Source organism: Ralstonia sp. Ralssp135 (assembly GCF_047304345.1).
Taxonomy (GTDB): Bacteria; Pseudomonadota; Gammaproteobacteria; order Burkholderiales; family Burkholderiaceae; genus Ralstonia; species Ralstonia chuxiongensis.
Genome location: NZ_JBGLYZ010000002.1, coordinates 223970 through 275215, shown reverse-complemented (window position 1 = coordinate 275215; position 51246 = coordinate 223970). Strand labels below are relative to the sequence as shown.

The following is a 51246-nucleotide window of genomic DNA, read 5'->3' as shown; positions in this document are numbered from 1 at the left end:
CTGCAATGTCGGGACGATTCATCAATAGGCCTTGCACGACCTTTTGACCGGCTTTGGTGTAAGGAAGTGAGCCTAGGCCAATCATCGCTGCAGCAGGCGCGACGGCTTGAGGCGCCACAGCATGGCCGCCTAGCGCAGCGGCACCAGCAGTCAACAGCGAGCGTCCAACAGTACCGCTATCGGGGTATTTCGATCCCAGAACATCCATCGCATTGTTCGCCAGCCCACCGTTCAACCCGCTATTGGTCGCTTTCTGGAAAGCCGTGGCGCCATTACGAACCGCATTCGCGTACTGGCCCGGCGTGAAAACATTGCCTGCATTTGATGCCCCAACAGACCCAGCAGCGCGCTCCAGTTGCTTGTATTGGGCATAAGCTGCGTTAGCTTTGCGCAGGGTTGGCAGCACATCAGCCGGGCTGGACCGACCAACAGCAGAATTAACCGCATCTCCCAAGTCTGAAAGCGCCCCGTTGAGTGCCCACTTGTCGGCATCGGCATTCCCTTTGATCTGGTTTGCCGCCATCCTAGACAGCATGGAACGTGTGTCGCCCCATTGCGAACCAGTCATCTGGCCGTTAGCGAGCTTCTTGGTAATCTGGTTCTGAACAATGTTGTCGAATTGATCTAGTACGCCCGGGGCTTCCTGCGCTAGAGAGTTACGGATTCCAGAAAGATCGGTGGCAAAGTTCTGATCTGCTGCAAACGTCGCTTTCGGTTCAATCGCCTTGTAGACGCTGCCGATCTTGTCACGGACGGCAGCAACTGCATCCGCACCAGTCCCTACATTAGACGGCAATGTTTCACCAATCGGCGACAGAGAGTTGTTGTACGTGGCGCGGTTGAAGTCTTCGACTGCTCGACGCTGGCCATTCTTGATGAAGTCACCAAGAACGGGAACACTGGTCAACTTGTCTTCGGTACGCTGCCAAGCGCCGCCTAGGATTTGCCCAGGCGTCATCGTTACGCCAGCATTTGCCAAAGCCTGACGCGCCGGGTCTGTAACGCCTCGTACAGCGGCGCCAATACCAGACATGATCGGCACTGCAGCGCCACCAACAGCGGCTCCGACTGCGACGTTCTTTTTCAGTTGGTCGCCATACGAGTTGTTCTGATCTGTTACGACAGGCGCTAGCAAACCATTTGCCGCACCCATCCCGGCACCTACCGCTGTGCGCCCCAGCAAACTCATGCCAGCAGTTTCGGGAGCAGCAATAGCCAAGGGTGCGCTGCCAACAAGGTTACCGCCAATGCGCCACCAATCCGTGGGGAGTTGGGGCTGCTGGCCCGTTACCAACGAGGACAGACGCGGTTGGGCGGCTTGGCGCTGGGCTTGGTAGTTCGCCTCTCGGTCGTTGACAAACTGGTCCATGCCGCCAGACGGGATGCGTAGCGAATCGGGGATGATCCCTTTGTCATTCAACCAGTTATTGACCGTGCGAATCGTGTCCGTGACGCCTTGCGGGAGCATGTGCGAGGTGTGCTGACCAATCGCAAAAGCTGGGTCCATCACGCCAGTGGCAAAGCTCGTGGCGCTAGTGGCGGGCGACACTTGCGGAGCGCGCATAACTGGTGGCACAGCGGATTGGGCTGCCTGCGCGGGTGCCTGCGCTTGCTGTCCAAGATAAGAATCAAAGCTCTGCGCCTGCGCCTGCGGCTGATCTGCATTCAGGTAATCATCAAATGCGCTCATTTCAGCAGCCCATTGTTGAATGCCCATTCGAAGTTGGCGCGCAGGGATGGATTTGCCTTGATCGCCGCTTGAACTGCCGAACGCTGCTGCGGGCCGCTCATGGTCAGAATGGGAGCCATTGATGGCTTGATGTTCTGATCAAACGCGGCTGACTGCTGCGTGAACGCTTTTTCGTCGCCACGCTGATAGACCGGCGTCAGGAACTGCGTTTTCAGGTGCGAGATGTCGAGGTTGTTCAGTTGGGTACCAAGACCGCTCATCATTGCAGATTGCGGCTTGTCGTAGGTCGGGACAGCCTCATCAATCGTCGCTCGAGCGGCATCCGTCCCGCCAGAACCAAGAGCCTTACCTTGCAACGCAACGTAGGTAGCGTGCAGCTTCTGATACTTGGCGGCATCTGGGCTGAGGCGCGTGCTCATGTTCTCTGGCAATGCACCGCCGACAATCGCTCCGCTCAGGCCCTTGTTATTCGCCAGTTGCATCATTTCGTCCAGCGCTTCTCGAGATTGCTGGTAGTTGGCGTCCGCGTTAGAGAGCGAGCCATACGCATTAGCCATCTGCTGGCTGGGAGCGCCCTGGGATGTGTTGGCTGCAGTCGTCGCGCCAAGAGGCGCCTGCGCATACATCTGGCCTGACGGTTGTGCTCCGCCACCAAAAACCGCTTGCGGACCATTCTCGTGCAGCATGATCGCGGTGGCGATAGCTTGACGATGCGCCGGGTTGGTCAGGTCAACCCGCTGATTTGGTCCGATACCAAGACGCTTTGAAACGTCCGAGATATAGGCTTGCGTGTCATTTTCGTTGGGAGGCGCCCACTTGGAAATGACGCCAGAAAGCGTGTTGACACCTTGCTTGCCGTAGTTCGCAAGATTCGCATCCATCGCCGCCAAGCCGCTTTGCATATCCGGATACTGGGCCAAGCGGCCACCTGGCATGAGTGCACCTGGGTTGTTGTTTCGCAAAGGAGCCGGAACTCCAGAACCGCCAGTCGCCGCAGCAGTGCGGTTCGTAATTGGTAGAGGATTGCCGTTCGCATCAACGCCCGAGTAGGGGAGCGCGCTGCCTTCGCCAGCAGCCTTGGCCGCCGACATTTGGCCTTCAACGGTAGCTGCGCCAGGAAGCGTGTTGATCGCAACCACATTACCGCTTGCATCGAATACTGGTGTACCCCCGGTGGGAACATGAGGATTGAACGCCAGCGGCTGCATGCTCATAGGATCACGCAGAATGGCACCTGGGCGAGCATTGACCGGCGCAATGTAGTTGGCCTTGCTCACCCCCATACGGTTTGCCGCTTGAATATCCTGCGGCGCCATACCGCCCTGAACGCCCATCTTGGTGATGTCGGTAGGCATCATGGCCGCAAGCGTCGGGTCATGGTCAACCGCGATCTTCATTAGCTCGCCACCACCCTGAATCCCGGCCATGTTCATCAACATACCCTGTTGGAACAGTTGCTGCGGGGTCTTGCCGTAGATGGATGCGCCCGGTTGTTGCGGAGTCGGTGCTTGCGGCTGCGGGGTGCCTTGCGCAACTGTGGGCGACAGCAGGCCGCCTTCCGGATTCGTCGGAACGCCAAGCAGGCTAGTAGGCGCCTGTTGAGGTTGGGGCTGCTGCCCCATATCGCCACCAAGAAGGCCCTGCATTGCGCGCATCTTCAGCATGTTTTGCTGCATCTGCACGCCGTTCCCAATGCCCTGCAGGCCGCCTTGTACGCCAGCACCCATCGCCTGGCCCATGGAAACAGGAATGCGCGAAGGGGCCGCGCTCGCAAGCAAGCCCTGCGCAAGCCCAAGCATCCCCATGCTTTGGGGATTAGCTAGCATCCCCATCAAGCCGCCGCCGTCAGGTTGATTGTCCCAAAGCGACATATCAGGCCCCCATGAACATTGAGGGATTCATTTGACCTCCGCCCAGCATCATTGACGACTTAGGTTCTGATCCAAAGCCAAACGCACCTGGGACATTCAGCGGCGAAGACGGCATTGGAGTTTGGGGGGCAGCAGACATTCCCTGATTTCCCATGCCCATCAAGCCACCTTGTTTAGCCATCATCGCAAGTGGCAGCGCAGCGCTCATCAGGTTCTGGCCAATTCCCATGCGCTGGCCAGGATTGGCTTGATTCATCAAGTTCATTGCAGCCATCCCCATCATGGGATTCATCTGCATTTGACCTGGCTGCATTTGCTGACCGGTGAATATGCCTTGCGTCGGAGTCTGCGTGCCGTAGTTCAGAGGCGCGTTTTGGAAACCAAAGTAGTTATTCATTTTTCACCTCAAAGCATACCGAGCAAGCCGCCCGCTGCGGCACCAACACCCATACCAACCGGACCGAACATACTGCCCATCATTGCTCCACCCATGGCACCCCCCATGCCGCCAGCCATACGGTTTTGGTAGTACGGTTGCGTCGATGTAGAAGTGCCGCCGTATTGGCCTTGGATCAGGTTCGAGTAGTTGTTTAGCAACTGCCATGGCGCACTAATCTGCTGCTGATTGAGTGCCTGCTGATTTCCGCCCATGTTGTACAGGTTCGATACAGCGCCGTTCACCGAATTGACGATATTCGGGGCATTTGCCGCGCCCGCAAGCTGCTGTTGCGCGGCAGTGTTGTAGTTGGTCGAAAGCCCCTGCGCACCCTGCAACATGTTTTGCATGTTGTTTTGGTACATGCCTCCATAAAGATTGTTCATGGAGTTGCCCAGCTGGGTAGCAAGGTCTTGCTGGTTCTGGCTGACGGCATTGCCGTAGGCGCCTGAACCGTATCGACCTGAGCCAGCAAATGCGCTCGCTGTCTGTGGCGCTGTTGCGGTCTGATATGCCCGTGTAATGCTGTCTGCGGCGGCGTTAGCCATCCCCGTCATATACGGGTTGTTCATCATGTCGCCACTAGCGAACTTGTTAAACGCAGCGCTGCCAGGGTTGGAATTCAGGTAGTTCCCATTCAGCAGGTTCGTTGTGTAGTTGCCCGCCGCATTGTTGACGGACGCCGCATTCCCAATGTTGGTGCCGTTGGCTACTCCCTGAGTCATCCCGATAGCCTGCTGCTGCATAGGGGTGAACCCGGCAACTGAAGATGCGGGGTTGCTGGCATACTGGTTGTATGTGTTGTGAGCGCCTTGGAAAACATCGCTCAAATAGGGTTGCTGCCCCGCCCAAGGATCGCTCTTTGTTACGGTTTGTGTGCTTCCGCCGCCGCCGCTCATAGTGGTTTCTCTAGATAGACGTGGGTTTTGTCGTATCCAGGTAGCGCCTTTTCCCACCCAGGCCGCGCCTGCAATTCCATTGCGTCGCATCCTTGCGACTTCGCCCAGGCTTCAATCTGAGCGATGCATTCCTTTTCCCATTCCTTTCGGTTGCGCCCCGTGACGATTCGGATCGTGCAAACGCACTGCTTGGGGTAATTCACCAATCGGGTAACGCCTACCGCATAAGCGGTTTCAGTGCGCCAGATCCACAACTGATCCTCTCGATTCAAAAGCCCTTGCTTGATGTCTTGCGCATCAAACTTTCCGCGACTGCGCTTGCAGGCGGAAGAAATCCAAGGCAATACTTCTCCCCACACCGATTCAATATCGGTGTTCGGAATTCCGTAGAGCATGTTTATCCGACCAAGAGAGCGTTGAACGTGCGGTCAGTCGTGGCCGTACTGGCGTGCGTCAATGTGGCGCTGCCGTTGGTCTGCGCTGACACATAAAGTCCACCCAAGGCCGCTGCTGCGTTTGCTGTCAACGGTGAAAAGAAAATCCCGGTGTTCGCGCCAATCCGCTTATCGGTGAGCGTCGTCGTTGTCGCAGACGGAGCGAGCGTTACCTGAACAACATTGTTGGTCTTGCCCTGCAAAAGACTGTTTGCAAGGCGTGCAATTTGGCGGCGATGCTCTTTCTCGTCCGAAATAAGTTCTTGGACGCCCGAATATCCCTTCTGTACTGCAGTCATCTGCGCCCCGACTCGTGGATGCAGTCTTCGGGTATCTCGATCCCCTGCAGATGGTTGAACGATCCGGTTGTCTGGATGCGAGCGCGCAGATAACGGCCATCAGCACGCACGGGGCATTCCCCGTTGTCGTCAATCACGCTTGGCTGACCAAAGGTCACGGCATCCACGAGACGATTGCGCGTCCCGATCTGAACGCTTGGTGTGCCGCCATCGATCACAGGCCGCGTGCTGGTCAGGAATGCTCGATTGCCCTTGTTTCCAAACGGCTCCAGTTCTACCGTGTCTGCGGTAGCATTTGCTGGCGCCCCCGTGAAGTACGAGAGCTTATGCGTCGGGCTAAAAGCGCCCATCAGCACCTGACCGCCAGTCCATACACGCGAATCCAGCGAGAAAGGCAACGTGTCAAGGTTGTAGATGCCGCCCGCATAGGTATCCAACGAATCTAGCGAATAACCTTGCGTGATCGCGCGAAAGATGTATTCCGCATTGACTTTCGCAAAGCCCCACTTGTTCAGCGCCCAGTTGTAGACAAGCAGTGAATCCGGAACCCCACCAGAGGAATACACAGATGGATAAAGCCACATTACCAAGCGATTGATCGGGTCAACTGCGCCGACCACATTCGCCAAGTAAGACATGTTCACCGTTGACCAAAATGTGCGGTCCACTCGGTCAACGCCAATCGGCGTAGAGGTCGATCCATCAAATGCGTAAAAACCATCTTCGCCAAGGTAATAGACCAGCGCGCCAAGCTGGCAAATGCTTTTCGGGGCAGGCGTGCCGCGCGAGCCTTCAGCCGGGTAAAAGCCAAACACAGTTGGCGACCCCTGGAAGACCACACGGAAAATTCCGCGCTCAAAAAAAATGGCACCATCTGCGGTGCCAAGGTTGCCAACGATTCCCTGTATCCATCCCTGATCGCCAGGAATGATCTGCGATCCCGCTAGTAGCTGGGCCTCCGTTACGCTGCCCTGTGCCGGCCAGTTGGTAGGATCGTCAATCGCGCACCATTGAACACGCTGTGGCTGCGCTCCGTTCGTAGAGTCGTATGTGTTACCGACCATCACCCAATCTTTGATTGTGGTGATATAGCGCGCCTGTGGAGCGCTTGCAGCTAAATCCGTAAACTGCGTGCTTGACCCAAGCGTGAAAGACTTGAGATTCAAGCCGAACCCTGCGCCGATAACTCGCTGCCCGTATTGTGTGAAGGCCCAACGCTCACCCGATGGCAGAGAAAGTGCCGTATTCAGCGTCGTAAAGTTGGAATTCCCTGGCGCCAGCTCATACAAATTGTTTTGGTCGCCAGCAAACAGATAATTGTTTGCTCCGGTATCAATCGCGACAATTGCGCCCAAGCATTGGGATGACAAGCCGTTACCGCTGTAGTTCGTCAGCGTTCCAACCGGCCCCCATGACTCTTTCGTCTTCGGAAAGAGGTTCACGATATTGGCAGATGTACCGCTTGAGTTGTTCGGCGGCAGATCCGGGGCGTAGTCAGCGATTTGGAGCAGCATCAGGCAGCCGCCATTGCGATAGACGAACCGGACAATTCTTCAGCCTTGTCCGCCAGGATGAAACTTTGCAGTTGCTGCGTGTAAAGACTGTCCCACACGCCGTAAGCCTCTTCATCCTTGTTGAATCGCGCGGCAGCTCGGTTGACTGCAGCAAGCAGAATCGTCGGAATCGTGCTGGTCATCCACGTTGTGCTGTTCGCGCTGGTAAGTTGAGCGGAGCGCTGCCAGTAAATGCCTGTGATCGTGTAAGCCGAGTCTGGATATGGTCCAAACACGAAGTTTTGACCAACACGAGCCATGTATTGGGGCGTACCCGATGCCGTTTGGTCCGGATACTGCGTGTAGATGAACTCAGGCGTGCGCCGCTCAACCTCAAAGGTGTTGCCGCTGATCGAAACCAACGCAATCTTGATGCCCAGATAGCCAGATGGCACCGCAGCAACGCCATTGCTGATTGTGACGTTTAACGCCGATTCAATCGGTTGCACACCCTTACCCTGATTTAGCGCAAATATGTCTCGATAGATGTCAGCTTCTGCAATTTGGATAAAGTAGTCTATCCAATTGCCAAGATCAGAGCGAGCAAACCAGTCCTGTACGGCCTGCTTCAGCGAGTTGTAGTCATAGACCCCAGCCGTACCCAATGGGTATGTCGGGGCAACGGCTGGAACAAAGATTGTCATACAATCAGTCTCGGGGGCAAATGTTTATGATTAGCTTACACTATGCAGTGCTGCTATCAGTTATTAGGCCAAGGCCTGCAAGCGCAGACAATAAAGAGCCAAGGGCCGCATTACCACCTTTAGCGCCAGAAACGGTTGGCTTTGCAACAGGCGATGCACCATAAAATCCTCGCGTATTTGGCCCGATTGTGTCTTGTTTGACGTTAGATACCCAAAACTGTTGTGTTCCGCTTCCATAGTGATAATGCACAACATCATTAGCACTACCGCCAGAAACAAGCTGGTCTGCTGATCCAATTACTGTGTTATTGCTGGCAGGCCCGTTGATGTACAACAGCTGATGCGGATTGCGTACCAGTTCCGCATCAAGCGTGCCGCTAGTGACATTACGTACAGAGCGCTTGATTGTAGCCGTGCCAGTGTCCGTAAAGGCGCCTCCACTCAAAGCATAGCGAAGCTTCACGAACTCATTGTCAGTGCCGCTGTTGTTGACGGTATTGTAATTTCCGCTCAACACCAGATTTGATGTTCCGGCAAACGTCGATGTAGTCGAAGATAGAACATTATCAAAGACGTTGTAAGATCCAACACAATTAATATCAATAGTCGTGTTGAATTCCAGGTCCGTGTTAATAAAGCGATTCCATTTCGAACCGCTCTGCACGCTAATACCGCCAGAATTAGACTCGCTTGTTCCTCCGATGAACGTGCATTGCACTGCATTGGCGAGATTGATGCCATAGCCAGATGCAATGCCCTCCAAGACAGGATCGTAAAACGTACAGTCGGAAGTAGCCTCCCCTGCACCACGTTGATCCAGCAAAATTCCTGTAGTTGGAACCGGGGAGAATGCAGGCTCGCCCAGAGGACTAGCGGACACACGATAGCCATTGCACACACACCACAGCACATGAACAGCTGCTTGTGCAACATCGCGCACGGAAACATCGAAGTACGAATGATGAACTGCCCGTGTGTATAAACCGTCAGTGGAATTGGCATTGCCCTGAATGCGTAGGCCGCCTTCAATTCGTACACGATACACGCCAGACCCAGAGGCGCCCCCGTCAACATTGAAGGCAATCCCAGTGCCAGTATGCTTGAACACGGCACCGACTTGAGCAATTAACGTAGCACTAGCAATGGCCCAGTTGGGACTTGTCGCATAAGAATAAACGCCAGCAGGTATAACAACACGGGGGCCAGTCAATGTCGCATTAAAAGATGCCATCCATGACGCAACTGCGTTGAGTTGCGCAGTGTTGTCAGCATTGCTTGGAAGTACGCCGAACTGCCGGATAGAAATATTTCCGGTGAACTGTAACTTCCATCGCCCACCATCCGCCGCAACAATTACAGTTCCGCCATTGTCTGTGCTTGTTGTATCTGATGAATCATACCAATATGTTCCACCCCCGCCGTCTCCTGCTGTGGAATATCCAAATACAAATGTTTTGCTAAAAGAGGTATGACTTTGTGACCGCAGAGCGGCAATTGTATCTACGGTGTTTTCATACCCTGCAACACCAGAAATTGTGACACCAGATATTGTGCCGCCAGTAATGGCTACGGAATTAGAATTTTCCGTAGCCATGCTCCCCAAGCCTAAGTTTGTGCGAGCCGTGGAGGCAGAATTCAAGTCCGATAAATTGCTGGCAACCGCCAAGGCGCCAATATTGTTAGCGGCGGTTGCGCCTGCTACGTTGGCTCCGGTTCCGCCTTCTGATACGCCAAGCGGCGTAGTCAACCCCGTAAGGGTTGTGATGTCATTATTAGCGCCACTTGCAGCAGCACCAAGATTAGCCCGCGCTCCCGAAGCCGTAGTCGCCCCAGTCCCACCATTTGCAACTGGAACAGGCGTGTTATTTCCTTGAACCATCTGCGCAATCAATGCGCCGGTAGCCTGCTTGAGAATGCCACCTTGCTGAATGCTAATGATGTCAACGGAATTAACGCTAGAGGCGACACCTTGATCAGCCGGGATGCCATCAAGCAGCATCACGTCATTGACTTGCAGAGGCTGGATGTTGGGGCCGCTGATGTAGAGCTGGTAATGCCCGTCAGCGGCGTAAAAAGAGAATGAGCCGTTCGTGTCGGTCGTGAGCGGATTGGTGGTAACAGTCGCACCGTTATCCGAATAGATCGTTGCAGCCATTCCTGACGGCCACAGATTCACTTGCACCAACGCGCCAGATACCGGGGCGCCAGTCGGACCCGCAACGGAATTGATGTATCGCTGCATGGTCAGATCTGCCGGTTCGTGGTGCGGAATTTGGCGTATTCAGGGCCAGTCAGGATCTTTTTGACCATGGGCCAGTGATCTTTGATCTGGTAATCCCAGCCGTACTTGGTGCGAATGTCGAGCATCACAGTCATGGGGACGCGCATCACATGCTTAAACTCGCCCATGCGCTCGAATGCACCTTCGGCGGCACGCTTCTCATGCGTGTACTTGAGCAGCGATTCGACATCTTCCGAGTACTTGACGTGCAGCTTGTCTTCCTCTTCGTGAACGGTGATGTTTGCCATGATCAGTGCGTCGCTTCAACGATGTTGCAAGTACCGGTAGACGCGCCGTCTTGAATCACGGCGATCTTTTCACCTGGGGCCACCTTCATCAGAAGCGGCGGATCTGTTGCCTTGATCAGCATGTCAGTGGTAACGGCAGTAACGGTTCCCGTGCCCACGCGCAAATGGCAATTGCCAGTCGTGGAAACATAGATGGCGTATGTGCTTGCGCCGATTGCGGCGGATGATGCTGAACTCGCGCCAACCGTGATGTTTTGACCCGTTCCAGCGATAGGCTTGAACGGCGAAATCGTGAGCCAACCCATTTAGGACTCTCCAAAAGAAAAGGGGCGACCGAAGCCGCCCCGTTATTGCAAAGAGGATGAGTCCTGCTTAGCCCGTCGTGTCCGTGATCAGACCGTGAGCTTTCTCGTTGCCCACCTCAAGCGTGTAGTCAACAAGCAGCATCTTCTTGTCGCTGTCACCAGTCTTAGCCAGCGGCACCGTTTGGAACGGGCGCAGGTAGGCCACGCGCAGATAGTTCGGGTTGACGAAGAAGCAGTCTTTCGACTGAGCCAGGAAGATGTCCGGGATGATCTTCACATCACCGAAGTCCGACTGGTAGACGTCAACAGCGGTCTTCAGCGTCTTGTCTTCCACTTCGATGAAACGAGTGCCGGGGCCAGCGAAGCCAGAGATGATCTGCTTGTTCACCGGCGAGACAATCGCGTATTCCGGCGATTCACCCGACGACGAATAGATCTTCTGCAGGACCGACTTGACCATCGTTTCGGTCAAGGCCGTGGTTGCGCTGTTGTACGTGCGCGTGCTCGAGCCGTCAGTCCAGCCGTTGGCGTTCAGCGACGGGTTAGCGCCAGCCGGAGTGCCGCCTGTCTGGAACACGGTGTTCGTGTACAGCCAGCAGGGCAGACCGCCGAGCTTCGAAGCAGTGGACGAGTTACCGGCAGCCTTGGCGTTGTTGTACGTCAAGATGCCTTCCATGTCGCGCTTCAGCTCCTTGGACTTCTTCATGAGCTGATAACCCATCTTGTTGGTGCCGCCAGCAGCAACAACAGCTTGCGACTTGCCCGAGATCTGCACGACCTTGTTCGACGTTTGGACATAGTTGCCCATACGTGCGGTCGGGGTCAGCGTTTGCGACGTGGGATCGTCACCTTCAACGGCGGCGTTGCTCAGGTTCTGAGCGGCCAGCGAATCGGTATCCCATTCGTGGTTGTTCTGGGTGGCCTTGTTCTTCTTCGTCATGTTCAAGATCGGGGTCTTGAACGGATCGACGTTGAAAATCAGGTTCGACAGATCTTCCCGGATGTTGGTCTGGGTGTAGGTCTGCAGAGTGTTTGACGGAACAGACATTTGTTACTCCTTAGTTCGCGAAGAACTCAAACGCCGCTGCTTGGGCGTCAGAATCGCGAGGATTTCGGTTGAGGCGATCCATCACTTGTTGACGTTTCGCCGCTTGCGGGTTGGTTTCCGTCCGAGATCCCGGTTTCGCCATAGGAGGCGCTTGCCGAACCTGCTTCAGCGCTTGAGGTTTGGCCGCTTGGAGCTCCTGATAACGCGCCGCATCGTGCAGAATTCGCATGTAGCGGTGGTCGTATATCTGGTTAAGCTCGGCGTCCTTGAACCCTAGGCTGCGGGCGTAGTTCACCATCTTTCCCTGTGCTTCCGTGAACGCCTTCTGGTCTTGCCACTCAGGCACGACTTGAATCAGGCGTTCGCGTTCTTGCGCAATCGCTTGTTGAAGCAATTGCTGTTGATGCTGTGTTTCTTGGGCTTGCTGTGCCTGCACGTTTTGCAGGAAGCTGCCAATCTGTTGCTGGCGGCTTGCGTATTCAGCTTGTAGAGCAGCAAACTCGCCGGGGTTCTGGCTGCGCAGCGTGTTCCAATCGACCTGTGCAAAATCGTGATTCAGCATCTGCAGGGCCAGTTGGCCCATTTGCTGGTGTTGCTGCAGCGCTTGTTGCGTGGCTTGGCGCCAGCCTTCGCGCTCTTGATCGAACTGATTGCGCTGGTTGCTGAGTTCGATGCTTTTGTTGTTGACGTGGCCTTCGAGTTGGTAGCTCTTTAGGACTGTCTCAAGCGGGACGAGCTTTTCAACGCCGTCGATCTTCACCGGCACGTTGAGGGCACGAGCGGCCTGCGGGTCAACCTTCAGCGAGGCCAGCAGTTCGTCTAGGCTTTGTGCCTGCGGCGCTTCTTCTGCTGCTGCTTCATCACCTTTTGAAGCATCGTCAGCAGGTGGATCGTCACCCACGCGAGCATCATCAGCAGGAGGCGCTTCCTCAGCAGCTGCAGCAGCCTGCGCATCCTCGCGGGGCGGCTCATCATTCGAATCAAACGCGCCAGCGTCCCAAAAGCTCTGAAACTGGCTTTCGGTATCGGCTGCGGCGCCCGGTTGGGTGGTCGCTTCCACATCGCTCATTTGCTCGCCTCAATAAAAAAAGCCACCCGAAGGTGGCTTGTTGGTGAAACTGGTACTGCTATCGGCTGAAGAGTTGGAATCGCTTCTTCTGCTCTTCCTGCTGGTTGATCTGGAACTGCGCGATCTGGCCTGTCTGGCGGATGTTCTCTAGGTACTTCTCGAGCGTGTCCCACATCTGCAGCGCGATGATCAATCGCGTGTGCATCGCCTGATCCGACATGGGGACAGATGCCATTTGGCGGCGGATGCCTTCCTCGATGGCCTTCTTTGCCTCTACGAAGATCGGCGCATCCAGCACTTGGGCAGCGTCACCACCGCGAATCACCTCTTCTTCAAGCGCCACGTTTTACCTCTACGAATTCGATGCAACCCCAACCATTCTTTCGGCATGTTTCTGCTAGATCGCGGCTGTATGTCAGCATCCATTCGGTTGCGCCTGTCGGCCAAATAAGCCAATGACGATTACGTTTCTGTTTAGTTGCCACGCTGAATCTCCGACATGTCCTGATTCACCATCTGGCCCGCATCAGCCACGGCGTTCTGCTTGAGTTGCGATGCAACAATCTGGCCAATGACCTTGAGCGCGGTTTGCCACTCTTGCGACTGGATTTGCGCCATCTGTGCTTCGTGGTCGGCCTGAGTCTGCTGCGCGCCGTGGGCAAGTTCTGCCTGTGCGCGCGCTTGCTCGCTCTGCGCCTTGGTCTGCTCGGTCTGCAGCCGCATGCCAGCGATCTGCTGATCTGCTTGCGCTTTGATCTGCGCGGCCTGCACATGCGGGTCGGGCGGCTGTTGCGCCTTCTGTTGCTGCATCTGCTGGTATTCAGGCGAGTCCGGGTCCATAGCAAACTCTGTCGGATTCTCGAAGCCAAGCAGATGCGTCACCTTCTTGAATGTCGCATAGGCTTGTTTGGGGCCGACAAGGCCGAACACGCCCAATTCCTTCTGCGCCTGACCCAGCAACATCACATTCGCCCGCGCTTCCTCACGGTTGCCAGAGCCAAGGCCAACATTGATCGCCAGTTCGGTGCGCTCGCGCCACTCAGCCGGATTCGCTGTCAACCATTGCTTGTTGGTGAGGCGAATCGTCAGTTCATCGTCTTGGTGACGGCGCAAAAGGTTGTGAATCTTCTGGAAAATGTCTTTCACGCCCTCAGCCAGCAGACGCGCAACCAGTTCAACCTTGGCCGCTGCAGCCGACATTGCCGCAAGCTGGCCGCCTTTGGTCACATCCTGCAATGCGTCAGCGTCAACGCCCATCGTGTCCTTGCCGATGCCCGTGCGCATTTCGCGCTGCAGGTCACAGTACTCCATGGCGGGCAGAATCTGCGCCATGAGGTTGGACGGCTGCTGGAACGGCATGATGTTGTCACCAATCGGGCCATCCACGCGGATGATGCCGCCCGGGCGAGACACCAACAGATCCTGCACGTTCACCTGTTTCCAGTTGACGGCAACGCGCTGGTTGTTCGAGATGTAGATGTTGTCCAGCGCCTGGCGGAACAGCGTGGTCTTGATGACCTGAAGATCGTTCAGCAGATCGAAATAGCTGATACCGACATGGCGATGCGGCATGCGGATTGGCGAGCAGTACGAGAAAGAGCTTTCCTCGATCTCATCGTTCGCCAAGATCACATCACCGCCAATCACGATGCGGCGGAATTCAGCCAAGCCGTCACCGTCATAGTCCACGCGCACAAAGTTCGTGCGAATGTCGATCAACTGGCTAGCAGGATCAACCGGATTCTCTTCGGACAGCTCGTCCGTGACTTCATTACGCGCCAATGCGATTAGATCGAGCCACGCAGGACGCGCAACGGTGATTGCATCCACCTTTTCCGGGTCGAAACCCTGTTCCTTGGCCTCCGTCCGTGACATCGTGCGCATGTGCTGGGTGAACGGCGAATCATCCAGCCCATGACGGGCCTGCGGAGACACGCGCATCTCTTCAGGCGGTACGCACTCAACGCAGACGCGGCCCTTTTCGCTCGTGCGGCGGATCTTGATGTCGAAGCACTGGTACTGCCGCGGACCTGCTGACGTCTCAATAACATCTGTGCGCTCAGACTGGCCGAGAACCTCGATCTCGTCGTCCGTCTGGAGCAGCATCGTCACTTCCTGCTCATTCAAGCCGGTATAGCTCTCAACGACTGATTTCTTTTCCTTGACCCAATACGAAGTGACGTAGCCATTGCGCAACAGCAGGGCGTCTTTGAAGAAGTCGTGCAAGATGAAGAAGCCCGGATTTTGCTTCATGAACACCCAGTTCACGACCTCTGTTTCAATCTCGGCTTGCTCTTCATCTCCAGGCGCTTCTGGATCGAACTGCACAGGCTTTCCAGAGCCGACAAACATCCGCATGAGCGTCGGCATGATCCATTCGACCGTGTCCCGCAGCTCGGGAAGCACGATCTGCGAGCGATCCTCTACCTCATTGCCAAGCGGGCGACCAAAGTACGCATTCAGCGCGTTGTATCGGTCGATCTCCAACGTGGTCATTGCCTGCGCAGCGGGCTTGATGTTTCCGCCAACGCTCGGGCCACTCGAAACGCTCGAACCTAGGCTAGCGCGCTCGTATTGGCCGATGAGCGCAAGTAGCTCGCTTTCGGTCATACCGCGCTTGTCAGCTTTCTCAGCCATTGCGGCCACCGCGCTCAATAGAGAACGAACGAATTTGCGAAGCGGGAACGCGGTGCGTTTCAGTCACTACAAATTTCCCTGTGCGTTCCAAAAACTTCTCTGAGAAACAAGACCCGTCACGCAATACGATGCGAACGCGCTTCCCTCGTTGGCAAGAGGTATGAGGCGTCTTCAAGATTGCTCCTTCGGTTTCGGACCCGGCTTGCGTGCGATGATTTGCTCATTGCGAGCGCGCTCCGCCAATTCCCGTGCTTGCGCCGCTCGCTCTTCAACTTCTGCAAGACGTCGCTCTAGCTCGGCAACGCGCGCTTCCAGTGCAATGCTCACTAGACCACTCCCAATTTCGGATACTGCAAAGGTTTCATTTCCTGCGGCTCTTGCCACACAACGCAGCCCAAGCCGAACGCATCCGCTCCGTGGCTCGACCAATCGTGTTCAGGCCCAAGCCCAATGCCGCGCTCCAGGTCTCGCTTCTCGTGATACCAACCAAGCGCCGCGCGTCCTGCTTCGGTCGCTTGCTCGTGAAACCTGATCTGCGGAAACAGCACGCGAGTGCGCTCAACGCGGGCCATCGCTGCGCCACGCCCTTGATTCGGGACAACCGTCACGGAATAGCCAGCCTTCTTGAGCGCTGACTCGTAGGACACGTCATAAACCTTGTCCTGCGTAGAGCCGTCGTGAGGCAGCCAGAATTGCGCTTTGCTTGGCTCGTAGCCCTGCGACCGACACCACGCTAGGTGAGCGTCAATCGGTTGCCCTACGGCCTCGTAGTAGTTCACAACGCGGATTTCGCGGCCAATGAATTGCATCGCCCAGATGGCGAATGCGTCAGCCTTTGAACCCGTGCCGCCGATGTCGCACATCAAGCGAATCGTCATCAGCGGATCAGCCGGGAAGAAGCCGATGCGGCCTTCCTCTTTCGCTTTCTGCAGATGCTTGGCGTAGTACGCACCGGCCAGCGCGGTAACGTAATCGCCTTCCCATATGTGCGGATACTGCTCAGGCCGCTCTTGTTGATCCCGTTGTCGCTCACGCTCCAGCTTGGCCGGGAATTTCAGGTTATCGCGCCAGTTCAGTTGCACAACCTTGATCAGCGGATCGCTCGAATTGCGGAAGCGCTCAACCGGTGCGTTCTTCCGCGCCGGGTTCCACGTCACCCACAGTTCGGCGTTCCATGCGTCTTTGCCGTCGCCGCCTTCCTCACGCAGCGTAGGAAGCACGATCTGCCAAGCCGCATCTGTTACCGGCTCGGCCTCATCAACCCACAGCACCAGAATGCGCGCCTTGGACTTGATGGACTGCACAGACTTATCCAGCCCGACGAACGCAAATGCAATACGCCCATCACGTGACCGGATGTAGGTCTCGCCAACCTCGTAATACTTCGCTAACGCTGGTTCGCTCTCGATAGCGCGCTTGCACTCATCCAGCGATGAATCAGCCAGTGAGTTCATGTACTGCCGACCGCAGACCAATAAGCCAGACACCCCAGCCTGCCCGTACCTCATGCCCACAACCGCAAGCATCGTGGCGAATGAGCGCGTCTTGGCGCTGCCCCGCCCACCATATGCCCCTCGCACATCCGCTGGCCCCTGGAACACAGGGATCAGCTTTGCGGGCATCTCAATTCGCAGCTTTGTCATCCTCTGCTACGAACGGGGCTAGAACGAACTCAGTTACCAGCTTGAGCGGCGAATCAGCATCGCCACCAACAGTCAGCGGCAACAGCTTCGGGTAGATCGTTCCCCAAAACACACGCTCGTTTTGCGGCTCTTCTTGCGCCCACGCTACAAGGCGATCCACTCCCCCCAGACGATCAGCAGCCATCGCAATTGCTTCTTTGGCCGCCATCGTCGTTTTGTTCAGGGCACCTTTCGGTCGACCCTTGCCAGCATTCGGAGGAGTCCGCTTTGCTGTATCTGTCCCTATTTTGCTATCTGCCACTCTCAGCCGCGCCCTTACGGGTAGCGCTCCAAGTTAAGCGTTATTCACTTGCCAAGCTTTTCGAATTCAGCGTGGCTCTGCGGGTGTTGCACTTCACGCGGGCCAGCATTGCCGTGCTCGCGGTTCAGTACCTTGTTTGCCTTTGTGTCGATCTTTGCTTCTTGGCTTTTCGACATGCGGCCTTCGTTCACCGCCTGACTGGCTCGAGCTTTCGCATTCGCTGCGTGACTTGCATCGGGCACGGGATACGAGCGGTTCGGTCCAGCGAACTCAGTCTTCGGCATCGCCTTACGTGCCTTCGTGGTCAACTTCATGATTGGTCCCAAAAAGAAGCCCCACCGGCTTTCACCGGCAGGGCAGGAGTGGTTGGATGACCAACCTTGGAGGAGACACTCAATTTGGGAGCCAGACCCAGGCCCAGCGCTAGGTATGCGCCGTAAAGGCAATGCTGGCGGATCTGGCTACCGAATAGAGCTTAACTATTAATCATTGCAACATCACAACGATGGCGCTCGATCTCGCCAAAGTCCTTGTGATGAACAATACAAAGCATGTCGCGACCAGACCGGTACGCATGTCTAGCGGAATGCGCATCAGGCGCAGCCAAGGTGCGGAACGATTCGCAAACCACTCCCGGCAACTCAGTAACAGATTGGGAATGGATGTGGCCAGTGTACCAATAGCGGTAAAGCGTCTCACCCCAATCCTTCGCTCGGTCACACGCCATAATTCCGCCCAGCTGGCTGTGCTTTGTTGTGTCCCCATGTGTTGACCCAATTAGTACTTTTCCAAAACGGAAATACCAATGCTTTGCAGGGCCGGTGTCTACATCAACGCGCGGCTCATTTGAAAAGTAAGCCGCCAACGTGAAGATAAGTGCCCATATTGCGTGCGGGTCATGGTTGCCAGGAACCGCCTTGACAATGACCTTCTTGTGTTTCTGCAGAGCGCGTAAGATTGCGTGCCTATAGGTCTCGATGCCGACTTGAATGACTTTCACATAACGCGAATCAACATCAAGCTGATGCCGATGCGCTGGCGTCTGGTTGGTCTGATCGTCCATGTGAAAGACGTCTCCCAACAACAATAAAATTGCGGTGTCGGCGGCTGGCGCACTTGTCACCAACCGGTCAACGGCACCAAACGTCAGCTTGCGTCCGATTTCAAGGTCAAAATCTTGCCCGCATTCCTTACCCCACACATGGAGCCCCACATGTGGATCGCCGAACGGATATACAGCCAGCAAATCAGAGAGAACATGTGTTGGCGCTCCAACATGCGGCGAAAGCCCGCAAACCTCTTGCGCCATAATTTCCAGCGCTGCGCGGGCCAATTCCTCCTGCCGCTCCGCATCAATGCTAGATTTGACCCACTGCAGCTTGGGCTTACCAGACTCGTCATACAGCGTAGACGTGCCGCGAACCTTGTAGCCCTCTGGCACGACATGATGCATATCGTGCTCAGGGCTGAATCCGCGCTTGGACGCCTTCGCCTTCAGGCGGACCATGGCCTTGCTGACCGTGCCTCGCGACACTTGCAGCGCATCTGCGGCCTTGCGCTCACTACCGTGCTTCTCGATGGCGTCCAGGTATTCAATCTCGCGAGCCGTCGCAAAGTCGCGCAGAGTAGCCATCAGGCGTTCAGCTTTGGCGGCCAGCAGCCGCACCACTCAGCGGCCACAATCGGTGGGAACACGCTCGACGTATTGCCTTCCTCGTCAATCATGACTTGAGGCGGGTTGCGTCGGCATGTCTCGTAACCTTCTTTCTCTTCTTTGAAGTACCGGCAATTCCCGCAATGGGCCACGATGTCAGCCTCTTTTTGCTTCCGTGTCACCACCTGGAACCCCAAAGAAAAAGCCCGCGCATGGCGGGCACACGAATTACAGCATTGCAGAAAGTCTAGTATAAATGGCTATTTTGTGCGGATCTAAATTGTGCGGATTTTTCCGCACTAATCTACGTCAACCGATTGGCGCATCTCTTCCAAATTGCCAAGGTGAACACGCTTGATCGTAGTCGCCAGCTTTTGGGCGCGGCGAGCAAACCTGTCCATCCTGTCGTAGAAAGTGCGATGACCGATCTTCAACTCCGCCGCCAGCACTTTTATTGGCCGGAAGCGGTAGAAATAGAAGAGGGTGAAGCAAATAGCGTCATCCGGTTCTTGTTCGGCCAGCCCATGAATCGCCATATTGAAGTAGGCCATGTCAGCGCTCAGTGGTCCGTCCGGTTCCCTTGGCGACGTTCGGCTTTTCTGAAACCGCGCTAGGATGTTGGGCGGTACGGGAGGGGCGAAATAGCGCCTTGAGTGGCACCAGTACGCCCATTCCCCGCAAAACGCCCGAAGCTCTTGATCGTTCATCTTCCCTCCCTAAAGACACGTACCGTCTGCGAATTCCCCGAATCCAAGACCCTCATCCATGGAATGAGTGCGCGATGCGCCTTTCCAAGCCTTGCATGGCCGAACCCTCCACACCTTCAGCAGCTCCGTGAAGTCGTGCTCCTTGCTGAGTCGGCCCAGATCTAAGTAGGGAACATCGGTGCGCCGGTAGATGAGTGTGATGCCGCAAAACTTAGTAGCCGGGAGTTTTGCTTTTGTTGCTAGCCCGCGCCGAACCAAGATACCCAGCGCCTCACGCGCCGTAACTGCAGCGCGCCCGATTGCTGCGCCAACTTCCGCGCTAGTGACTGGCTCCGTCTGCGTGTCCATGTACTTGCAGACCATCTGCAGGGTTGTCTCACTGATCCCCATGACCGCTCCCTATTTAGCCACTTGGATCAAACCAAGCTCCATCAAACGCACGTATGTCTTCGCGATGCATTCGTATTGCATAACGCGCCTCTCTTCTTTGCTCATGTTTTTGCCTTGGTCTAGGTCAGAGTGACAGTAGGGGCAAATCCCCATGATCGCCGCATCGCTAGCCTTGATGCCCATTCCCTTGCCGAACTCCTGCAGGTTGGAATGCGCCGCTTGAACGCCATGCCTGTTGCATTTCACACAGTCGATTTCATGTACGACGCTCAACAAGTCACGGTTGCGGTAGGTCATCCCAGCCCCCTCATAAACTGACGGTGCTTCTCCCAGTCGATCTGCTCGGTGGGCTGCTCAACTGGTTCTGGCTGCTTATCGTTACCGGAATGCATGTCTGCATGTTGGGCTAGCGCTTCGCATCGCTTGATTTCATTGGGTGGCAAATACGTGCTCATCACTCCTCCCACTCCACCTTTACCGTTGCTAGCAAGTCTTCTCCGTGAAGCCGTGCGACTTCCTTTGCTTCCCACTCGCTTTTATGAACAAAGCCGTTCACGCGAGGCGGCGTAGTCGGATGCGGCTTCCAGATATTCACCCATCCATGTCGATGCTTTTTCTCGTGTTCCATGGCTAATTCTCCAGCCCAACCAAAAAATCAATCGAGCAGTCCAGCTCCTGAGCTAGCGCCACCAAGCTCTTTAGCATCGGCTCCTTGAGTCCGCGCTCGTAGCGGGAGATGGTCTCGGAATTGACGCCCACTCGTCGGGCCAGCTCTCGCTGACTCATCCCGCGTTCTTCTCGGGCCTGTGTCAGATGTTCAGCAAAGGCGCGCATGATTACCTCCCAGCCAGCCGCACCCACTTGCAATGCGGCGATGTGTGTTCCTTGCTTCCGCAGATGCAGCACATATCAGTCTCCTACTCCGCGAACTTCTTCAAACAATGCAGCGCCGAATGGTCTTGGCGGCACTCATTCCACGAGGATTTGTCTTTCGGTGTAAGAGTCCGGAACACAATCGCCGCGACAAATACCAACACACTCACAAAATCACGCATCTCTTCCTCCTAACTCACATCCCTAACCACACATTCCCATCAGCCTTATCCGCCGATGGCCTCAATGGCTTGCTCTACGGTCTCAACAACTGCGGCATGCCCTTGCCAAGCTGCATGCCAATCCGCTTCGTCTGCTGTTAACTTTCGCTTGCTCGGCGGCTTGCTGCTGTCCTTGATCTCAAGCAGGAAAGTCATTGAGCGCCAACCAACGCAGAGATCAGGGAAGCCTTTGCCGATTGCTGCAGTTGAGGTGACGGTTGCGCCGATCTTGCGAAGCGCCGCCACAATCTCGGCTTGGTTTTCATCTGTACGAGCCGCACGTCTCAAGCGTCCTCCCACAAAATGGATTTGCGTTGGACACCCCCAAGTTGGCCTTGGAGGATGCGTTGAAGAGCTTTGAAGTCGGCAAACGAAAGACCCTCGGCCTCATCTGTTTGCACAAAGTGGTCACGCTGCGATTCCAGCATGTCGCTGTTGTCATCAACGATGGCGTAGTGCGTCACTTCCGGATGGCGATTCAACCAGTCTTGGATTTCCTCGCCGCGCACTCCGGGCAATGCCGAGGTCTTGTCGAAAATGGGAAGGTCCAGCCCATTGGCGCATTCATGCACCGCGTGTGTTCCGTGACGCCACGACGAAGAGAGAACGATAGAAGCCTTCTCTTTCTCGCAAAGCACCCTAATCAGACCGACCGCAATCCAGTCGAAATTCTTTTTGTTGTCGTCATCAAAGCAGTGCGGATAGTTACCTGTAGCCACAACAGTGCGACGGCTGTTCAGTACACCATCAATGTCCAAGAACAAAACCTTCATGCTTCCTCCGGCGCCCTAAGCGCGCTTTTTGTTAGGCGTATTCGGTTCTGATCTGGCCGAAGATACGGCGAAGTTCTGTGATTGCCTCATGGATCGTTCCGCGCTCGTATTGCATCTCGTAATACGGATCAACTTCTTCGCCCCGATCAGCCTTAACCCAAGGCGGCAACATAGTGCGCGTGCCGTAGCATTGAGAACCTGTCACACGCAAAACGCGCCAGCCACGCGAAAGAAGCACTGCATCTCGGTCAGCGTCTTTCTTTGCATTGTGAAAATCACGACCATCACATTCCAGCGCGACCTTCTTTACTGGATTCCCAAAATCAACGAAGAATTTGTCAATAGGAAATTGAGGCCACATCGGCAGACCGTATGAACGAATCTCGCACCATGCGTCATCTTCAATGGGCGTAAAAATCTTCATCCAATCAGCAATCATGTAAGGATCACCACGCATCCAAGACCACTTCCCGGCATCAACGGCGCGTTGGTACGTGCGATACGTGGTTCTGAGCTTGGCAAAACGCAGAGAAAGAGATTCGCTTCCGTCCACGTATCCAATCGGGAACTCAAATGCTGTTTGCATGGCATCAGCAAAATGGCTGGCGCTAAGACGCACAAGACTCATGCTGACTTCTCCTGGAAGTTAGAAACTTGCTCCGCAATCCAGCGTTTTTTATCCGTGACGATTTGCCGTTCAGCGACTCGCTCTTGCTCCGCCTTGGCCGCTGCCGCCTCACTACCAAGCTTCAACTCAGCCATCGCCTCCTTGAGTCGCTTCAAACCTTCAGGACAGCCCTTGTCGTCCGTGTGGTTCGGCAGGAGCGCTGCAACTTGCGGAGCTGGCAGCAATCCTTGACGGCGCGCCTCAGACAACGCCACATCACGCTTGTGCTGATCGGTTCCAAGCGACGGCCACCACTTGGCGGGACCGGTTGCGGTAGATACTTGGCGCTCATAGACCTCTTTGAAAGCCATCCGCGCACCGACCTCATCGCCAAGGTCAAAAATCGGCTTTGCGGCACCCCAGGCAAGAGCAATCTCATCGTTCATCACAACCGTTTCTGCCTCATCGCATGCGCGCACCGCGATAGACCACGCTTCCTCCGGGCCGGGGCGACCAGACAACTCAGCGGGCCGCAGGATCGCCAGAAGCTGCGCGATGGTCGGGGGGAACTTCGGCTCTGCCTGGATGTGCTTTTGGCATGCATTGCGCACGGCCACGATGTCAAACTGAGCCAGCAGCCCCCACCACAGGCGCAGCGTTTCTGGCAATGGCGCCTGACGCCCGTAGTTGTCGAACATGGCTCGCACAACCTGCGAGAACTCGGCTTTTTCTGAGTCCTTCATCGGATCGTCTCCATGTCGATGGTGTTGCCGTCATCCGGCAATGGGCCGTTCAAAAATTCGTTGATGCGTCTGTCGCTTTCGGACTGCCGAGACAGCGGCGATGCTCTAGCAGGCTGAACCCTGAGCTTTGCCCAGTCATCGCGGATCGCACCCATCAATGCCTCATCCCAATCCGCGTACCCGTAAGCCTTAGCCTTGGCCTTGCTAACAAAGGCCTCAAAGTGGGCGTCTAGGCGGTCGTATCCCTTTTCTGCTGCCCAACGGCGTACGCGCTCGCTGACGGCAAAACCTTCTGGCAAAGGAACCTTCTTGGACTTCGCGGGCTTCTTGGGCGTGGGCGGCGCAGCCGACTCACTCTCAGACAATCCGGTATCCGGAATCAGAGAATCATCAATCAGACAATCAGGGCGAAGTGCTTGCTGGCTTGGTTCTTCGTGCTTGTCGCTCTGGGTAGCAGCGCTTTCAACTTTGGTAGCAAGTTCTTCAGGAATTGGCGGTATTACTGAATCTGCTTCATTCGTGTGCGGACGCTGATGCTTGGTGAAGTTGATGATCTGGATGTAGCGCTCGCCATCAATCTGATAGCGCGTGATGAACCCAGACGAAGCAAGTTCATCCAGCATTACGTCGGCATCAGCGTTGTCGTAAGGAAGAGCCTGCGCCTTGATGCGCTTCGGGCGATCCTCTAGGCGTCCCTCACGGTCTGCCAGCATCCATAGGTAGACGAAGAACAGGCGCGTCAGCGGATCAAGTTCCGCCAGCTGCTCGTTCTCCATCGTCCCCGGTTTGATGTTTCTTGCCCGCGCCACAGCGTTACCTCACACCCGCACAATCTTCCAAGTCTTGAGCGTCTTGCCATTGACGCGCTTCGTGCCCTCTACGAGCTTTTCGTTGGCTCGCAGGTAGCCGTAATCCACCGCTTCCTTAAGCCTCTTCCACACGCATGTAGAGCCGACTGCGACAGCAAGCTCAAACGTGGTCATCGCCTTGATGCGTAGGGCTGTGCAGATGCGTTCGTATTGGGTTTTGGGCTTGCTCATGCGGCCCTCGCTGCGATGCCTTGCTGCAAGTAGTCAAGAATCGCTTGACCACTGACGCGCCGATATTCCTCTTCGTCGCGCTTGGCCCGGATCTCCAACCACTGCTGCGGATATGCGCAACCGCACAACATGCAGAAGCGCGCCAATTTGGTCGCCGGGAAAGGACGGCGCCCGGAAATCAGATCGCCAAAGTGCGGGTAGTGAATGCCTGCGAGCTTGGCCAAGGTGCGCCGGTCGAACCGTTTCAGGCCGGATTCCAGCGCCTTCTCCACCGTCTGCTCAAATGACATGGCCTCTACCTCTGCTTCGGTGAGCCGGTGCGCCTCAACAAACGGCGCAAACATGCGAATCTCCAACTGGTTCATGGGCGCTACTCGCTTCTTGTTATTAGGAAAATTCAATCGCTACCCAGTTGAATACCCACTTGGTTACCCAGTTGGCTGGCGACTAAAAAAGAGGCGTGCGACGAGCACGCCAAAAGGGGGAGATCGTTATGCGGGTTGATCGGACCAGAGGTCGGGGCGAAGTTCTGCAAGAGTCAGTCGCGGCTCTGCGGCAGCCAGACGTTTCGCGAGCTGCGGCCCTGGACGACGATCCCCGCGCGCGCAGAGATACAGATAGTCGGCGGACGTGTCGCAGTCTTTGGCTAGGGCGTCCCGCTCTTGCGGCTTGGTAGCCTGGAAATAGGCTTTGAGGTCCATTCGAGTGTCCTGAATCAATGCTTCATGGACACTATAGCAAAATGCTACGTAAAGTCAATCACCTTGCTCGTATATCAAAAAGCGCCTCATCGCTACCTTCCGGGGCTATGAAGACGACTAGCGATATTCGAAGAGAGAACGCGCGACGCCTGGCCCGTGAGGCCGGATCGAACGCGCAGCTTGCCCGCGAGATGGGGATGTCTGATTCACAGATGGGGCAGCTGATAGGTGAAAACCCCACACGCAACATTGGGCCTAATCTAGCCCGCCGATTCGAGGCGGTAAGGGGTAAGCAAACAGGTTGGATGGATCTACCCCACGAAGAGGCAGTAATCCAATCGCTGCGCGTTATGCAGTTGGGGGAGTTACGCAGAATTGCTGAGGCACTAAGCGATTCGGATCTGTCCCATTGCTTGGCGATGGTCCAAGAGAATTATGCGCATCTTGCGTTAGGAAAAGATCAGTCTTTAGCAAAAGTAAACTCGTTAAGCACTTCCTACGGTGGCAATATTGTTGCCACGGCCCCTCATGAAGGTTCAATAACAAAAGAGGGAGAGCGAAGTGATGGGCGACCGACCTCTACACGAATCAAGAAGCCTGAGGAGGTGGTGCCGTCCAGTAGGAAGAAGGGGGTAGAAAGTGCCACGAGGAGCAAGACGCGCAAAGGTCATAAAGCTTGACGCATATAGGAAGGCTGCACGGGAGCAAACGGCCACCTTAGAAATCAAGCTACTAGCAGATGGAAGGATCATGTACGACGTGCCTGACCTGAAGACAGCGCAGGCATTTATGGCGCTCTTGGGTTGCTACGCAGTTGCAGGAGAACTATTAGACACATTAAGGGGGGATGTGCTGTGTACAAACGAACACTGTTGATCGCCGCCGCCGTTTTAATGTCTGGCTGCGCACTTACCAGAGAACAAGCGCAAGAGATGACATCCCTGGAACTATGCGAGAGGGCATACGCTGGGGCTGCCTTTGGCAACCCGGAAACACAAAGAGTAGCGCTAGGGATGGTTGCTGAACGCGGGGATAGCTGCAACAACTACGCAAGCATTCTAGCGACGCAACAGGTCAACAGGATGGCTATGTTTAGCGCTGGCATGGGAATGCTTCAGCAATCCGGGCCTCGACCATACCCGGGGCCAGCGACTACTACTGTGCAGTGCGTACAACAGGGGGTTTTCACTAACTGCAGCACTTACTAGCGCCACGCGCCCAAACAAGATCCCGCTTCGGCGGGATTTTTTTTTGCTCTGCAGTCAATCATTTTGCTTGCATGTACTGAATCATTTTGCTACAGTACCTCCATCGACGCACCACACGAACAGATGGAGAAGGCGATGGCGAAGAAGAAAGAGCAGGCTGAGCAGGTAGTGGTGAGCTACAAAGGCTTCAACCAAGACTGGACTTGCCGTGGTTTCCAGTACGAGCTTGGCAAGACGTACGAGCATCAAGGCAACGTAGAAGCCTGTTCTGGTGGCTTCCATGCGTGCGAATACCCGTTGCATGTTCTGCGCTACTACAAGCCTGCTACTTCGCGCTTCGCTGTCGTTGAGCAGAGCGGAACTATCTCTCGCCATGGCGAGGATTCCAAGATCGCCAGTTCGCGCATCGCAGTGAAGGCGGAAATTGACATCGCCGGGCTCATCAAAGCCGCAGTGAAGTACACGCTGGATCGTTGCACACCCGCTGATGGCGCTGTGAGCGATCAGCCCAATACGGTTGTTAAGGCTGAAGGCAAGAACAAGAGTGCAACCGCATCGGGCGACTCCGGCGCTGCAACCGCATCGGGCTACTTCGGCGCTGCAACCGCATCGGGCTACTACGGCGCTGCAACCGCATCGGGCAACTACGGCGCTGCAACCGCATCGGGCGACTCCGGCGCTGCAACCGCATCGGGCAACTACGGCGCTGCAACCGCATCGGGCTACTACGGCGCTGCAACCGCATCGGGCTACTACGGCGCTGCAACCGCATCGGGCGACTCCGGCGCTGCAACCGCATCGGGCTACTCCGGCGCTGCAACCGCATCGGGCGACTCCGGCGCTGCAACCGCATCGGGCCGTAATGGCAAAGTCAAAGGCAAAAACGGCTGCGCGTTGTTCCTCGTCTACCGCGATGATGATTGGAAGATCGTCCACGCGAAAGCGGCCATTGTCGGACAAGACGGCATCAAGGAAGACACGTTTTACCGCTTGAATGCGTCTGGCGATTTCGTAGAGGCCTGAGGAAATCATGTCCACGCTGACCCTCCTAAAGCCGCGCTTGTATGAGCTTCCCAAGGGCCCGGGCGAGCTGACCGAAACGGATCTGCTCAACGCGATTCTGCATAAACGCTCAGTGGAGTACCGAGACCGACTGGGCAAATTGGCTGCCGTCAAAGCTGAGTGCTCGGTCGATCTTCTAAATGCGCTAAAAGACCAAGAAGACGACTTCAACGCCACGCTCGTCCGCGCATATGCCCACGGCCCAGCTGCTCTCTACAAGACGATTGGCCGGTTGATGAGCAAGGAAATCAAGGACGACTTGGCTTTCTACAACGACCGCGAAGGTCGGATCGTGGAGGAGTGATGACACCCGAAATCCTGATCGAGATCGGCATCTACACGGCAGTGGTGATTGTTGTGGCTGTGTCGCTTGCCTTCGTTCTCGCCTCAGTAGGCGATGACTTTGTGGAGCAGTTTCAAGACGAGCAAGAAGACGAGCGCGCGCAGAAGCGGCGCTATTAAACAAACCTGAGGAGAACGAGATGACCACGAAAAAGCCCGCAGTGACGACACAACTGAAGCAAGCCAAGGCCCGTATTGAGGAACTCGAAAGGGAATTGGCTACATCCGTCAAGCAGACCGCCCATGAAAAGGGCATGAAGGAAGCGTATTCCAAGCAGAAGGACGAGGCCGTCGAAGAACTCGACCAACTGCACGGTCTGCTTGATGCGCTTCCTGGTTGTTTGCCGCGCAGGAGCGAGGCCGAGAACTCATGGGAACGCAAGGATTACGCGGCCATGACTCGCCTTGCCTCTTGGCTTGCTGTACGCGCCTGAGCGGCGCTACTGATGAGGGGATGACGATGAACGAATACGACGTTGAACTCATTGCAGTAGACCCGCAGCACCGTCCCGAAGCTATCGCTGTGTATCGAGTTCTTGCTTTGAGCAAGACGGAAGCGGGTATGGCGGCCTGTCGGTTATTGGCAGCACCGGGCCTGTGGAAGGTGCTCAACGTAAAGCAACGCGCCTAACCGCCGCCACTGAACAGAGGGAATGAGAAAAATGAAGCTGACAAGCACAACGACAGTCGTTCTCAACTTTGACATCGCTTACTACGAGGACTGCGAAGGTGGCATGCGCTCCGGGTCATTCGGAGAAACGGTGTCCACCTTGGAGGCCGCAGTCGAGCAGTGGCGCTTGGCGAACGTTGCTGAGCCTCGCCGGGAGTGGGTGATCGTCAGCGTGCCGCAGATCAATGTGAATCAGGGCAAAGCCACCTAACCGCCGCCACTGAACAACCAGCAGGGGATAGACATGAAAACCATCGAGATCAGCGGCTTTATTTTCGCCCGCAACAACGTGTATGGCGATCTGGAGCCGAACTTTACTTTCTTCGGGTTCGATGCGAGCCAAACGGACTCAAGCTACATCCAAGTCTGCGATCACAAGATCATCGCAGAAATCCCTGATGACTTCGATCCGCGCTCTGCTCAGATCGCATCGCTGGAAAAGCAGCGCGACGCAGTACGCGCAGAACTTAGTAGCCGCATCACCAAGATCAATGAGCAGATCGCCAAGCTGCAGGCGCTGACGTTCGATCCTGCTTAACGGGAGGCAACCGTGCATCTATCCGACACCGAAGCCGCGCAGCGCGTGGCAGACAACGACAACTTGGTGGGGGAGTTGGTGGAGGCCATCAACATCCTTCTCGTCTGCATGAAATTGGCCGGGTGGGAGGGTGATTGGGCGGCGGTCAACGCCCGCGCAGTTCTCGCCAAAGCCCAAGGAGCGCAGCAATGACGCCAGGTGAAGTTCGATGGGTACAGGGCGCTGTAGTGATCCTGCTGGACAACCCAGTGGACATGAAACAGCTAGTCCGAGACACCGATTACGCGCTGCTGGACATGATGGGGAAGATAAAGCATCGCGCGGATGGGTTGCCAGCGGTAACTAAATGGCCGAACGCAAAAGGCTGGCCGTTCAAGCATTAACGCTACGCCCGGCGTAATGGGCGCTCCGTGATGGAGATTGAGCGCGGATAAGGCATAGCTTGGTGGCCGCCAAGGACTAGCCCCGGGAGTCTCCATCACAGAGGGTGAATGCGCAGTGGTGATGCGCGTGTGATAGCGAACCCGGGCACATGGTCGAGCGGACGAATCTCGAACTGGGCCAAGCCGGAGATACCACCGGCCGCCCTCTTCCAACAGGAGAAGACATGCAGATCAACGTAGCGGAAGAAGTGATTGAGGCGGCCGCAAAGAACCTCGCGGAGTCGCTTGATTACCCGTGGCAAGAGATGCCGGAACAGGGAAAAGATGACTTCCGGCTAAAGGTACGTGTAATTGCGGCCATTCTCTCGGGAGAAAAAACATGCTGACCAAATCGCCCGCACGAAACGAAGACCTGCGCCATGTCGTAACTGATCTGCCGCAAGAGGATCGCATCGCGGCACGGATCGAAGGACTGCGGCAAAAGGCAATCGCCGCACTTGGCTCACGTTGGATTTTTTCCCGTGAGAACGCCCCGCAGAAGGGTCACTACACGCATGCGGGCAAGCGTCTGGCCTGACATGGACCCCGACGACGCAGCAGAAGTATTGAACTGGTACGAGGAAAATAGAGATGAACGCAATCGCAGAGTTGCCGCAAATGCAGCTCATGTCAGCGGACCAGATGCGGGAACGCATCAACGCCGTGCAAAAGGTCATGGGCGCCGTCATGAAGGACGGAACGCATTTCGGGACGATCCCTGGGACGCAGAAGCCGACGCTCTATAAGGCCGGTTCTGAGGTCTTGCTGACCACGTTCCATATGGGTCTGCGCCTGGAGATTGAAGACCTGTCCGACAGCGATTGCATTCGTTACCGCGTCAAGGCCATTGGCTTTCATCAGCCGACCGGTACCGCTGTTGGCGAAGGCATCGGGGAGTGCTCCACCGGAGAAGAAAAGTACAAGTGGCGCACGGCTGTCTGCGAAGAAGAGTTCGACTTCTACCCGGAATCGCGCAAGCGCGTGAAGTTCCAGAAGGTATGGAACAAGGGCCAGCGCCGATATGACTTCATGCAGATCAAACAGGTACGTACCGAGCCCGCCGACCTTGCGAATACGGTTCTGAAGATGGCGAAGAAGCGCGCACAGATCGACTTCACGCTGACCGCGCTCGGCGCTTCCGACATATTCACGCAGGACATTGAAGACCTGCCGGAAGAGTTGCGGCCCGCTGCTGACGATGACGGAAACCCCGTGCAGCCAGGAAATCCGATTGAGCACCCGGCCATGAAGGAAGCCAAGTCTGTGCAGGACCTGGCGAAGATCATGAATACGCTGAAGGCGGACGAGCGCAAGAAGTATCTGCCGTACTTCCAAGTTCGCCAAAAGGAACTGAGCGAGGCCGGCAATGGAACAGCGGACTGACGAATGGTATGCGGCTCGCCTGGGCCGCGCTACTGCAAGCAACTTTGGCAAGGTACTGGCGAAGATCAAGACCGGCGAGGCAGCAGACCGGCGCAACTACCGCGCGCAGTTGGTGATCGAGCGCCTTACTGGGAATCGCCAGGAGGGATACAGCAACGCGGCTATGCAGTGGGGCACCGAGCAAGAGCCTTTCGCGCGGATTGCCTACATGGCTGATCGCGGCGTGGATGTGCAAGAGATCGGATTTATCCAGCACGAAACGCTGATGGCTGGATGCTCGCCTGATGGCTTGATTGGCGCTGACGGCCTGATCGAAATCAAGTGCCCAGTTTCGGCAACGCATATTGAAACGCTCAAGACGCAGCACATGCCGTTTGAGCACATGCCGCAGGTACAAGGGCAAATGTGGATCGCAGGGCGGGAATGGTGCGACTTCGTGAGCTATGACCCGCGCATGCCCGAGAAACTTCAGATGTTCGTGCAGCGCATCCCGAGGGACGAACAGTACATCAAGGCACTGTCGTTTGAGATTGAGCGCTTCCTTGAAGAAGTCGCAGCAGAAGTTACCGCACTCCAAAAAATCGCAGCGTAAGGAACAGAAATGGCATCCGTCAACAAAGTCATCATCGTCGGCAATCTCGGCGCCGATCCTGAAACGCGTTACATGCCCAGCGGCGACGCTGTCACCAACATTCGCGTGGCAACTACCGACCGCTACAAGGACAAGGCCAGCGGCGAAATGAAGGAAGCCACCGAATGGCACCGCATTGCCTTCTTCGGAAAGCTGGCAGAAATCGCAGGCCAGTACCTGAAGAAAGGCTCGCCGGTCTACATCGAAGGCAAACTGAAAACGCGTCAGTGGGAAAAAGACGGCCAGAAGCAGTACAGCACCGAGATCGTTGCCGAGCAGATGCAGATGCTCGGGGGCAAGTCCGAGGATCAGCAAAACAAGGGGGATGGCGGTAAAGCATATCGCCAGACCCGCGAAGGGAGTGGCGGTCACGACGATATGGACGATTCGATCCCCTTCTGACCATGGCCGCCGCTCAATCCATCGTCCTGCGTACTGAGCGCGATGCACAACGTCTGTGGGGCGTGCTCAAGGGGTGGCTGCCTATGGCAAACCTTGGCAAGCCCCTAGCCGTAGACGTGTCCGAGTACCACGCGAAGCGCAGCCTAGACCAGAACAAGCGCCTGCACGCGATGCTGAACGAGATTTCGCAGAACGCTTACCTGAACGGGCGCCGCTACGAGATGGAGGCTTGGAAAGAGTTCTACCGCTCGCGCTTCATAGGCACGGAAGAAATCGAGCTTCCTGACGGGCGACGGATCGAGCGGGGAATTTCGACAACGACGCTGAATAAGCAAGAGTTTGCTGATTTTTTGACCGCTATCGAATCGCACGCCGCGCAAAACTTCGGCATTGAATTCAGAGACTGAGGGGAAGACATGGACAAGAACAACGAACTGCTGCGCGCACGGGAGCAATGACATGGACGAGAAGACGATCAGAGAAGTGTTCGAGGCCGAACATCGACATCTTGACGTATCGATGCACAAAGACTCATGGGGGCGCCCAGAGTATGTGCATTCGCATGTGGAAGCGACTTGGCGCGGCTTCCTCGCCTGCTACCAACACTTGGCGCCGATGGTGGAGGACGCGGAGAGGTATCGCTATCTGCAGGGAAGTGTCTGCGCAACCCGAGTTGCCCCGGCACGCTGCGAATTCTTTTTGCAACTTCCTCTACCTGTTAAAGACCCGATGCGCGGTTCTGTAGCACAACACTTTGATGAAGCAATAGACGCCGCCCGCGAACAGGAGAAGAAGACATGCTGAGTAACGAAAAAGTGCGAGAGGTGATTGCTGCCGTTGAGCGTATGCAGAAGATCAATGACGGCGCCAAAGGCATATCCCTCGATCGGCAAGATGAGATGGGGTATGCGGACGCTTGCGAAGGCGCGTTCAACGAAGTGCGTGGCGCTATCGAAACCGCCCTGCGCGCGCAGGCTGATGCGGGGCCGGTGGCTTGGCGCGTACGTGCTGCCGAGGATCAGCCTTGGGTATATGTGGACCAAGGAGAATCCTTCACAGGACTTGGCTGGCATGTTGAACCTGTCTTCACCCACCCCGCACCAGAAGCGGCGCAGACGTTGAGCGACCGCGATATTTACGCCATCGCACAAGAGCACGGCTACGACATTGATAGCGGCACGTTCTATCGCGTCGTGCGCGCCCTCCTCACTCGCGTCAGCGCCGCGACTGTGGCCAAGCCGAGCAAGACCGGTGGCTATGTCACGCACGATCAAGCATTCAAGAACGCTGTCGCTCATGAACAATCTCGGCCCTACCATCAAGGCGCTTCGGAAGCTGCGCGGAATGACGCAAGCGGAACTGGCTCGCCGCTCAAATCTGGAGCGCACCAGCATCACGAACATCGAAGCGGGCAAACAGACGCTGACCAGCACGAGCATCACAGCGATTGCGGCAGCGTTGGGATACGAAGTGCATGTGAGCTTCCGTCTGCCGAAACGGTAGCCGCCCAGCAGCAGGCCGAGCCGGTGGGGGATGAGCCGGAACTGTGGACGTTGATCGAGCAATACGCTGACGCCGTTGCCGAGTTCAACGTCGCCACGTATCGCGGCATCGACTCAAAGCCATCCGGCGATGAAAGCCTTCGCATCCAGAAGCAATTGCAGACGCGGCTCGCCGCCCAGTCCGGCCAGCGGGCGGGGATGGGGGAGAGCTTAGCCGATAAAATCCGCGCTGAAGTTCGGCTTGTGCTAACTGATCCAGAGATCAACTTAACGCCGGGCGCTCATCGAGCACTCCGGTATGTGCTGAGCCTGCTCGCCGCCGCGCCCACACCGGCAGCGCAGGGAGGGGCGTGACATGGGCAGCTATCTCATGTTCTGGATCAGCAAAGCCCTGGTGGAGTTCGGCATTGCGCTGGGAATTATCCTGTTCGCGGTTGTTGTCGGCATCCTGATCCAAATTCCCTCATGGATTAGGCAGGCGCGCTGCAAACACGATGGCAATGTTTACGAAACTCAGGCGTGCGACGCCTATTGCCAGCAGTGCGGCAAGAACCTTGGGTTCATTGGCGCATGGCGTGAGAAGCGAGCCGCAGCATCGGCAGCGCAGGGAGGGGATAGCCATGGTTGATCGTGAGCTGTTGGAGCGGGCTGCTAAGGCGGCTGGGCATGAGTTCAAGTTCGGGGAAGATTGCATTGCGATGTACAAAGATCTGAACGGACTCTACTACCCCTCTCAGTGGAACCCGCTCACCGATGACGGCGACGCGCTGCGGCTGGCGGTAAAGCTGAATATCACCGATCTGTGTCTAGTGGTCGGGCAATTGGTCCTAGCCGAAGGATTTCAGCAGGACAAATACGCCGCCACCCGCCGCGCAATAGTCCGCGCAGCGGCAGCACTGGCAGATGCGGGAGGGCGGGATGCCGATGATTGAGATGCAGCCGCGCGTTGTGTACGTCTCACCGTCTCGTGGCCGCGCATATCTCACGGCTAGAGGCGCAGCAAATGCCGAAGCGAATCGGATGCTTGCCCGCAAATATCCGACCGAAAAGCCAGCATACGAAAACGGGTTTTGCTTTGACCCAGGCTATCACTGGACCGAAGACGAGCGCCTGCGCCGCGTACATGAGCGACTTGTGCGGCTGATTCTCAGAAAGCTCAAGAGCGCGCCAACAACCAAGGACACTGGTGGGGAGGGGTGAAAAGTGACCGCAATCGGATTTGTGTTGCTGATGTTCTCCATCGGCGCCCTGCAGATTACTGACCGGTGGGATTTCAAAGGCGCATTTGGCCTGATGCTTTTGGGGTTAGCCGTTTTGAGTGTAAGTAGCGTCCTTCTGATTGCGGGCATTGCTGCTTGGTTGTGGCAGGTCATGCCATGACCCAACAATCAGCCCTGAGCAGGATATTGGAGACGAGCATGGAAACAGATTGGGAATTGATGCCGCCGCCTCACTTTCTTGAGGTTGATGCCGTGGTAAATGACCATGTGCGGCGAGGATGGAGATGCGGAGAAAATTTCGTGTTTGTCGACTGCACCCACCCAATGCAAAACATGGCTGTACCTGTGGATTGGGTAACAGCGTTTCGGGCACGCTGTCCCATAGCAGTGATTTATAACCCAATGCAACCGTGTTACTCGCCCGGTTGGCAGAACGAGATTGACGGCCTGATCGGCTCAGTCTTCGGATGATATGGAAGCAGTCCTAGCAAAAATCCTAGCCAAGACGCGGGAGGTGTGGTTTGAGAGTCGGAGCGAAAGAAGCTGCCGCGATCCTAGGCATCCCGGCGCACCAGATCAGTCGCCTGAAGGACGAAACCATCAAGCGGTACAAGTTGACAAGAAAGACGCACGTGTACGAAGTTGACTCACTCTATGCGTACCTAGACAAATGCCAGTCGAAACCTTTACCAAAGCTGGAAAGAAACGCCTACGGTGGACTTTCGAGCGCGTCATTGCGGGTCAGCGGATCAGAAAAACCAAGACGCTCCCTATTGGCCTTAGCCAGGCAGACGCCGACAAGCTAGCCGCAAAGTGGGAAGCGGAAATCTACCGAATAGCCGAGGGTACGCAGAAAGTGCGCACAACCATCGGAGAATGCGTGGAGATTCATTTCCGCGACAAGGGAGCCGGATGGAAAGACCTGGAGAAGAGGTCCAAGATCATGGAGAAGTGGCGTCCGCTGTATCACGACCGATATACGGATGAACTGCACAAATGGTCGCTGGACTTTGCAAAGGCGCTGCGAGCCGATGGGCTTACAGATGGGTCCATCCGTAATGTGATGGCATACATCCGGGCGGCGATCAAATGGGCCTACAAAGTCGAAGAAATCGAAGTAGATCAGACGCGACGCATGGTCATTCCGCAGGTCAGCAATGCCAGGCACATATACCCCCAGCGCAGGGATATGTTGCGCATTGCCATGGAGTGCGAGGATCGACAGGTTAGGGCGGCAGTGCGGATCGCCTTCTACTCTGGAATGCGCCGCTCGGAGATCTTGAGGGCCAAGGTGACGAAGAAGGGCTTTTCTCTATCGAAGACAAAGAACGGCCTACCGCGCATCGTGCCCATTCATCCAAAGATCGCTGTACTCGCCCGCAAGGTGCGATTTACGATTGACGGTGACCACTTCGCCTGGCACTACGAGAAGGCTCGCAAGAAGGCCGGTCTTGAGCATCTCCGGTTCCACGATTTGCGGCACGGAGCGGCTTCAGAAATGATCAATCAGGACGTTGATCTGTACACGGTGGGGGCTGTTTTGGGCCACAAGGATGCGAAGTCAACAGCACGTTACGCGCACCTTGTTACCAACAAGCTGGCCCAGGCGGTGGGGAGGATAGGCAAAAAAACACACACCTAGGAAAGACAAAAGGCCTCACGGTTTCCCATGGAGCCTTATGAATACTGGTGGGGCGTGAGTGACTCGAACACTCGACCTACGGATTAAGAGTCCGCTGCTCTACCAACTGAGCTAACGCCCCGCGAAGAAACGAGACTATATCAACCTTTTTCGGATCGCGCTAGTCCTTTGCGCGAATTTTTTTCGAATCGGTTGTGTGACCGCGTAGCACGTCGATGAATTGCGTGAGTCCGTGCGTCGGATGCTTGTCGCGATGGCGCACGATCAGCAGCGGCCGGGCGATGCGCGGCAGGCCGCTGTTGACCTCGACCAGGCGGCCATCGCGCAACGCATCGGCCACCACGTGACGCGACAGGCAACTGATGCCGTAGCCGGCTGCGACCGTGCGTTGGATGGCTTCGGAGTGGCCAAGTTCGAGCGCCACATGCAGCGGCCCGACCACTGAAGCGATGCGGCTGTCGATCAGTTCGCGCGTGCCTGAGCCGGGTTCGCGCATCAGCCAGCCCGCTTCGCGCAGCGCTGCGTGTGAGACAGGCCCTGTTCCTTGGGTGAGCGGGTGCCCGGGCGCGGCCACGATCACCATCTCATCGTCGATCCACGTTTCGATCTCCAGTGCCTCGCCGCGGCAGGTGCCTTCAATCAGGCCGATGTCGACCTCGAAACGCTGCACGGCATCGACCACGTCCTGCGTATTGCCGATTAGCACGTCGAGCTGGCTGTCGGGTGCGATCTCGTGCCGGAAGCCCGCCAGCAGGGCGGGCAGCACGTAGTTGCCGATCGTGCTGCTAGCCGCGAGCTTCAGGCGCACGTTTGGCTGGGCGGTTGCGTGTTCCAGCGCATCGGCGTGATCAAGCAGCGCCTGCGCTTGCGGCAGAAGCTGTCGGCCCAGCGCATTCAGATGCAGACGGCGCGCATGCCGGTCAAATAGCGGATGTCCGAGTGTGGATTCCAGCTCCGCCAGCGCTGCGCTGACGGCCGATTGCGACAGGCCAAGAGCTTCGCCGGCCGCGGTGGTTGTCTCACTGCGTGCGATGGCTGCGAAAACGGCCCATTGCCGAAGGGTGACGCGAGGCGCTTTGTTATCCATAAAAGTGGTTGGAATTACGAAAATTACCTGTTTTACATGTTATCACGGCCCGCATATCGTTATGCGTATAGCGAATAAGCAAGGCGAATGTGATGACGATTGCACAGAAACAGTTGGCACCCCAGGGCGTTTCAGCGGGATTTGACGGGCGAACGCTCGCCAGCGTGGCGGTGTTGTTCGGGTGTGCGGGGATTGCGGTGGCGCTCGGGGCCATGCCGTGGGCTGGGCATCTTGGCTTGAGTGCGCTCACGCTTGCCATCCTGCTCGGCATGGCTGTCGGTCATGTACCGGGGCACCAGCGTTGGCTGACGCCAGGGGCAATCCAGTTTGCGCGCCATACACTGCTGCGCGCTGGCGTGATTCTTTACGGCGCCCGGCTGACGCTGGCGCAGATCCAGGATCTCGGTACTTCGGGTGTGGTGATTCCGCTGGTGGTATTGGCAGCGACGATGCTGGCCGGCACGTGGATCGGCACGCGTTGGTTTCGCCTCACGCGCTCACAAGCCGTGCTGGTGGCGGCGGGCAGTGCGGTATGTGGGGCGGCGGCTGTGCTGGCCGTTGCGCCAGCGGTGAAGGCATCCCCGCGCGAAACGGCCGTGGCGATCGCCAGCGTGGTGCTGTTCGGCACGATCGGCATCTTTCTGTATCCGTGGCTGTACGCGCTTGTTACGCATGCCGGTGTGGCCATCACGCCAGAGCACTTTGGCGTCTACATCGGTTCGACGATGCACGAGGTCGCCCAGGTGATTGCCGCGGCGCGTCCGCTGGGCGACGACGCCACCAACGCGGCGGTCGTCAGCAAGATGGTGCGTGTGCTGGCGCTGGCCCCGTTGCTTGTGGTGCTTGCGTGCACAACACCCGGTGAAGCTGAGGGGCCCGCTTCGACGTCTCCTGAGAATTCGCTTCGCAAAGCCGCCGGCCACGCATGGAAAGCGATGCCCTGGTTTGCGGTTGGGCTGCTGATCGTGACGCTGCTGAATTCCGCCGGTGCGATCCCCGCCGCATGGCATGCCCCCATCGACGCCGTCGACACCGCCATGCTGGCCTGCGCGATGTTTGCCATCGGCACGCAAACGCATGTACCGATGCTGCTGAAGTCCGGTGTGCGCCCGCTGCTGTGCGCCGCTGTGCTGTGGGTCGGGCTGGTGGGCGGCGGCGCGCTCATCAACATGGGCGTGCGCTGGCTGGTGGGCTGATCCGGCACTTGAGTTTGCGTGTGCAGAGACGGCTGATTCTCTTCCATGGCGCGCAAGTCGCATCCGGTTGGCGACTTGCGCGCCGCGGCTTTTCATTCGAGTAAGGCCGCCTAGTATGAAGTCCTGAGTCTTAGGACAGAGGGGCAATCATGCAAACGCATCCCGTAGTTTCAAGAGACGAATGGCTCATCAAACGCCGAGCGTTGCTGGCGCGCGAGAAAGAGGCTATCCACCTGCGCGACGCCGTCAACGCCGAGCGTCTGGCGCTGCCCTGGGTCAAGGTCGATACGGAATACGTATTTGACACATCGGAAGGCGGGAAGACGCTGGCCGAGCTGTTCGACGGCCGTAGCCAGTTGGTGGTCTACCACTTCATGTTCGGGCCCGACTGGGATGCGGGCTGCCCAGGGTGCTCCTTCTTCTCTGATCATGTTGGCGGAATGCTCTCGCATTTGAACCACCATGACGTGACGTTCGTCGCCGTGTCTCGCGCGCCAATGGACAAAATCGCGGCTTACAAGAAGCGCATGGGCTGGCAATTCCCGTGGGTCTCGTCGTTCGACACGACGTTCAATCACGACTATCGCGTGAGCTTCGCGCAAGACGAACTCGCTAGCGGCTCGGTCGACTACAACTACACCGCTACGCCCCGCGAAGAAGCCCATGACGAGCTGCCCGGATTGAGCGCGTTTTACAAGGACGAGGCGGGCGATGTCTTCCACACGTACTCGACGTATGCGCGGGGTTTGGAAGACATGGTTGGTACGCTGTTACTGCTCGATCGCGCGCCGCTCGGCCGTAACGAGACGGGCCCCTTGTCATGGGTGCGCCGGCACGATGAATACGAAGATGCACCGAAGGCGCACGCGTGCTGCGCATCGTAAGGCGCTGGAGCGGAAAGAAGGGAGGGGAGGCGAAGAAAGGATTGGTGCCCGAGGCCGGGATCGAACCGGCACGCGCCGATTAGGGCGCAGCGGATTTTAAGTCCGCGGTGTCTACCAATTTCACCACTCGGGCTGGGGCGACGGTGCAAGACAATACACGAGACCGATGCCGAAAATGAAAACGCCCCGCACGAAGCGAGGCGTTTTGTTATTTTGGCTCCCCGACCTGGGCTCGAACCAGGGACCTACGGATTAACAGTCCCATGTTCGAACGGCCCGGAAACCCACGCCATTACTGGAAATCCGGGGTGCTCGCTGTCCAATATGAATCGCTTTTTTGCTACCCGGAAACCCGCATTCTATCGTGCTCACCGCTCTTGTATTAGACGGCCAAGGGCACGGAATTGGGCTGCACTGTACCACGCCAACGACACTTGACGTAGATCTCAGTCGTCTTGACCGACTCGTGTCCGCACAGCACTTGGATCTGTTCCAAGGGGACGCCAGCGAGCCACATATCGGTCGCGCCTTTGCCCTTCAGGTCGTAAAACCCGAATCCGTCGACCTTGGCCTTTTTGATGTACCGGCGCAGCATCGCGCACAGGCCGTCATACGTGTATGGGTGGCCGCTGCGGGTGTGGACGAGGGTCATACCTGGCCCCGTGCTGGCCCCGTCCATCTTTAAGTCCTTCAGGATGGCGTCGATCTCGGGGGTGATCGCAATGTCGACAATCTTCCCTGTCTTCCCCTGATCGTTGCGGATGATCTTCCGGTGACTGCCATCCGGCTCGCGCTTCAGAATCACGTTCGCCGGCGTCCACCCGATGATGTCCTCGGGGCGCTGCAGCGTCCGATAGATAAGCGCCATGAGCCCGCGCACCTGCTTTACGGCCACCCGTCCGACGGCGTGATATTCGGCGTGTTCAACATAGCGCTCGCGAGGCGTCTCGGGGTTTCTGCGCACACCCAAACATGGGTTGAGCTTCACGCCAGCTTCTCCCTTACGGATGAGCCAGGTAAAGCAGGCAGAAAGGCAGGCCTTCTCGCGGTTGGCGCGCACAGCCCTATCCATCTCGACGCCAAGGTCAAGATACTTCCCGATGTGGGGCGGCTCAATCGCGGTGGGAACCATCTTTCCGAAGAAGGCTTTCAGCGGCTCAACGTCGCGTTTGTAGTCTTCATAGGTGCGCACGGCCATCCCGCCTTTATCTCGCGGGAGTCGAGTGCGCCGCTCGCAGTGGAGAACGAACTCGTCCAAGAAATAGGCCATCAGCCCGAATGTGTTGTCCGGGTCGTTGTAATGCTCGGCCTTTCGCTTTGCAACGGCCAGATCTGTGCCGAGCTTCTCCCAATGACCGTTCCGATGAGCGTAGTAAAACGCCCCATGCTTGAAGTACAGGCGGGCATGCCTGCGCGCGTCAAGCCCGAACGGATTGCTTTTCCGAGTTCGCACCATTGTTCTTCTTCTGGAAGCGGGCGAGCAGGGCCGCCGCGTCAGGTTGACCGCCCATCGGGCTTGAATTCGAATCAGACCGCGCGTCGTTTGCAGCGGTTGCACATCCGGATACCTGCTCGAAATGCGAGCGCGATATTAGCGGCATGCGGTTGGGTTTGACGCGGCACACATATCCATGGTCGCGGAACCAACGCACGATTGCCGCCGGCTGCTGCAAGGGTTTGACGATCTCCAAAATTTCGGAGTCGGTCAGGAACGGAAGCGGGATATGCGTCATGCTAGGATTCCTGAAATTGCCGGGAGGCTGATATGGCGCGTGAAGTCATCGAGAAGGACAAACTGCTGTCCCTGATCAACGACCACATGGCGTCTTTGGACGCCTGTCGGAATCTGCGGATTACCAGCATCGCAAACGATCCGGCGCGAACTCACGGGGCAAATTGGACGACCGGCCATTTGCGACGATCCGGCTCTGACCATGACCAAGTTGAGTGTGGTGAGGTATTGCTTGCCTTCATGCTTGACTTGCAAGCGCGATACGACATTTAGGCTGGTCACGCTGCCTCCTGTGCGCGCTTTCGTTTGATCACGGCCACCAGGCCGGCGCGGTCTACTTCGATCGCGCCGCAGCGTACGGCTTGTGCGCGTTTCGCCTTACAGATGTCGTAGTGGCTGTGCACCGTACCGGCCTTCTGGTGCCAGCGACGCGCGACGCCGATCTTGTCGGCCATCGCATGCAGTTCATCATCGGTGTCGGCCACCATGTGAAACATCACCATTCGCCCATATGGCGCAGCCATGTCATCGACGTAGACGGTCATGCTTCCCGCCCCGCTGCGTCGATTGCGTCTCCAGTGGCCGCTAGCACCTGGTCGGTTAGCGAAGTTTCGCCATCGTCGTAGTCGACACCATCGCCGCCGGGGCCAATCATCTGGACGCCTGCCCAACCCGTTTCGACATCCAGATTGATGTTGTATCCGATTGGCAACTTCATGCACGCCTGCATCAGCGCTTCCACCAGGCCAGCGTGAGGGCCACGATCCGCGTCTGCCTGCTCCACCGCGCGCACGAACGAGCGAACCTCCTCAGTCATGACCACGCCGTGCTGCTCGGCCAGATCGCATAGGGCCCCATAGGTTTGCTTGGTCATACCGCCCCCTCCGGGAAACCGTCATACCGTAGGCCGGCGAGGAGACGGCCTGCTGCCTTCTTGCCAGCGCGCCCCATGATCGTTCCATCTGCATGTGTAAACTTCTGACCGGTAACGGTCACGCCTTCTACATGACCCATCATCGGAACCCATTCGCCCCATTGTTTGAAAAGAAATGGGACATCGTGAGATGCACACTGGCCGCACAGACTGATGGCCCAGTCCGGATGCATTGGACGCGCCCCCGGCCCGCTTTCGCCCCCGACTATTACCCAGTCCAATCGAGCGGGATTGCCTGCCCCTCCATACCAGCCACGTAGGGCATTGATCCTGATGGGCGGTTGGCCGAGTTCAGGATGTTCAGCGTCTTTGAGCTTGATACGTGTGAGGTCTACAGGACCAAGAAGTGGCTCCATTGAGAGAAACCGAACAGATGCGGGCGTACAAAGCAGCTTGGGAACGTCCCGATCGGCCTCTGCCTGGTTGACGACGGTGGCGCCCAACCAAATGTCTGTCGGCGCATGGTCACCGTCCAACCAGTCCCCGATCCAGCGCAGCATCGGGTCCGAGGCGCATCCCTTTTGGCAACCGACATACGAAAGAGCTTCTGCCAGTCGCGATGTCACGTTCCCTATGCGTTTCGTGAGAACCAGCTTGTCGAGGTTCGGTGTAGCGGCGCATACGCGTAAGAAATCGACAAGCCACTGAATGGGGACTTGGTTGTCGAAAATGTCGGCCAGGCTTGCACAAAAGACGCGCTGACGCCGGAGGTGTTTCGCATAGAACTCGCCGGCTTGCCTGTCCCATGCCAAGGGTTTGCGCCAGTTGGCGATGCTGGTGCGTCGACGCGGTGCGTCTGGGCCCCAGTTCACGGCTGTGCCGCCGGAGAAGCGTGCATTGCGCGTCTCGGCATAGCAGTGGTCGCAGCCGGGCCCGACTTTCTGGCAGCCTTCCCACGGGTTGAAGGTGTGGTCGGTCCACTCGATTTTGCTGTTCTCGCTCATGCCTCGACCCTCCGGAACTCCACAACCCATACCCACGGGTTGGCATCCCATGAACCGGTACCGTTGATGCTTTCCCAGAGCCCTTTGTAGGCGAGCTGCGGATCAGCCGTCGCACCACTATGCGATGTGTCGTTCGGGTCTGGATGGCGCCGTTCCCAGCCGTGCTTGTAGGGGCTAATACCCTCGGCGATCGCGTCCTCCGAACTGCAATCGTTCAGGCGCTCGATGCGCACATCTGTGATTTCCAGCAGGATTCGGCTTGCCCAACGGGGCACATGGATTGCCGGTGCCCAGCGCATAGACCCATCCACGTTGTGAGAGCGATTCGGGAACCAAGGGAACTCGTTGGGACGATCCAGCGCGTAATCCCGCATCATCGAGCCGCCGGCCTGATATTCGACGCCGATACACCCTCTATTGTCGGGAGGCTGTTCGCTTTTGAATGCGCAGCGAGCTGTCTCGCGCACCCAGAGACGGTCGCCTGGCTGCCCATAGGGACACGGGAAGTAGCCGCCTGAGGACCCCCCGAAGTTGAAGCCCGCCCATGCTGTATCGACAGGCTGTTTACAGGAAATGAATCCCGCTTCGGCACCCCACACAACATGAATCAGATCGAGGCTATTGACCTTCTTTGCGTCGAAAGCGTGGGTCTTGAACAGGCGGCGTGTCTGGGTCTTTCGGCCATCAAGAATGGATCGCACCATGGCGCCCGAGAACAGGATCGGCCGTTCCTTATGGTTGGTCATGCTGCAACTCCCATTGATTTGGATTCCAGAGCTGACCAACTGGCCATCTCGGGTACGTTGGCCCAGGCGAGCACCTGGGCGAGCTGAGGGTTGACGGCGTTGCCGCACATGCGAATCTGCGCCTGCTCTGATAACTGTCGACCATTGACGACCGGTGCGATTACGTAGCGCGCGGGGAACCCTTGAGCCGGGTACAGCTCGCGAGCCTTGAGCATCCGAAGAGTGATGTCGACCATCACCCAAAGGAAGCCCCCATAGCTCATCAGCACCAGGTCAGCGTCGCCCTTGAAATGCTCCGGCAGGTGCTCGCGCAACAAGGCAGCGCATTTCCGCGCGCGTGCGAGATGATCCGGTGATAGCAGGTCACCTCGAACTTGCACGGTCTGGACGAGTCCCATCCTGCCCTTTGTGGGCAGTGTGTGCATTGCTTCGTCAAGGTCCTGCCATTGGCCTCCAGAGCTGTAGTACTTCACCAGGTAGGCGGAAACCAGCCGTTGATTCGCGCCCTTTGAGGCGATCGTTGACATCTGCCCATCCGCCGGGAAGCCGTCGCCGTCATAGAAGCCACCATTTGCCTGCTCGAAGAACGACGTGACAAGGGCATGCTTGTTTGCTGCCACCACGGTTCCAAGCGGGTTCACGACGGTCTGCGCCCGAGCAGCTTGTCCTTTCCGCTCGCCATAGCCGATGGTGACCAAGTGGGCGGCCACCAACGCGTGATGAGTCCCGCCAGCGGACACGGTCGACAAGGAACGTTCGATGCTGTGCGCGCCGAGATGGGACTCGCTGGTCCCACGTAGCGGCACAAGCATTGGCGCGACCAGAGAGAAGTGGCCGCCCTTCACCTGGGCACACAAGGTGGCCAGCGGATCCGCAACAGACATCGTTCGGTCGTTGCTGGCATTGGCGTGCTCGTTCAGGAATGGGGCGCTTGAGTACTGCTCGTCTCCATGCTTGACAATGTATGGCTTCGGGTTGGTCAGCACGTGCCGCCAAAGGCCTTTGGCAACACGGCGCAACGTATTTGTCACCAGCGGCCGCGGGCGATCAAAAATGCTCGTTGCGTCAATCGAGAAATCAATGCATTCAGCAGCCGTGCGATATGGCTTGAGCACCTTTGCCTTCACGGCGGCACTGTCGGGATGGCCGTGCGATGGGGCAGGCCACACAATCGGATTGCCGTCGCACCGCGAAATCTTGAACAGGCGCTTCCGGATGGTGGGTGTGCCATAGTCCCGGCCGCGCAGCTGGCGGTATTCGACTGCATAGCCCAGTCCGTCGATGAGGCGTTGCGCCAGAGGGTGATCGCGCTCAAGCTTCAGGAATTCGCAAGCCTCAGCAAACGCTGGATGTTCCGGCGAAATGCCGGTCGACAGCATGCTAATGAGGCCTTTAAAGGTCTCGCCCTTTCGTGCGGGGTCTGGCTTCCAGCGGCCGGGTACCACCTCGATAACCGGCCCCCAAGTAGTGAACTCTTCGACGTTCTCCAGGATCATGACGCGCGGGCGCGTCAGCAGCGCCCACCGCAACTCAATCCAGGCGAGGCCACGGATGTCACGGCTGACCGGCGTTCCGCCCTTGGCCTTGCTGAAGTGCTTGCAGTCAGGGCTGAACCACCCGAGTCCGACAGGGCGCCCACGGGTGATTGCCAGTGGGTCTACGTCCCAAACCGACTCGCAGAAATGTTGAGTCTGGGGATGGTTCGCCGTGTGCATCGCGATGGCTTCAGGGTCATGATTGATAGCAATGTCAACATGTCGGCCGAGCGCAAGCTCAATGCCGCAGCTGGCGCCGCCACCGCCAGCGAAGTTGTCGACGATCAGCTCTTCTTGGATGTCGAGCAGGAACTGGTCGCGGATCATCGATCTACCTCCTGCTGCTTCGCGGGCGCAGCCAGCACGACCCGGCCTCCGCATCCTTGGCAGAAGCGCACGTTATTGTCTTGAGGGCCACCGTCGATGAAGCACCATGCTTCGCCGCATGCGCTGTCGTACTTGAAATCGTGCTCGTCGTAAGTCCAGGCGCAATCCGTCGTAGTTTGGTGCTGCCCCACCGCTTCGAATGCTCGCACTCGCTCGATGTTGGTCAGAACCGCAACCAATTCAGGGGAAGGGCACAGGAAAAGCGGCGTCACCGTCCAGCCTTGTTCGGTGTAGTGCTCCATGGTCGGGCGCTTCGTCGTGACAAATGCCATCGGATGTCTTGCATCCTTTGGGTTTGCGCACTCCCATGCAGTTGCGGGGGAACAGAGCAACGTCGTGACCGCATTCGAGAACTGTTTGCCGAGCAAAGCTGCATTCATCCAGTCATCGGGCTGGCTGGACGCGGCCGCTTTCTCATAAGCCGCCTCGAAGGCGCCTTGAACTTGACGTGTCAGCATTAAGAATTTTCTCCTTGCCGGGAGCGGCGATAGATCTTTGTGAGCTGGCGATTTACCGCATGCCCACGTTGAAGGGCGACGTTGGCGAGCTTTGCCCGCTCGGTATGGCTTCCGGTGGCTTGACGCAGCAGACCGAAGTAGCTGTTGGCGGCTTGATAGAGGTCAGCGGCCGGCATTTCATGCATGCGTTGGATGCCGCTGCGCAGCGTCCTCTTGCGGGTGTGCCTCACCCACGGCCGGATTACCTGGCCGACGAAGTCGATGCCACGGGCAACCGGCTGCAGGATGGTCTTGCTGGGGTTGAGGCGCGCGCGAAGGCGTGCCGGCAAAAAGGCGTCGATGGCAGCGTGGGCGTCGTTAAGCCATTGCGGTGATTCGTGCAGCAACACAAAGTCATCCACGTAGCGGATGTAATGGTGGCAGCGCAGTTCGTGCTTCACGAACTGATCCAGCTCGTTGAGATAGACGTTCGCGAAGAACTGCGAAGACAGGTTGCCGATGGGGAGGCCCAGGTGTGCCGGTTGCTCCATCAGGCGTTTGTGGGGCGGCACGCGAGCGATCATCGCTGGATCGCCGTGGTAGACGAAGTCTTCCCGTGGATCGTGCATCAGCACGAGATCGGTCAGGTCACGCCAGAACGGCTCCTGAATCTTCGCCCGCAGCAGATCGAGCAGGACACGCTTGTCGATGCTGACGAAGAAGTTGGCCAAATCACACTTGAGGTAGTGCGCGGGGCGCGACCAGTTCTGTGTGACTGACCGCACCTTCATTTCCAGGCGCTGGGCGGCGTACAGCGTGCCGCGGCCCTTGATACATGCGCACGAGTCAACGATGAACGACCGCTCGAAGCGTGGGCCGATGTGGTTGTAAAGCAAGTGGTGCACGATGCGGTCGCGAAACTCCGCAGCCCATACTTCGCGATGCTTCGGACGGTCGATGACAAAGCACTTCGAGCGCCCGGGCATATAGCTTCCGCAGGTCAGCTCGTCGAACAGGCGACGCAGGTTGCGCTCCATATCGATTTCGAACGACAGAGCGCTTGCGCTGTTGCGTTTCGTGCGCCGGCAGTCGAAATAGGCTTCGACCAGCTCGGCGAACGAGAACGCGGCATTCCATTTCCAATCTGCGGACGGCACGGGCGCGGAACTCGTTGTTCTGTTGGTTGTTGTTCTGGTTGCCGTTGTTGAAGTTCTGATACCAAGCCCAGCCGGATGTGTCGTGCTATCTACGTCGCCTCGCCGATTGCTCAGCGAGGAAACTGCGCAGGACCGTGCCGCACACCGGCGGTCGGTTTCCGTTACGCGCATGGCGGTGGCCTTGTGGGCCAGCGGCACGACCAGATTGAAAGATCGCTCAGTCATGACGGCCTTGACCTCCATGAAGCGGGCGATTTGCGGACTTCTTCCAGCCGTTGGCCTGCTTTCCGATGCTGGTCGTGATCTCGACGGCTTTGGCATAGGCCGACCGCGAGATCAGACGCTTGTCCATGCCAAGGCGCAAAAGCAGCTCGATCACCTGAAGGCGTTCGATGAGTTCGCCGAGATGCGGCGCCTTCTCAGCTGCGACATTGGCGCGGAAGACCAAAACCATAATCTCGATGCACTCCGCGCTGATCTTCTCGCCGATGCTGCGCTTGAAGTCGCGGGCCATGTTCTTGACCAGGTCCGTCACCACGTCCAGCAACCCATAGGCCGCTTTGTAGATCGGAAGGTTTGTGTGCAGTGCCACGGTGGATGTAATTGTTAAATTACAAAAGGATCAATCTGCGGACGGCACGGGCGCGGAACTCGTAGCCCTGAGGGTAGCCGTCCTGGTAGCCGTCGTAGAAGTACTGATACCAAGCCCAGCCGGACTCGCGCTCGTGAGCCTCTCCGGACCAGTACCAGGTGCCCTGGAACTCGTCTTTGAGATTGGCGTACAGGAGCGATTGCTCTCGGCGCGTCGGCAACTCGCCGCCCTGTTCCTTGGCCCACTTCTTGGCGTCGTCCCAGTTCACTTCAGCTTCATCGCCGGGGAGGAGGATCAGGTGATGATCGGGCTCGCCGTCTTTGCCGAGAAGGAGGCCGGCATACTGCTCGCCGGCGTTGAGTTGGATCGTGCCGCCGGCGACCTTGTATTCGCGCGCAGCTGCCTTCCGAATTGCCTCGATCATGGCGGTGATCTCGGCATGTTTTGCTTCGACTTCTTCAAGCGTGGGCGTCATTGCTGACCTCTCCTGAAAATGAATGAAGGGTTAAATCGTCAATCTGCGGACGGCACGGGCGCGGAACTCGTAGTGCTGTCGGAGGCTGAACTGGTAGCCGCCGAGGAAGCGCTGAAACCAAGCCCAGCCGGCATATTCGGGATCAGCGTCAGGCGTGTTGGACCAGTACGCGGCTTCCTTGAATTGGCTGCGGTGCTGCTCGAAGGCCATCACCAGTTCAGCGCGTGTCGGCAGATCGGCATTCAGGCTCTTGGCCCATTCCATCGCATCGGGCCAGCTCATGCGCTTCTCGGCTTCAGCGGGAAGCAGGATCGTGTGCGTCACGTCGCCGGTAGCGTTGACGAGGCCGCAGAGGTAGATCTCACCTTCGCTCAGCGGCGGAATTTGAATTTGTTGCATGCGTTCTCCTGTTGATGGGTGTTGCGCTTGTGAATTCAGAGACGGAGATCCCGGCCTTTCTTGGCAGTCAGCCACCAGGCGGTTTCTTTGCCTTTGCCGCCATAGACGTACTCGCTCCACAAGGCCTGTCCGTGGCCGAGGTAGCGCATGAAGCCCCAGGGTTTGACGTCACCGGCCTTGTGGAAGAACAGGGTCCACACGTCGGCCATGCCCTCGGGTTTGATGATCCGGTGGAAGGTGTCGCCTTCCAGGCTGTTGAACCAGTGAACGGAACGAATGCCGGTACGACGCTCCTCCAGGTACCAGCCAGCCAGCACGATCGAGCGCGCCCACGCCCACGGGTGATCGTGCACACCACGATCCGGATCGGACCCGACAAAGCGGTGCAGATAGAACCGGATGCCGAAGAGGGTGCCGACGTAGTAGCGTTCCAGGTACGGGTGACCGTTGTCGCTGATGACGCGGGCCGGCAAGAACGACGTGATCCACATGAGGAGTGCGCGCATGTCATGCCCCCTGGATCTTGGTTGTCTCGTCCGCAGGCTCCGGGCCTAGGTCGTAAGCCCCGGGCACAATGAAGCCTTCCCCGCCACGTTCGCGTTCGACCTTGAATGCGCTGACGATGTCTCGGCCGGTCTTCTGGCGAACGAAGTCCTCAATGGCCTGGCCAATGTCGCTTGCTTCAAGCTCGATTCGGGATTTGATCTGCATACGTTCTGTGTGTTGGAAATGCGCTGAAAGGTTGGCGAAGAGGGTCAAGCGCCGGAGGTGAGCCGTTGTCACGTGCGCGTGACGCCGAGGACAAAGGAGACGTACCAGCCGCAGCCGACTCCAATCGCGCCGCACACGAGGGCCAAATACGCAAGCGCTTGGGGAGCGCGCTTTCGTATCGACCTGACCCAGGTAGTGCGGCGCGGTTCGACGAGAAGGCTTTGCATGGGACCGTTGATCGGTGCCAGATTGAATTCGGTGCGTCGACGCGCAGAAACGGGTACGGGCATCACATCCCCCAGTGAGGAACCAAGTAGTAGATCGCCGCAACAACCATCAGGCCGCCCACAACGGCGTTCAGAATTCGGTTGTTGTGCTTGCGGCGGCTGTATTGGTTTTCGCGTTCCGCTGCGCGAATGGCGGCTTCGTTGTCGGTCAGATGCATGGCTACCTCCATGGCGTCACGGTTTTGAGGGTTCCGAAGTCATCGACGACGGCGAAAGCCTCGGGGTAAGCGGTGCTAGAGAGATCGCGATAGCTCGTGTGCCTCATGCCAACGCAAAGCGCAACGGTCCATGCCTGCGGCCGGTTGTACTCACGCCAGTGGTCGCACTCGATGCGATGCGTAACAACTCGGGACATATCTATTTCAGGCGTATGCATGTCAGCCCCAAAAGAGGATGGCGAGCAGCAGCGGCCCGAGAACGATGCCGATCAAGGCCGAGACGGCGGCAATGACGATGTGCTTGGCATCCATGTCTTTCCTCTCTTGTGTTAAGTAGCGGGGGTTAGGCGAACATGCACAGCGCGTTGTCGTCGCCGTCATATCGAACGCCGCAACGCGCCAGTTCTCGCACTTGTTCTTCCGTGATCACCTTTGCCAACTCATCACAATCGGTGTCGAGATAGAACTCGTCGTGATAGGAGGCGGTGATGATGTCGCCGCCAGCCGGCTGCAGTTCATCCAGTAACAAAAAGGCGTGGAGGTCCGCACGTTGACTGCGCTTGTTCTCAACGGCCTCAAAATTTAGGTAGTCGTCGTTGTATTTCTCGAACGTCGCGTGCAGATCGATGGTCATGTTTATCCCCTGTTGGTCAGCGGCGGTGCCTCTGGGAGCGCTGGTCGTTGTTCTGATCCATTTCGTCGACCGTGAAGCGGTCGTGCTTGATGCGCCAGGCGGTGTGCACGGCGATGGCGATAGCCATCACTGCGACCGAAAGAAGGACGGCGCCGAGCTGTTGGTTAGTCATGGCTCAGGCGTGCCCGAAGAGACCGAACCACGTTTCGCCAGCTTGGCGAGCCTTTTCGGCATCAGTGTGCGTGGTGACGTCGGGGCGGAAACCGCAGCCGGGGAACCAGCAGACGAGGTTGGCAACGCAGCCCTTGTCCTCGACCGTGGCCCAGCGGTCGCCGGTGCCAAGGTGTTGGATGCCGTGGAACGGCTTCGTCCAGTAGCGGGCGGGTGCCTTAGCACTCAGTGCATCGGGGCGGTGGGTTTGGGCTGCTTGCATCGCGTCCTCCATCTTGTTTGCACCGGTGGTGCGTCGATGGGCGAACTATAGCGAGGCGCTAAATAAAGTGCAAGAGCTAAATTTAGGGAATCGCTAAATTTCTTTAGCGAAAGCCGCTTCTGCGCTGTAGCATACAAGCAACAAGACGGCCCACTGCGGGTCAGCTTTTATAGCGATGGGCACAGGCGAGGTATAAACATGCGTCACATGGACGAAAAAAAACCCGCCAAGCGGGTTTCTTTTCTTCGTGGCGAGCGATGTGCGTCTATTTCTGCTTCCTGAATGCTGCTTTCTTGAGAGCGATCTTCATCGCCTTGCGCTTCGCTGCGGTGGTCGAGCGCGACTTGGCCACCGTAACGACTGTGCCGCGTCCCTGTCGCATTTCCGTTTGCACTTGGCCGAGGCTTTTTGCTATGGCGCGCAGAGGAG

General features: G+C 57.2%; 77 protein-coding genes and 2 tRNA genes (2 of these 79 only partly in view). 26 read left to right on the top strand and 53 right to left on the bottom strand.

Annotation, left to right across the window (positions count from 1 at the left end):
• From ACCD03_RS03535 to ACCD03_RS03385, 31 genes are all read right to left on the bottom strand, one after another.
• On the bottom strand, positions 1 to 1717 hold the 5' portion of the coding sequence (locus ACCD03_RS03535; RefSeq protein ID WP_413410875.1) for a hypothetical protein. 83 nt of this gene lie to the left of the window's left edge; the window shows 1717 of its 1800 coding nt (coding positions 1-1717); it begins with the start codon at positions 1715 to 1717; its stop codon lies off the left edge, out of view.
• Entirely contained in the window at positions 1687 to 3561 is a 1875-nt protein-coding gene (locus tag ACCD03_RS03530) for a hypothetical protein (RefSeq protein WP_413410873.1), read from the bottom strand. Before ACCD03_RS03530 ends, ACCD03_RS03535 begins: the two co-directional genes overlap by 31 nt.
• A gap of 1 nt (position 3562) precedes the next feature.
• Entirely contained in the window at positions 3563 to 3958 is a 396-nt protein-coding gene (locus ACCD03_RS03525; protein ID WP_413410872.1) for a hypothetical protein, read from the bottom strand.
• An 8-nt stretch (positions 3959 to 3966) separates the two neighbouring features.
• Positions 3967 to 4896: a hypothetical protein gene (locus ACCD03_RS03520; RefSeq protein WP_413410871.1), complete on the bottom strand. Its 930-nt coding sequence runs from the start codon at positions 4894 to 4896 to the stop codon at positions 3967 to 3969.
• Positions 4893 to 5291, bottom strand: a complete 399-nt coding sequence (locus ACCD03_RS03515) for a hypothetical protein (protein ID WP_413410870.1) — start codon at positions 5289 to 5291, stop codon at positions 4893 to 4895. The genes ACCD03_RS03520 and ACCD03_RS03515 overlap by 4 nt, the downstream gene beginning before the upstream one ends.
• A 2-nt stretch (positions 5292 to 5293) precedes the next feature.
• The gene (locus tag ACCD03_RS03510; protein ID WP_413410869.1) at positions 5294 to 5629 is read right to left on the bottom strand and encodes a hypothetical protein; all 336 of its coding nucleotides are present in this window, start codon (positions 5627 to 5629) and stop codon (positions 5294 to 5296) included.
• The gene (locus ACCD03_RS03505) at positions 5626 to 7143 is read right to left on the bottom strand and encodes a hypothetical protein (protein ID WP_413410868.1); all 1518 of its coding nucleotides are present in this window, start codon (positions 7141 to 7143) and stop codon (positions 5626 to 5628) included. The genes ACCD03_RS03510 and ACCD03_RS03505 overlap by 4 nt, the downstream gene beginning before the upstream one ends.
• Positions 7143 to 7826 (bottom strand): hypothetical protein, encoded by a 684-nt coding sequence (locus ACCD03_RS03500; protein WP_413410867.1) that lies wholly within the window; start codon positions 7824 to 7826, stop codon positions 7143 to 7145. Before ACCD03_RS03500 ends, ACCD03_RS03505 begins: the two co-directional genes overlap by 1 nt.
• A 40-nt stretch (positions 7827 to 7866) precedes the next feature.
• Positions 7867 to 10068, bottom strand: coding sequence for a hypothetical protein (locus ACCD03_RS03495; RefSeq protein ID WP_413410866.1), 2202 nt, complete (start codon positions 10066 to 10068; stop codon positions 7867 to 7869).
• Positions 10069 to 10070: 2 nt separating this feature from the next.
• Positions 10071 to 10355 carry a hypothetical protein gene (locus ACCD03_RS03490; RefSeq protein WP_413410865.1) on the bottom strand — a complete coding sequence of 95 codons (285 nt, stop codon included), beginning with the start codon at positions 10353 to 10355 and terminating at the stop codon, positions 10071 to 10073.
• A gap of 2 nt (positions 10356 to 10357) precedes the next feature.
• A complete protein-coding gene (locus tag ACCD03_RS03485) occupies positions 10358 to 10660 on the bottom strand; it encodes a hypothetical protein (protein WP_413410864.1) in 303 nt (100 codons plus the stop codon).
• A 67-nt stretch (positions 10661 to 10727) separates the two neighbouring features.
• Positions 10728 to 11708, bottom strand: coding sequence for a DUF5309 family protein (locus ACCD03_RS03480; protein ID WP_413410863.1), 981 nt, complete (start codon positions 11706 to 11708; stop codon positions 10728 to 10730).
• A 10-nt stretch (positions 11709 to 11718) separates the two neighbouring features.
• Positions 11719 to 12777, bottom strand: a complete 1059-nt coding sequence (locus ACCD03_RS03475) for a hypothetical protein (RefSeq protein WP_413410861.1) — start codon at positions 12775 to 12777, stop codon at positions 11719 to 11721.
• Between the two features lie 58 nt (positions 12778 to 12835).
• Positions 12836 to 13120, bottom strand: coding sequence for a hypothetical protein (locus ACCD03_RS03470; RefSeq protein ID WP_413410860.1), 285 nt, complete (start codon positions 13118 to 13120; stop codon positions 12836 to 12838).
• 131 nt (positions 13121 to 13251) lie between these two features.
• Positions 13252 to 15414 (bottom strand): hypothetical protein, encoded by a 2163-nt coding sequence (locus ACCD03_RS03465; protein WP_413410859.1) that lies wholly within the window; start codon positions 15412 to 15414, stop codon positions 13252 to 13254.
• A gap of 326 nt (positions 15415 to 15740) precedes the next feature.
• Positions 15741 to 17036: a phage terminase large subunit gene (locus ACCD03_RS03460; RefSeq protein WP_413410889.1), complete on the bottom strand. Its 1296-nt coding sequence runs from the start codon at positions 17034 to 17036 to the stop codon at positions 15741 to 15743.
• Position 17037: 1 nt separating this feature from the next.
• Positions 17038 to 17265, bottom strand: a complete 228-nt coding sequence (locus ACCD03_RS03455; RefSeq protein ID WP_413410858.1) for a hypothetical protein — start codon at positions 17263 to 17265, stop codon at positions 17038 to 17040.
• A gap of 137 nt (positions 17266 to 17402) precedes the next feature.
• Positions 17403 to 17672, bottom strand: coding sequence for a hypothetical protein (locus ACCD03_RS03450; RefSeq protein ID WP_413410857.1), 270 nt, complete (start codon positions 17670 to 17672; stop codon positions 17403 to 17405).
• 161 nt (positions 17673 to 17833) lie between these two features.
• A complete protein-coding gene (locus ACCD03_RS03445) occupies positions 17834 to 18991 on the bottom strand; it encodes a hypothetical protein (protein WP_413410856.1) in 1158 nt (385 codons plus the stop codon).
• Between the two features lie 320 nt (positions 18992 to 19311).
• Positions 19312 to 19563 (bottom strand): hypothetical protein, encoded by a 252-nt coding sequence (locus ACCD03_RS03440; RefSeq protein ID WP_413410855.1) that lies wholly within the window; start codon positions 19561 to 19563, stop codon positions 19312 to 19314.
• A 555-nt stretch (positions 19564 to 20118) separates the two neighbouring features.
• A complete protein-coding gene (locus ACCD03_RS03435; protein WP_413410854.1) occupies positions 20119 to 20406 on the bottom strand; it encodes a hypothetical protein in 288 nt (95 codons plus the stop codon).
• A 157-nt stretch (positions 20407 to 20563) separates the two neighbouring features.
• Entirely contained in the window at positions 20564 to 20737 is a 174-nt protein-coding gene (locus ACCD03_RS03430) for a hypothetical protein (RefSeq protein WP_413410853.1), read from the bottom strand.
• Positions 20738 to 20739: 2 nt separating this feature from the next.
• Positions 20740 to 21015: a helix-turn-helix domain-containing protein gene (locus ACCD03_RS03425; protein ID WP_413410852.1), complete on the bottom strand. Its 276-nt coding sequence runs from the start codon at positions 21013 to 21015 to the stop codon at positions 20740 to 20742.
• Between the two features lie 194 nt (positions 21016 to 21209).
• Positions 21210 to 21491: a hypothetical protein gene (locus ACCD03_RS03420; protein ID WP_413410851.1), complete on the bottom strand. Its 282-nt coding sequence runs from the start codon at positions 21489 to 21491 to the stop codon at positions 21210 to 21212.
• Positions 21488 to 21976 carry an HAD domain-containing protein gene (locus ACCD03_RS03415; protein ID WP_413410850.1) on the bottom strand — a complete coding sequence of 163 codons (489 nt, stop codon included), beginning with the start codon at positions 21974 to 21976 and terminating at the stop codon, positions 21488 to 21490. Before ACCD03_RS03415 ends, ACCD03_RS03420 begins: the two co-directional genes overlap by 4 nt.
• Positions 21977 to 22007: 31 nt before the next feature.
• A complete protein-coding gene (locus tag ACCD03_RS03410) occupies positions 22008 to 22604 on the bottom strand; it encodes an endonuclease domain-containing protein (protein ID WP_413410849.1) in 597 nt (198 codons plus the stop codon).
• Entirely contained in the window at positions 22601 to 23326 is a 726-nt protein-coding gene (locus ACCD03_RS03405; protein WP_413410848.1) for a hypothetical protein, read from the bottom strand. Before ACCD03_RS03405 ends, ACCD03_RS03410 begins: the two co-directional genes overlap by 4 nt.
• Positions 23323 to 24102, bottom strand: a complete 780-nt coding sequence (locus tag ACCD03_RS03400) for a hypothetical protein (protein WP_413410847.1) — start codon at positions 24100 to 24102, stop codon at positions 23323 to 23325. The genes ACCD03_RS03405 and ACCD03_RS03400 overlap by 4 nt, the downstream gene beginning before the upstream one ends.
• 42 nt (positions 24103 to 24144) lie before the next feature.
• A complete protein-coding gene (locus ACCD03_RS03395) occupies positions 24145 to 24366 on the bottom strand; it encodes a hypothetical protein (RefSeq protein WP_413410845.1) in 222 nt (73 codons plus the stop codon).
• The gene (locus tag ACCD03_RS03390; protein ID WP_413410844.1) at positions 24363 to 24731 is read right to left on the bottom strand and encodes a hypothetical protein; all 369 of its coding nucleotides are present in this window, start codon (positions 24729 to 24731) and stop codon (positions 24363 to 24365) included. Before ACCD03_RS03390 ends, ACCD03_RS03395 begins: the two co-directional genes overlap by 4 nt.
• A gap of 126 nt (positions 24732 to 24857) precedes the next feature.
• Positions 24858 to 25067 carry a hypothetical protein gene (locus ACCD03_RS03385; protein WP_413410843.1) on the bottom strand — a complete coding sequence of 70 codons (210 nt, stop codon included), beginning with the start codon at positions 25065 to 25067 and terminating at the stop codon, positions 24858 to 24860.
• A 1343-nt stretch (positions 25068 to 26410) separates the two neighbouring features.
• Here ACCD03_RS03385 and ACCD03_RS03380 point away from each other — a divergent pair.
• The 23 genes from ACCD03_RS03380 (at position 26411) to ACCD03_RS03270 (ending at position 36089) form a co-directional block, all read left to right on the top strand.
• Positions 26411 to 27298 carry a hypothetical protein gene (locus ACCD03_RS03380; protein ID WP_413410842.1) on the top strand — a complete coding sequence of 296 codons (888 nt, stop codon included), beginning with the start codon at positions 26411 to 26413 and terminating at the stop codon, positions 27296 to 27298.
• A gap of 7 nt (positions 27299 to 27305) precedes the next feature.
• Positions 27306 to 27641, top strand: a complete 336-nt coding sequence (locus tag ACCD03_RS03375) for a hypothetical protein (protein WP_413410841.1) — start codon at positions 27306 to 27308, stop codon at positions 27639 to 27641.
• Entirely contained in the window at positions 27641 to 27799 is a 159-nt protein-coding gene (locus ACCD03_RS03370) for a hypothetical protein (RefSeq protein ID WP_413410840.1), read from the top strand. Before ACCD03_RS03375 ends, ACCD03_RS03370 begins: the two co-directional genes overlap by 1 nt.
• A 20-nt stretch (positions 27800 to 27819) precedes the next feature.
• A complete protein-coding gene (locus tag ACCD03_RS03365) occupies positions 27820 to 28113 on the top strand; it encodes a hypothetical protein (protein ID WP_413410839.1) in 294 nt (97 codons plus the stop codon).
• A 26-nt stretch (positions 28114 to 28139) separates the two neighbouring features.
• Entirely contained in the window at positions 28140 to 28310 is a 171-nt protein-coding gene (locus tag ACCD03_RS03360) for a hypothetical protein (RefSeq protein ID WP_413410838.1), read from the top strand.
• 31 nt (positions 28311 to 28341) lie between these two features.
• On the top strand, positions 28342 to 28560 hold the full coding sequence (locus tag ACCD03_RS03355; protein WP_413410837.1) for a hypothetical protein: 219 nt from the start codon (positions 28342 to 28344) through the stop codon (positions 28558 to 28560).
• A 33-nt stretch (positions 28561 to 28593) separates the two neighbouring features.
• Positions 28594 to 28887, top strand: a complete 294-nt coding sequence (locus ACCD03_RS03350) for a hypothetical protein (RefSeq protein ID WP_413410836.1) — start codon at positions 28594 to 28596, stop codon at positions 28885 to 28887.
• Positions 28888 to 28899: 12 nt separating this feature from the next.
• On the top strand, positions 28900 to 29079 hold the full coding sequence (locus ACCD03_RS03345) for a hypothetical protein (protein WP_413410835.1): 180 nt from the start codon (positions 28900 to 28902) through the stop codon (positions 29077 to 29079).
• Positions 29076 to 29270 carry a hypothetical protein gene (locus ACCD03_RS03340; RefSeq protein ID WP_413410834.1) on the top strand — a complete coding sequence of 65 codons (195 nt, stop codon included), beginning with the start codon at positions 29076 to 29078 and terminating at the stop codon, positions 29268 to 29270. The genes ACCD03_RS03345 and ACCD03_RS03340 overlap by 4 nt, the downstream gene beginning before the upstream one ends.
• A 224-nt stretch (positions 29271 to 29494) precedes the next feature.
• On the top strand, positions 29495 to 29656 hold the full coding sequence (locus ACCD03_RS03335; RefSeq protein ID WP_171924851.1) for a hypothetical protein: 162 nt from the start codon (positions 29495 to 29497) through the stop codon (positions 29654 to 29656).
• Complete coding sequence (locus ACCD03_RS03330) at positions 29650 to 29847, top strand: hypothetical protein (protein WP_413410833.1); 198 nt, start codon at positions 29650 to 29652, stop codon at positions 29845 to 29847. Before ACCD03_RS03335 ends, ACCD03_RS03330 begins: the two co-directional genes overlap by 7 nt.
• 53 nt (positions 29848 to 29900) lie before the next feature.
• Positions 29901 to 30692 carry a hypothetical protein gene (locus ACCD03_RS03325; protein ID WP_413410832.1) on the top strand — a complete coding sequence of 264 codons (792 nt, stop codon included), beginning with the start codon at positions 29901 to 29903 and terminating at the stop codon, positions 30690 to 30692.
• Complete coding sequence (locus ACCD03_RS03320; protein WP_413410831.1) at positions 30676 to 31284, top strand: lambda exonuclease family protein; 609 nt, start codon at positions 30676 to 30678, stop codon at positions 31282 to 31284. Before ACCD03_RS03325 ends, ACCD03_RS03320 begins: the two co-directional genes overlap by 17 nt.
• Positions 31285 to 31293: 9 nt before the next feature.
• Positions 31294 to 31725, top strand: coding sequence for a single-stranded DNA-binding protein (ssb, locus tag ACCD03_RS03315; RefSeq protein WP_413410830.1), 432 nt, complete (start codon positions 31294 to 31296; stop codon positions 31723 to 31725).
• Positions 31726 to 31727: 2 nt separating this feature from the next.
• On the top strand, positions 31728 to 32132 hold the full coding sequence (locus ACCD03_RS03310; protein ID WP_413410829.1) for a recombination protein NinB: 405 nt from the start codon (positions 31728 to 31730) through the stop codon (positions 32130 to 32132).
• A 52-nt stretch (positions 32133 to 32184) separates the two neighbouring features.
• Complete coding sequence (locus ACCD03_RS03305; RefSeq protein ID WP_413410828.1) at positions 32185 to 32529, top strand: hypothetical protein; 345 nt, start codon at positions 32185 to 32187, stop codon at positions 32527 to 32529.
• A 453-nt stretch (positions 32530 to 32982) separates the two neighbouring features.
• Positions 32983 to 33228, top strand: a complete 246-nt coding sequence (locus tag ACCD03_RS03300; protein ID WP_413410827.1) for a helix-turn-helix domain-containing protein — start codon at positions 32983 to 32985, stop codon at positions 33226 to 33228.
• A gap of 50 nt (positions 33229 to 33278) precedes the next feature.
• Positions 33279 to 33581 carry a hypothetical protein gene (locus ACCD03_RS03295; protein WP_413410826.1) on the top strand — a complete coding sequence of 101 codons (303 nt, stop codon included), beginning with the start codon at positions 33279 to 33281 and terminating at the stop codon, positions 33579 to 33581.
• 1 nt (position 33582) lies between these two features.
• Positions 33583 to 33855, top strand: a complete 273-nt coding sequence (locus tag ACCD03_RS03290) for a hypothetical protein (RefSeq protein WP_413410825.1) — start codon at positions 33583 to 33585, stop codon at positions 33853 to 33855.
• Positions 33848 to 34159, top strand: coding sequence for a hypothetical protein (locus ACCD03_RS03285; protein WP_413410824.1), 312 nt, complete (start codon positions 33848 to 33850; stop codon positions 34157 to 34159). Before ACCD03_RS03290 ends, ACCD03_RS03285 begins: the two co-directional genes overlap by 8 nt.
• Complete coding sequence (locus ACCD03_RS03280) at positions 34146 to 34427, top strand: hypothetical protein (RefSeq protein ID WP_413410823.1); 282 nt, start codon at positions 34146 to 34148, stop codon at positions 34425 to 34427. The genes ACCD03_RS03285 and ACCD03_RS03280 overlap by 14 nt, the downstream gene beginning before the upstream one ends.
• Positions 34428 to 34430: 3 nt before the next feature.
• Positions 34431 to 34607, top strand: coding sequence for a hypothetical protein (locus tag ACCD03_RS03275; RefSeq protein WP_413410822.1), 177 nt, complete (start codon positions 34431 to 34433; stop codon positions 34605 to 34607).
• Positions 34608 to 35117: 510 nt separating this feature from the next.
• Positions 35118 to 36089: a tyrosine-type recombinase/integrase gene (locus ACCD03_RS03270; RefSeq protein WP_413410821.1), complete on the top strand. Its 972-nt coding sequence runs from the start codon at positions 35118 to 35120 to the stop codon at positions 36087 to 36089.
• Positions 36090 to 36134: 45 nt separating this feature from the next.
• Here ACCD03_RS03270 and ACCD03_RS03265 read toward each other — a convergent pair.
• Positions 36135 to 36210, bottom strand: a tRNA-Lys gene (locus tag ACCD03_RS03265).
• A gap of 39 nt (positions 36211 to 36249) precedes the next feature.
• A complete protein-coding gene (locus tag ACCD03_RS03260; protein ID WP_413410820.1) occupies positions 36250 to 37176 on the bottom strand; it encodes a LysR family transcriptional regulator in 927 nt (308 codons plus the stop codon).
• Between the two features lie 92 nt (positions 37177 to 37268).
• Here ACCD03_RS03260 and ACCD03_RS03255 point away from each other — a divergent pair, with 92 nt between their 5' ends.
• Complete coding sequence (locus ACCD03_RS03255; protein ID WP_413410819.1) at positions 37269 to 38372, top strand: YeiH family protein; 1104 nt, start codon at positions 37269 to 37271, stop codon at positions 38370 to 38372.
• A gap of 149 nt (positions 38373 to 38521) precedes the next feature.
• Positions 38522 to 39256, top strand: a complete 735-nt coding sequence (locus ACCD03_RS03250) for a DUF899 domain-containing protein (protein WP_413410818.1) — start codon at positions 38522 to 38524, stop codon at positions 39254 to 39256.
• 42 nt (positions 39257 to 39298) lie between these two features.
• Here ACCD03_RS03250 and ACCD03_RS03245 read toward each other — a convergent pair.
• The 3 genes from ACCD03_RS03245 to ACCD03_RS03235 form a co-directional block, all read right to left on the bottom strand.
• Positions 39299 to 39389 (bottom strand) — tRNA-Leu (locus ACCD03_RS03245).
• Between the two features lie 249 nt (positions 39390 to 39638).
• Positions 39639 to 40712 carry a tyrosine-type recombinase/integrase gene (locus tag ACCD03_RS03240; protein ID WP_413410817.1) on the bottom strand — a complete coding sequence of 358 codons (1074 nt, stop codon included), beginning with the start codon at positions 40710 to 40712 and terminating at the stop codon, positions 39639 to 39641.
• Positions 40675 to 40989 carry a hypothetical protein gene (locus ACCD03_RS03235; RefSeq protein ID WP_413410816.1) on the bottom strand — a complete coding sequence of 105 codons (315 nt, stop codon included), beginning with the start codon at positions 40987 to 40989 and terminating at the stop codon, positions 40675 to 40677. Before ACCD03_RS03235 ends, ACCD03_RS03240 begins: the two co-directional genes overlap by 38 nt.
• Before the next feature lie 32 nt (positions 40990 to 41021).
• Here ACCD03_RS03235 and ACCD03_RS03230 point away from each other — a divergent pair, with 32 nt between their 5' ends.
• A complete protein-coding gene (locus ACCD03_RS03230; protein WP_413410815.1) occupies positions 41022 to 41261 on the top strand; it encodes a hypothetical protein in 240 nt (79 codons plus the stop codon).
• Between the two features lie 5 nt (positions 41262 to 41266).
• On the opposite strand, the gene ACCD03_RS03225 is transcribed toward ACCD03_RS03230, so the two are convergent.
• The 17 genes from ACCD03_RS03225 to ACCD03_RS03145 all read right to left on the bottom strand — a co-directional run.
• Positions 41267 to 41533, bottom strand: coding sequence for a DUF4031 domain-containing protein (locus ACCD03_RS03225; RefSeq protein ID WP_413410814.1), 267 nt, complete (start codon positions 41531 to 41533; stop codon positions 41267 to 41269).
• On the bottom strand, positions 41530 to 41862 hold the full coding sequence (locus ACCD03_RS03220) for a hypothetical protein (RefSeq protein ID WP_413410813.1): 333 nt from the start codon (positions 41860 to 41862) through the stop codon (positions 41530 to 41532). The genes ACCD03_RS03225 and ACCD03_RS03220 overlap by 4 nt, the downstream gene beginning before the upstream one ends.
• Complete coding sequence (locus ACCD03_RS03215; protein WP_413410812.1) at positions 41859 to 42866, bottom strand: phage Gp37/Gp68 family protein; 1008 nt, start codon at positions 42864 to 42866, stop codon at positions 41859 to 41861. The genes ACCD03_RS03220 and ACCD03_RS03215 overlap by 4 nt, the downstream gene beginning before the upstream one ends.
• On the bottom strand, positions 42863 to 43612 hold the full coding sequence (locus ACCD03_RS03210) for a hypothetical protein (protein ID WP_413410811.1): 750 nt from the start codon (positions 43610 to 43612) through the stop codon (positions 42863 to 42865). Before ACCD03_RS03210 ends, ACCD03_RS03215 begins: the two co-directional genes overlap by 4 nt.
• A complete protein-coding gene (locus ACCD03_RS03205) occupies positions 43609 to 45474 on the bottom strand; it encodes a DNA cytosine methyltransferase (protein WP_413410810.1) in 1866 nt (621 codons plus the stop codon). Before ACCD03_RS03205 ends, ACCD03_RS03210 begins: the two co-directional genes overlap by 4 nt.
• Positions 45471 to 45992: a hypothetical protein gene (locus tag ACCD03_RS03200; RefSeq protein ID WP_413410809.1), complete on the bottom strand. Its 522-nt coding sequence runs from the start codon at positions 45990 to 45992 to the stop codon at positions 45471 to 45473. The genes ACCD03_RS03205 and ACCD03_RS03200 overlap by 4 nt, the downstream gene beginning before the upstream one ends.
• Positions 45992 to 47014: a reverse transcriptase domain-containing protein gene (locus ACCD03_RS03195; protein WP_413410888.1), complete on the bottom strand. Its 1023-nt coding sequence runs from the start codon at positions 47012 to 47014 to the stop codon at positions 45992 to 45994. Before ACCD03_RS03195 ends, ACCD03_RS03200 begins: the two co-directional genes overlap by 1 nt.
• A gap of 331 nt (positions 47015 to 47345) precedes the next feature.
• The gene (locus ACCD03_RS03190) at positions 47346 to 47720 is read right to left on the bottom strand and encodes a four helix bundle protein (RefSeq protein ID WP_413410808.1); all 375 of its coding nucleotides are present in this window, start codon (positions 47718 to 47720) and stop codon (positions 47346 to 47348) included.
• Between the two features lie 19 nt (positions 47721 to 47739).
• Positions 47740 to 48195 carry a DUF1566 domain-containing protein gene (locus ACCD03_RS03185; protein ID WP_413410807.1) on the bottom strand — a complete coding sequence of 152 codons (456 nt, stop codon included), beginning with the start codon at positions 48193 to 48195 and terminating at the stop codon, positions 47740 to 47742.
• A gap of 30 nt (positions 48196 to 48225) precedes the next feature.
• Positions 48226 to 48594, bottom strand: coding sequence for a DUF1566 domain-containing protein (locus tag ACCD03_RS03180; RefSeq protein ID WP_413410806.1), 369 nt, complete (start codon positions 48592 to 48594; stop codon positions 48226 to 48228).
• A gap of 35 nt (positions 48595 to 48629) precedes the next feature.
• Entirely contained in the window at positions 48630 to 49100 is a 471-nt protein-coding gene (locus ACCD03_RS03175; RefSeq protein ID WP_413410805.1) for a hypothetical protein, read from the bottom strand.
• Position 49101: 1 nt separating this feature from the next.
• Positions 49102 to 49305, bottom strand: a complete 204-nt coding sequence (locus ACCD03_RS03170; RefSeq protein ID WP_413410804.1) for a hypothetical protein — start codon at positions 49303 to 49305, stop codon at positions 49102 to 49104.
• A 289-nt stretch (positions 49306 to 49594) separates the two neighbouring features.
• The gene (locus ACCD03_RS03165; protein ID WP_413410803.1) at positions 49595 to 49750 is read right to left on the bottom strand and encodes a hypothetical protein; all 156 of its coding nucleotides are present in this window, start codon (positions 49748 to 49750) and stop codon (positions 49595 to 49597) included.
• 343 nt (positions 49751 to 50093) lie between these two features.
• Positions 50094 to 50384, bottom strand: coding sequence for a hypothetical protein (locus ACCD03_RS03160; RefSeq protein WP_413410802.1), 291 nt, complete (start codon positions 50382 to 50384; stop codon positions 50094 to 50096).
• A 16-nt stretch (positions 50385 to 50400) separates the two neighbouring features.
• Entirely contained in the window at positions 50401 to 50556 is a 156-nt protein-coding gene (locus ACCD03_RS03155; protein ID WP_413410801.1) for a hypothetical protein, read from the bottom strand.
• A gap of 3 nt (positions 50557 to 50559) precedes the next feature.
• Positions 50560 to 50817, bottom strand: coding sequence for a hypothetical protein (locus ACCD03_RS03150; protein WP_413410800.1), 258 nt, complete (start codon positions 50815 to 50817; stop codon positions 50560 to 50562).
• 265 nt (positions 50818 to 51082) lie between these two features.
• On the bottom strand, positions 51083 to 51246 hold the 3' portion of the coding sequence (locus ACCD03_RS03145; RefSeq protein ID WP_413410799.1) for a hypothetical protein. The gene runs 64 nt beyond the window's last position; only the last 164 of its 228 coding nucleotides appear in the window; its start codon lies beyond the right edge, outside the window; its stop codon occupies positions 51083 to 51085.

Coding starts and splice junctions, on each gene's coding strand:
- ACCD03_RS03530 (WP_413410873.1), bottom strand. CDS start 3,561: ATGTCGCTTTGGGACAATCAACCTGACGGCGGCGGCTTGATGGGGATG.
- ACCD03_RS03525 (WP_413410872.1), bottom strand. CDS start 3,958: ATGAATAACTACTTTGGTTTCCAAAACGCGCCTCTGAACTACGGCACG.
- ACCD03_RS03520 (WP_413410871.1), bottom strand. CDS start 4,896: ATGAGCGGCGGCGGCGGAAGCACACAAACCGTAACAAAGAGCGATCCT.
- ACCD03_RS03515 (WP_413410870.1), bottom strand. CDS start 5,291: ATGCTCTACGGAATTCCGAACACCGATATTGAATCGGTGTGGGGAGAA.
- ACCD03_RS03510 (WP_413410869.1), bottom strand. CDS start 5,629: ATGACTGCAGTACAGAAGGGATATTCGGGCGTCCAAGAACTTATTTCG.
- ACCD03_RS03505 (WP_413410868.1), bottom strand. CDS start 7,143: ATGCTGCTCCAAATCGCTGACTACGCCCCGGATCTGCCGCCGAACAAC.
- ACCD03_RS03500 (WP_413410867.1), bottom strand. CDS start 7,826: ATGACAATCTTTGTTCCAGCCGTTGCCCCGACATACCCATTGGGTACG.
- ACCD03_RS03495 (WP_413410866.1), bottom strand. CDS start 10,068: ATGCAGCGATACATCAATTCCGTTGCGGGTCCGACTGGCGCCCCGGTA.
- ACCD03_RS03490 (WP_413410865.1), bottom strand. CDS start 10,355: ATGGCAAACATCACCGTTCACGAAGAGGAAGACAAGCTGCACGTCAAG.
- ACCD03_RS03485 (WP_413410864.1), bottom strand. CDS start 10,660: ATGGGTTGGCTCACGATTTCGCCGTTCAAGCCTATCGCTGGAACGGGT.
- ACCD03_RS03480 (WP_413410863.1), bottom strand. CDS start 11,708: ATGTCTGTTCCGTCAAACACTCTGCAGACCTACACCCAGACCAACATC.
- ACCD03_RS03475 (WP_413410861.1), bottom strand. CDS start 12,777: ATGAGCGATGTGGAAGCGACCACCCAACCGGGCGCCGCAGCCGATACC.
- ACCD03_RS03465 (WP_413410859.1), bottom strand. CDS start 15,414: ATGGCTGAGAAAGCTGACAAGCGCGGTATGACCGAAAGCGAGCTACTT.
- ACCD03_RS03460 (WP_413410889.1), bottom strand. CDS start 17,036: ATGCCCGCAAAGCTGATCCCTGTGTTCCAGGGGCCAGCGGATGTGCGA.
- ACCD03_RS03455 (WP_413410858.1), bottom strand. CDS start 17,265: ATGGCGGCCAAAGAAGCAATTGCGATGGCTGCTGATCGTCTGGGGGGA.
- ACCD03_RS03450 (WP_413410857.1), bottom strand. CDS start 17,672: ATGAAGTTGACCACGAAGGCACGTAAGGCGATGCCGAAGACTGAGTTC.
- ACCD03_RS03445 (WP_413410856.1), bottom strand. CDS start 18,991: ATGGCTACTCTGCGCGACTTTGCGACGGCTCGCGAGATTGAATACCTG.
- ACCD03_RS03440 (WP_413410855.1), bottom strand. CDS start 19,563: ATGGCCTACTTCAATATGGCGATTCATGGGCTGGCCGAACAAGAACCG.
- ACCD03_RS03435 (WP_413410854.1), bottom strand. CDS start 20,406: ATGACCTACCGCAACCGTGACTTGTTGAGCGTCGTACATGAAATCGAC.
- ACCD03_RS03430 (WP_413410853.1), bottom strand. CDS start 20,737: ATGGAACACGAGAAAAAGCATCGACATGGATGGGTGAATATCTGGAAG.
- ACCD03_RS03415 (WP_413410850.1), bottom strand. CDS start 21,976: ATGAAGGTTTTGTTCTTGGACATTGATGGTGTACTGAACAGCCGTCGC.
- ACCD03_RS03410 (WP_413410849.1), bottom strand. CDS start 22,604: ATGAGTCTTGTGCGTCTTAGCGCCAGCCATTTTGCTGATGCCATGCAA.
- ACCD03_RS03405 (WP_413410848.1), bottom strand. CDS start 23,326: ATGAAGGACTCAGAAAAAGCCGAGTTCTCGCAGGTTGTGCGAGCCATG.
- ACCD03_RS03400 (WP_413410847.1), bottom strand. CDS start 24,102: ATGGAGAACGAGCAGCTGGCGGAACTTGATCCGCTGACGCGCCTGTTC.
- ACCD03_RS03395 (WP_413410845.1), bottom strand. CDS start 24,366: ATGAGCAAGCCCAAAACCCAATACGAACGCATCTGCACAGCCCTACGC.
- ACCD03_RS03390 (WP_413410844.1), bottom strand. CDS start 24,731: ATGAACCAGTTGGAGATTCGCATGTTTGCGCCGTTTGTTGAGGCGCAC.
- ACCD03_RS03385 (WP_413410843.1), bottom strand. CDS start 25,067: ATGGACCTCAAAGCCTATTTCCAGGCTACCAAGCCGCAAGAGCGGGAC.
- ACCD03_RS03380 (WP_413410842.1), top strand. CDS start 26,411: ATGGCGAAGAAGAAAGAGCAGGCTGAGCAGGTAGTGGTGAGCTACAAA.
- ACCD03_RS03375 (WP_413410841.1), top strand. CDS start 27,306: ATGTCCACGCTGACCCTCCTAAAGCCGCGCTTGTATGAGCTTCCCAAG.
- ACCD03_RS03370 (WP_413410840.1), top strand. CDS start 27,641: ATGACACCCGAAATCCTGATCGAGATCGGCATCTACACGGCAGTGGTG.
- ACCD03_RS03365 (WP_413410839.1), top strand. CDS start 27,820: ATGACCACGAAAAAGCCCGCAGTGACGACACAACTGAAGCAAGCCAAG.
- ACCD03_RS03360 (WP_413410838.1), top strand. CDS start 28,140: ATGAACGAATACGACGTTGAACTCATTGCAGTAGACCCGCAGCACCGT.
- ACCD03_RS03355 (WP_413410837.1), top strand. CDS start 28,342: ATGAAGCTGACAAGCACAACGACAGTCGTTCTCAACTTTGACATCGCT.
- ACCD03_RS03350 (WP_413410836.1), top strand. CDS start 28,594: ATGAAAACCATCGAGATCAGCGGCTTTATTTTCGCCCGCAACAACGTG.
- ACCD03_RS03340 (WP_413410834.1), top strand. CDS start 29,076: ATGACGCCAGGTGAAGTTCGATGGGTACAGGGCGCTGTAGTGATCCTG.
- ACCD03_RS03335 (WP_171924851.1), top strand. CDS start 29,495: ATGCAGATCAACGTAGCGGAAGAAGTGATTGAGGCGGCCGCAAAGAAC.
- ACCD03_RS03330 (WP_413410833.1), top strand. CDS start 29,650: ATGCTGACCAAATCGCCCGCACGAAACGAAGACCTGCGCCATGTCGTA.
- ACCD03_RS03325 (WP_413410832.1), top strand. CDS start 29,901: ATGAACGCAATCGCAGAGTTGCCGCAAATGCAGCTCATGTCAGCGGAC.
- ACCD03_RS03320 (WP_413410831.1), top strand. CDS start 30,676: ATGGAACAGCGGACTGACGAATGGTATGCGGCTCGCCTGGGCCGCGCT.
- ssb (WP_413410830.1), top strand. CDS start 31,294: ATGGCATCCGTCAACAAAGTCATCATCGTCGGCAATCTCGGCGCCGAT.
- ACCD03_RS03310 (WP_413410829.1), top strand. CDS start 31,728: ATGGCCGCCGCTCAATCCATCGTCCTGCGTACTGAGCGCGATGCACAA.
- ACCD03_RS03305 (WP_413410828.1), top strand. CDS start 32,185: ATGGACGAGAAGACGATCAGAGAAGTGTTCGAGGCCGAACATCGACAT.
- ACCD03_RS03300 (WP_413410827.1), top strand. CDS start 32,983: ATGTCACGCACGATCAAGCATTCAAGAACGCTGTCGCTCATGAACAAT.
- ACCD03_RS03290 (WP_413410825.1), top strand. CDS start 33,583: ATGGGCAGCTATCTCATGTTCTGGATCAGCAAAGCCCTGGTGGAGTTC.
- ACCD03_RS03285 (WP_413410824.1), top strand. CDS start 33,848: ATGGTTGATCGTGAGCTGTTGGAGCGGGCTGCTAAGGCGGCTGGGCAT.
- ACCD03_RS03280 (WP_413410823.1), top strand. CDS start 34,146: ATGCCGATGATTGAGATGCAGCCGCGCGTTGTGTACGTCTCACCGTCT.
- ACCD03_RS03270 (WP_413410821.1), top strand. CDS start 35,118: ATGCCAGTCGAAACCTTTACCAAAGCTGGAAAGAAACGCCTACGGTGG.
- ACCD03_RS03260 (WP_413410820.1), bottom strand. CDS start 37,176: ATGGATAACAAAGCGCCTCGCGTCACCCTTCGGCAATGGGCCGTTTTC.
- ACCD03_RS03255 (WP_413410819.1), top strand. CDS start 37,269: ATGACGATTGCACAGAAACAGTTGGCACCCCAGGGCGTTTCAGCGGGA.
- ACCD03_RS03250 (WP_413410818.1), top strand. CDS start 38,522: ATGCAAACGCATCCCGTAGTTTCAAGAGACGAATGGCTCATCAAACGC.
- ACCD03_RS03240 (WP_413410817.1), bottom strand. CDS start 40,712: ATGGTGCGAACTCGGAAAAGCAATCCGTTCGGGCTTGACGCGCGCAGG.
- ACCD03_RS03235 (WP_413410816.1), bottom strand. CDS start 40,989: ATGACGCATATCCCGCTTCCGTTCCTGACCGACTCCGAAATTTTGGAG.
- ACCD03_RS03230 (WP_413410815.1), top strand. CDS start 41,022: ATGGCGCGTGAAGTCATCGAGAAGGACAAACTGCTGTCCCTGATCAAC.
- ACCD03_RS03225 (WP_413410814.1), bottom strand. CDS start 41,533: ATGACCGTCTACGTCGATGACATGGCTGCGCCATATGGGCGAATGGTG.
- ACCD03_RS03220 (WP_413410813.1), bottom strand. CDS start 41,862: ATGACCAAGCAAACCTATGGGGCCCTATGCGATCTGGCCGAGCAGCAC.
- ACCD03_RS03215 (WP_413410812.1), bottom strand. CDS start 42,866: ATGAGCGAGAACAGCAAAATCGAGTGGACCGACCACACCTTCAACCCG.
- ACCD03_RS03210 (WP_413410811.1), bottom strand. CDS start 43,612: ATGACCAACCATAAGGAACGGCCGATCCTGTTCTCGGGCGCCATGGTG.
- ACCD03_RS03205 (WP_413410810.1), bottom strand. CDS start 45,474: ATGATCCGCGACCAGTTCCTGCTCGACATCCAAGAAGAGCTGATCGTC.
- ACCD03_RS03200 (WP_413410809.1), bottom strand. CDS start 45,992: ATGCTGACACGTCAAGTTCAAGGCGCCTTCGAGGCGGCTTATGAGAAA.
- ACCD03_RS03185 (WP_413410807.1), bottom strand. CDS start 48,195: ATGACGCCCACGCTTGAAGAAGTCGAAGCAAAACATGCCGAGATCACC.
- ACCD03_RS03180 (WP_413410806.1), bottom strand. CDS start 48,594: ATGCAACAAATTCAAATTCCGCCGCTGAGCGAAGGTGAGATCTACCTC.
- ACCD03_RS03175 (WP_413410805.1), bottom strand. CDS start 49,100: ATGCGCGCACTCCTCATGTGGATCACGTCGTTCTTGCCGGCCCGCGTC.
- ACCD03_RS03170 (WP_413410804.1), bottom strand. CDS start 49,305: ATGCAGATCAAATCCCGAATCGAGCTTGAAGCAAGCGACATTGGCCAG.
- ACCD03_RS03165 (WP_413410803.1), bottom strand. CDS start 49,750: ATGCATCTGACCGACAACGAAGCCGCCATTCGCGCAGCGGAACGCGAA.
- ACCD03_RS03160 (WP_413410802.1), bottom strand. CDS start 50,384: ATGACCATCGATCTGCACGCGACGTTCGAGAAATACAACGACGACTAC.
- ACCD03_RS03155 (WP_413410801.1), bottom strand. CDS start 50,556: ATGACTAACCAACAGCTCGGCGCCGTCCTTCTTTCGGTCGCAGTGATG.
- ACCD03_RS03150 (WP_413410800.1), bottom strand. CDS start 50,817: ATGCAAGCAGCCCAAACCCACCGCCCCGATGCACTGAGTGCTAAGGCA.